This window comes from Rahnella victoriana (assembly GCF_004330295.1).
GTDB classification, from domain to species: Bacteria; Pseudomonadota; Gammaproteobacteria; order Enterobacterales; family Enterobacteriaceae; genus Rahnella; species Rahnella victoriana.
Genome location: NZ_SJOJ01000027.1, coordinates 1 through 57,671 on the forward strand (window position 1 = coordinate 1; position 57,671 = coordinate 57,671).

Sequence of the window (57,671 nt, forward strand, 5' to 3'; positions counted from 1 at the left end):
GCTCCTCCCCCTGCGAAGGGGGAGGCTGGGAGGGGGTTTTAAGGGCTAACACCCGGTCAAAGCATACTTCAACCTATTGATTTTACTTTAATACCCCACCCCAACCCTCCCCTTCGCAGGGGGAGGGTGCTGAGCGAGTTTCACTCGCCACCGTAAGTGTTTTTTTGCCCGGCGCCGTTACTGCTCCGGCACACTTCTTGCTTTACCCTCTGTACCTCTTCCCTGAACAGAATTCCTCTATGTCTCATTCGGCTCTCGGTTTTGTGCTGGCATCGAAAAAAAGTGAAATTGCCTGTCTGCAGCAGTTGCTGGAGACGGGCAGGCTGGTCGGCACGATCAGTCAGCTGATCCATGTGCTGCAACGTGAGCGGGGCACGGTGAACATCTTTTTGTGTTCGCACGGCAAACTCTGGGCTGACCAGTTGAATGAGCGGGCGTTGCAGGTGGAGAACGCGGAGCAAGCCGTGGGGCAGCAGCTGGCGGCACTGGATCTGAGCGGGCAGGGTGTGGCAAACGCGCCGCGCCTGTTCAGCCGCATCGCCGCTGTTCTGCACAGTCTCAGCACCCTGCCGTCACTGCGCGGTCAGGTTCAGGCACAGGCCATCAGCCAGCCGGACGCCATGCGGCAGTACAGCGAGGTGATCCGCAGCCATCTGGCGCTGGTGTTTGAAGCCGCGGATATCTCCGGTGATCCGTCCATTTCGCGGGCATTACTGGCGATGTTCAGCTTTATGCAGGGCAAGGAACTGGCCGGACAGGAACGGGCGCTGGGTGCCGCAGGTTTTGCGGCCCGTCATTTCGACGAGGCCGCGCATCAGCAATTGCAGGATCTGATCGACAGTCAGGAGCGTTGTTTCCAGACGTTCAGCGGGTTCGCCGATCCCCGTTGTCTGGCGCAGTGGCAACAGCAGGTGAACACGGACAGCAGTGAATTCGAACGTCTGCGGCGCATTGCCTGCACCCGCATGACACCGGCAGAGGACGCGCTGCGCTGGTTTGAGGTGACGACGGCGCGCATTGACGGCATGAAAACGGTGGAAGACAGTCTGGAAGAAAGCCTGATGGAATGCTGCCGTCAGCGGATCCGCGATGCGCAGAATGCCCTTGCGCGCCAGCAGCAGGATATCGGTGACATCCCGCCGCAGGAGTCGCACTACTCCGCGCTGATCCCCCCGCAGCTTAGCCGGTCGGTGCTGGAACTGGTCGAACAGCAGTCGCGCCAGTTACAGACGCTGGATGCCGAACTGACCGGACTGCGCGCCACGCTGGCCGCACAAAAACGGGTGGAACGCGCCAAAGGCCTGCTGATGCAGCATCACGGTCTGACCGAGCCGCAGGCGCACAAAACCCTGCGCGATATGGCAATGAAGCAGAATAAAAAGCTCTCCGAGATTGCAGAAGCGATGCTCGCGGTGGCGGAAGTATTGGGGAAAAAAATCCCTAATCCCTAAGGAGTAGCTGCACTGACGATGTGCCATCACGATGTGCAGGACGTGCTGTTGCGGTGCAGAAAAGCAGCAATGCCGTGACAGCGTGCCGCTAACCGGCTGATTTAATTGTGCGGCAACAAGTTGGCATACAAGCTGCATTGTTATACGACATAAGCACTAAACCAATGGCGGTTTAGTCAGGATTACGGATAAAGGCGTCCGTTAGCGTTCAGGAAACTGAGCGCTAACTGGACGCTTTTTTTTTGCTCATTTTTCAACTTTACAGGAAGCCGCAATGACGCAAGACAACACTACGCCGGGGCGATTCTCCCGCCGCCGTTTTATCGCGGCCAGCGCGGCGCTGGGCGGCAGCATGATGATGCCCGGTTTTATGAACAGCGTATGGGCGGCCGGCTCCGATGCACCGGAGAAAAAAGAGATCCGCGTCGGCTTTATTCCGCTGACCGACTGCGCCTCCGTGGTGATGGCGGCGGTGAAAAAGTTTGATGAGAAATACGGCATCAAAATCATCCCGAGCAAGGAATCAAGCTGGGCGTCAGTGCGCGACAAACTGGTGTCCGGCGAGCTTGATGCCGCGCATGTCCTTTACGGCCTGGTCTACGGCTTACAGCTTGGCGTTTCCGGCCCGCAGCATGACATGGCGATGCTGATGGCGCTCAACAATAACGGGCAGGCGATCACCCTTTCAAATCAGCTGAAACAGGCCGGTGTCACCGGCGCGGCCTCGCTGAAAAAAGCGGTCGATGCCAGTGCGAAAGGCACGTACACCTTTGCCCAGACTTTCCCCACCGGCACCCACGCCATGTGGCTCTATTACTGGCTGGCGAACGCCGGGATCCATCCGTTTAACGATGTCCGCAATGTGGTCGTGCCGCCGCCGCAAATGGTGGTGAACATGAAAATCGGCAACATGAGCGGCTATTGCGTCGGCGAACCGTGGAACCAGCGCGCCATTCAGGATGATATCGGTTTCACCGCCGTGACCTCGCAGGAAATCTGGCCGGATCATCCGGAAAAAATTCTCGGCACCACTCAGGCCTGGGTGACGGCGAATCCCAACGCCGCCCGCGCCCTGACGGCGGCGGTGCTGGACGCTTCGCGCTGGATCGACACCTCAGACGCCAACCGTATCGAGACCGCGCAGGTGATATCGGCACGCGCCTACATCAATACGCCGGTGGAAACTCTTCAGGGACGGATGCTCGGCGATTACCAAAACGGGCTGGGGAAAACCTGGAAAGACGCCCACAGCATGCGCTTTTTCAACGACGGCGCGGTCAACTACCCCTATCTCTCCGACGGCATGTGGTTCCTGACCCAGCACAAACGCTGGGGACTGCTGGATAAGGATCCGGACTATCTGGCCGTCGCCAGAAAAATTAACCGCACTGACGTCTACAAACAGGCCGCCACGGCGGTGGGTGGGATCAGCCTGCCGTCCGGCGAGATGCGCAGCAGCACGCTCATCGACGGGAAAGTCTGGGACGGCAGCCAGCCTGCTGAATATGCCAACAGTTTTGCCATGAAACGCTAAGTGAGGTCGCCAATGTCTGTTCACTCCCCATCCAAAATTGTCGTACTGGCAGAGCCGGTCAGCGCGCAGATCGTGCCGCTGACCCCCGCGCCGCCGGTCGTTAGCGTGAAAGCGCCTGTCACCGGCCGCGTACATGGCGTGCTGCGCCGGTGGCTGCAACAGGGCATTCCGGCCCTGCTGGGCGTCATTGTGCTGATTGCGCTGTGGCAGGTTGCCGCGCTCAGCAGCAAAGGTTTTCCGACACCGCTGAAAACCTGGGACGCCGCCAAAGTGATTTTCGCCGATCCGTTTTACATCGCGGGACCAAACGACATGGGGATCGGCTGGAACGTACTGGCCTCGCTGCAACGTGTGGCGACCGGGTTCGGGCTGGCGGCGCTGGTGGGCATTCCCGCCGGTTTCCTGATCGGACGTTTCCGCTTTATCGCCCGCATGCTCAACCCGGTGATTTCGCTGCTGCGCCCGGTCAGCCCGCTGGCGTGGCTGCCGATTGGTCTGCTGCTGTTTCAGCGTGCTGAACCGGCCTCGGCATGGACCATTTTTATCTGCTCCATCTGGCCGATGATCCTTAACACCGCAGAAGGCGTGATGCGTATTCCGCAGGATTATCTCAACGTCGCGCGGGTGCTGAAACTCAGTGAATTCACCGTGATGCGCAAGATCCTGTTTCCTGCCGTGTTGCCTTACATCCTGACCGGTGTGCGCCTGTCGATCGGCATCGCGTGGCTGGTGATCGTCGCCGCCGAAATGCTCACCGGCGGCGTCGGCATCGGTTTCTGGATCTGGAACGAATGGAACAACCTCAATGTGGAAAACATCATTATCGCCATCCTGCTGATTGGCGTGGTGGGCATGGCGCTGGAACAGGGGCTGATGGCCATTGCCCGCCGCTTCAGCTACGACAACGTCAGGAGCCTGAGATGAAAAATGACAAAGCCATTATCCGCGTGCAAAACGTCAGCCAGCAATTTCCGACCGCAAAAGGCACGTTTCTGGCGCTCGACAACGTCAGTTTTGATATTGCGCAGGGCGAAACGGTCAGCCTGATCGGGCATTCCGGCTGCGGGAAATCCACCTTGCTGAACCTGATTGCCGGGCTGAGTCGCCCGACGGCAGGGGTGTTGCTGTGTGATAACCAGGAGATTACCGGTCCGGGGCCGGAGCGCGGTGTGGTGTTTCAGAACCATTCCCTGCTGCCCTGGCTGACCACGACGGAGAACGTCGCGCTGGCGGTGAATCAGGTATTCAAAGGAGTGATGAGTAAAAGTGAAATGCGCGAGTGGATCGCGCACAACCTCGAGCTGGTGCATATGGGGCACGCCGCCGACAAGCGTCCGGGTGAGATTTCCGGCGGCATGAAACAGCGGGTGGGGATTGCCCGCGCACTGGCGATGAAACCCAAAGTGCTGCTGATGGATGAACCTTTCGGTGCGCTCGACGCCCTGACCCGCGCGCATTTGCAGGATGCGGTGATGGAGATCCAGTCGCGTCTGAACACCACCATTTTGCTGATCACCCATGACGTTGATGAAGCGGTGCTGCTGTCGGATCGCGTGATGATGATGACCAACGGCCCGGCGGCGAAAGTCGGCGAGGTATTACAGGTGGAACTGGAACGTCCGCGTTCGCGGCTGGCGCTGGCGAACGACCCGATGTTCCACCGTTACCGCCAGCAGGTGTTGCAGTTTCTGTACGAAAAACACCGGTCAGTGGCCTGATTCAACCGGCAGGATAAGCGCAATGGAAAAACCCACGTTGATGGTGATCGGCAACGGCATGGCGGGCGCGCGACTGGTGGAACGGTTGTGCGAACAGGCAGCGGACCGGTTCCGCATCCTGATGATCGGCGATGAAGCACAGCCTGCGTATAACCGCATCCTGCTGACGCCGGTGCTTGCCGGTGAAAAGCACTTTGATGACATCGTGACCCATGATGCGTCGTGGTATCAACGTCACAGTGTCACATTTATGGCCGGTGCGGCGGTAACGGAGATTGACCGCAAGGCCCGCAGGGTGCGGGCGGGCGGGCAGTGGTTGGCGTACGACCATCTGGTGCTCGCCACCGGTTCCCGGCCTTTTATGCCGCCTTTGCCCGGCGCGACACTGCGCGGCATTTATGGTTTTCGTGCTCAGCAGGATGTGGAAAACATCCTCGACGGGCATTACGCCGGACAACCGGCGGTGGTGATTGGCGGCGGGGTGCTGGGGGTGGAAGCCGCCGCCGCCCTGGCACAGCGCGGTATGCAGGTCAGCCTGCTGCACCGTGGCGCGTATCTGATGGACAGTCATCTCGATGAACACGCCGCCGGGCTGCTGCGTGACAGCCTGACGGCGCGGGGTATTACGGTGATTTTGCAGGCACAAACGCGGGCGTATGCCGGGGATGCACAGGGCAATGTGCAGGCGGTCAGGCTCCGCGACGGGCGGGACATTCCGGCGCAGCGCGTGGTGGTGGCGGCGGGTGTCCGGCCTGATATCGCGCTGGCGCAGGCCGCCGGACTGGCCTGCGATCGCGGCATTCTGGTCAGCGACACGCTGCACACTTCCGACCCGGCCATTTCCGCGATTGGCGAATGTTGTCAGCAGGGGGAGCTGACGGCCGGGCTGGTGGCACCGTGCTGGCAACAGGCCGATGCGCTGGCGGCCCGTCTGGCGGGCGGGCAAAAGGTGTCATCAGTGATCCCGCCGCTGCCGCTGCGCCTGAAAGTAACCGGCCTGGCGTTGTTCTGCGCCGGTGAACTGCATGCCGGTGACGGGGCGCAAATCCACACCGTCTCAGACCCGATCGACGGCCATTACCGCCGCCTGATCCTGCGCGATAACCGCCTCACCGGCGTGTTGCTGTGGGGCGATATCAGTGACGGACCGCAATACGTTTCACGACTCAGCCATCCCTGCGTGCAGCAGGCAAAACTCAGTGTTTTCAGTCCCGGTGACGTCCCGGCTACGTCCGGTCTCACGGCCATCACATCAGAACAGTTACCCGTTGAGGTGACGAGGAGCAATGCAATGTCGAAACCCGTTTTAGTCATGGCCGGACACGGCATGGTCGGTCACCATTTCCTGCAACAGCTGGTGGAGCGGGAACTGCATCTGCAATATCAGGTGATCGTGTTTGCGGAAGAAACGTCACCGGCTTACGACCGCGTACATTTATCAGAGTTTTTCTCCGGCCGCAGCGCGGAATCGCTGTCGGTGGTGGAGGACGACTTCTTTGAATCGACCGGTATCGAGCTGCGCCTGGGGCATTGCATCGGCCATATTGATACCCGCCACCGTTTTGTGGTCGATCATCAGGGGCGACAGACCCCTTACGATCTGCTGGTGCTGGCGACTGGCTCTTATCCGTTTGTGCCGCCCATTCCGGGCAACGACGCGCCGGGTTGTCTGGTGTACCGCACGCTCGACGACCTTGCGGCGATCCGCGACTGCGCAGCGGAAGGCAAAACCGGCGTGGTGGTCGGTGGCGGGCTGCTGGGGCTGGAAGCGGCAAACGCGCTGAAACATCTCGGGCTGCACACGCATGTGGTGGAATTCGCGCCCCGGCTGATGGGGGTTCAGCTCGATGAAGGCGGGGCGGCGATGCTGCGCCGCAAGATTGAAGCGCTGGACGTGCAGGTTCATACCGGCAAGGAAACCCGCGCCATCGTGGCGGGGGAAGCCAGCCGCTATCGCATGGAGTTTGCCGACGGCGGTCATCTGGAAACCGATCTGGTGCTGTTCTCCGCCGGGATCCGTCCGCGTGATCAGCTGGCAAAAGCGTGCGGGCTGGACGTCGGGCCGCGCGGCGGCATCGTGATTAACGATCAGTGCCGAACCTCGGATCCGGCCATTTTTGCCATCGGTGAATGTGCGTTATGGAACGGGCAGATTTTCGGTCTGGTGGCGCCCGGCTATCAGATGGCGCGCACGCTGGCGGATACGCTTTCCGGCAGCGAGGTGGCGTTTAAAGGGGCGGACATGAGCACCAAACTGAAGCTGCTGGGCGTGGACGTCGCGTCAGTCGGCGACGCGCATGGCCGCACGCCGGGCAGTCAGAGTTACAGCTGGGTGGATGGACCGGCGGAAGTGTACAAAAAAATCGTGGTCTCCCAGGACGGTAAACGTCTGCTCGGTGCGGTGCTGGTCGGCGACAGCAACGAGTACAGCACGCTGTTACAGATGATGCTTAACGACATGCCGCTGCCCGCCAGACCGGAAAGCCTGATCCTGCCTGCCGGGGCAGGCGCAGCGCCACAAAGTCTCGGCGTGGCGGCACTGCCGGATGGTGCACAAATCTGTTCCTGCCATAACGTCAGCAAATCCGCTATCTGTGACGCGGTGAAAGGCGGCTGTGGCGACATGGCGGCAGTCAAAGCCTGCACCAAAGCCGCCACCGGCTGCGGCGGCTGTGCGGCGCTGACCAAACAGGTGATGGAATTCGCGCTGAGTGAAATGGGCGTCGAGGTGAAAAAAGACGTCTGCGAGCATTTTGCGTACTCCCGTCAGGAGATGTACCACCTGGTGCGCATGGGCAAACTCCGCAGTTTTGCCGAACTGATTCAGAAACACGGGCGCGGCAGCGGCTGTGAAATCTGCAAACCGCTGGCCGGATCGATTCTGGCGTCCTGCTGGAATGACTACCTGCTCACACCGCAGCATTTGCCGTTGCAGGACACCAACGATCGTTACTTTGCCAATATTCAGAAAGACGGCACCTATTCCGTGGTGCCGCGTGTCCCGGCCGGTGAAATCACGCCGGACGGCCTGATTGCCATCGGTCAGGTCGCCAAACGCTATAACCTCTACACCAAAATCACCGGCGGTCAGCGGGTGGATTTGTTCGGCGCGCGCCTCGAACAACTGCCTGAAATCTGGCAGCAACTGGTGGAAGCCGGTTTCGAAACCGGCCATGCCTACGGCAAATCGCTGCGCACGGTGAAATCCTGCGTCGGCTCGAACTGGTGCCGCTACGGCGTGCAGGATTCCACCTCGCTGGCGCTGCAACTGGAGCACCGCTACAAGGGACTGCGTTCACCGCACAAAATCAAAATGGCGGTGTCCGGTTGCACCCGCGAATGTGCCGAAGCGCAGAGCAAAGACGTTGGCGTGATTGCCACTGAAAAGGGCTGGAATTTATATGTCTGCGGCAACGGCGGCATGAAACCGCGTCATGCGGATTTGCTGGCGCAGGACATGAGCACCGGCGATCTGATCCGCACCGTGGACCGCTTCCTGATGTTTTACATCCGTACCGCCGACCGTCTGCAACGCACCAGCACCTGGATGGATAATCTCGAAGGGGGCATGGAATATCTGCGACAGGTGGTGCTGGAAGACAGCCTGCATATCGGCGCGGAACTGGAAAGCGAGATGAACGCGGTGGTCGGCACTTATCAGTGCGAATGGCAAACCACGCTGGCCGATCCTGACCGGCTGGCGCTGTTCCGTCCGTTCGTTAACAGCACCGCGCCGGATGAGGCGGTGGTGATGGTCACCGAGCGTCAGCAGGTGCGTCCGGCGCGTGCGCATGAACGGGCGGCACGGGAGGGGATCACGATCAGTGAGCCGGTGATGGCGGTGCAGGGCTGGGTGGCGTTGTGCGATCTGACCGCGATCCCGGCCAATGCCGGTATGGCGGCACGGCTGGCGCACCGGCAGATTGCGCTGTTCCATTTACCGGATCATCCGCAGCAGGTCTTTGCCCTGAGCAACCGCGAGCCGGACAGCGATGCCAACGTGCTGGCACGGGGACTGGTGGGGGATGTGCAGGGCGAACCGGTGGTGATTTCGCCGCTGTATAAACAGCGTTTCCGCCTGCGGGACGGGCGCAACGTGGATGACGCGCAGTCCGCGCTGCACGTCTGGCCGGTGAAAGTGGAAAATGGCCGCGTCTGGGTGCAGGAACAGCCGGTGCAGACCGCCGCTGAAATCGCCGCGACGGTCAGCGTATGAAGACACCTTCCGTTACCGTTCCGGCACTGACCACCTGCGCCTATTGCGGCGTGGGGTGTGGCGTCAGCATGCGGCCCGAGGGAGACGATTTTTGTGCAGAGGGCGACCCGAACCATCCGGCGAACCACGGGCGGCTGTGCGTGAAAGGCAGCGCGCTCGGCGAAACGCTGGGACTGGCCGGACGGCTGTTACAGCCGGAAATCAACGGTCAGCCGGTGAGCTGGACACAGGCGCTGGATACGCTGGCGCAACGCCTGCTGGCGGTGATCCGCGAGCACGGGCCGCAGGCGGTGGCGTTTTACGGCTCCGGCCAGTTGCTGACCGAAGATTATTACGTCGCCAATAAGCTGATGAAGGGCTTTATCGGCGCAGGAAATATGGATACCAATTCGCGGCTGTGCATGGCTTCCGCCGTGGCAGCCTACAAACGCGCCTTCGGAGCCGACGCCGTACCGTGCAGTTATCAGGATCTGGAACAGGCGGACTGCGTGATATTAACCGGTTCGAATACCGCCTGGGCGCATCCGGTGGTGTATCAGCGGCTGGTGCAGGCTAAACAGGCGCGTCCTGAAATGCGTATCGTGGTAATTGACCCGCGTCAGACTGCAACCTGTGATATCGCGGATTTGCATCTGGCCCTGCGTCCCGGCAGCGATGCGGCACTGTTCTGCGGCGCGCTCAATGCGCTGGCTGAGAGCGGCAATCTTGACCGCGATTTCCTGCACCATCACACGCAGGGCGCGGAAGAGACGTTGCAGGCAGCGCGGGACTGGACGGTGGCGCGTACCGCCGCGTTCTGCGAATTGCCCGCTGAACAGTTGCTGGCGTTTTACCAGATGATTGCAGGCTGTACGCGGCTGGTGACGCTGTATTCCATGGGCATTAACCAGTCCAGTTCCGGCGTTGATAAATGCAATGCCATCATCAATCTGCATCTGGCGACCGGCAATATCGGGCGCGAAGGCTGCGGACCCTTTTCCATCACCGGCCAGCCAAACGCCATGGGCGGGCGGGAAGTTGGCGGGCTGGCGAATCAGCTGGCGTCACACATGGGCTTTACAGCGGAAGATATCGGGCGTGTCGGCCGCTTCTGGAAGAGTGACAACGTCACTCAATCCGCCGGGCTGAACGCCGTGGATCTGTTCCGTGCGGTGGAAGACGGCCGGATAAAAGCGGTATGGATCATGGGCACCAATCCGCTGGTCTCGCTGCCGGATGCGGACCGGGTACGCGCCGGACTGGCCCGCTGTCCGCTGGTGATTGTCTCCGACATCATGCGCGACACCGATACCACCCGCGCCGCGCATATCTGTTTACCCGCGCTGGGCTGGGGCGAAAAAAATGGCACGGTCACCAACTCGGAACGCTGCATCTCGCGTCAGCGGGCGTTTCTGCCCGCACCAGGAGAGGCGAAAGCGGACTGGTGGATCCTCAGTCAGGTGGCGCAGCGGCTGGGGTTCGGTCAGGCTTTTGCCTGGCAGCATCCGGCGGAGATTTTCCGTGAACATGCGGCGCTTTCCGGTTTTGAAAATCACGGCGCGCGGGCGTTTGATATCAGCGGGCTGGCGACGCTGTCGGATGAAGAATGGGACAACCTGCGTCCCGTGCAGTGGCCGGTGAACGCGGCGCATCCGCAAGGCACCGCGCGGTTATTTACCGATAACACTTTCTTTCACCCCGACGGCAGGGCGCGGCTGGTGGCGATCACGCCACGGCTGCCCGTCAGCCCGACGTCAGCGGCCTGGCCGCTGATCATGAATACCGGCAGGGTGCGCGACCAGTGGCATACCATGACCCGCACCGGGAAATCGGCGCGGCTGATGCAGCACATCAGCGAACCCTTCTGTCAGTTTCATCCCGACGATGCGCCGGACATTCAGGCCGGTGATCTGCTGCGCGTGGCCTCGTCGCACGGCTGGCTGCTGCTGCGTGCGCAACCGGACAACCTGCAACCGCGCGGCAGCGTGTTTGTGCCGATGCACTGGAACAGCCGGTTCAGCCAGCAGGCGCGGGTGGATGCGCTGATTGCGGCGCATGTGGATCCGCTCTCAGGGCAGCCGGAAAGCAAGCATATGCCGGTCAGCCTGCGGCGCTGGCAGGCCGCGTGGCAGGCTGAACTGTTTATCCGCGGTGAAGAGCGCGAGCCGCCGGTGACCGCTTACCGGAGCCTGATCACCCAGCCGGGCATCACGCATTTCACGCTGGCCGATTCGTCACTGCCCGCCGACTGGATGGCGTGGCTGGACGAGTCTTACGCCACCAACCAGATGGTCTGCCAGACCGCCCGGACGGGCGACGACGGTTTCAGTCTGCTGGCCTGGGCAGAGGGCGCATTGCAACTGGCGTTTTATGCCTGCCGCACACCGCCGTCACCTGACCGGCAGGCGGTGGTGGCTGCCTTTACCACGCCGCCGCACACCGCGTCGCAACGTCTGGCGCTTTTGGCCGGTCGCACCGCCCGCGATACCCCCCCGGCAGGCGCGATGATTTGCAGCTGCTTTTCGGTGGGTGAAATCCGCATCGCACAGGCGGTACAACAGGGCTGCCACAACGTGCAGCAGCTTGGCGAAACACTCAAATGCGGCACCAATTGCGGCTCATGCATTCCTGAACTCAAAAACATCATAGCCCGTCAGCGTGTCACGCAAACGGAAGGAGACAGCCAGTGAATATTCCCGAAACATTCTTACAGGTGCAGCAGATCGCGCACATCATGGCAGCCGCCACCCTGCGTCAGCCGGTATGTCGCGGCGAAGTCTGGCTGGTGGGTGCCGGGCCGGGTGATGTGGAATTACTGACCCTGAAGGCGCTGCGCGTGATACAGCAGGCGGAGGTGGTGGTGTTTGACCGGCTGGTCTCCGCGCCGGTGATGGCGCTGATCCCGGAGGACGCACTGCGCATTGACGCCGGTAAATCCACACGTCATCACACCCTCGGGCAGCCGGAGATTAACCAGTTACTGGTCGATCTGGCGCAGAACGGTCACCGTGTGGTACGTCTCAAAGGCGGCGATCCCTTTATTTTCGGGCGGGGCGGTGAGGAGATGGCGCACTGTCAGCAGCACGGCGTGACCTGCCATATCGTGCCGGGGATCACGGCGGCGATGGGGTGTGCGGCGGCCAGTGGTATTCCGCTGACGCACCGGGATCTGGCGCAGTCCGTACGCTTTGTCACCGGTCACGGCGCGCAGGGTGAGCCGGACGTTGACTGGTCTGCGCTGGCGATGGCGCGCCAGACGCTGGTGTTTTACATGGGCATCGCCGGCAGCGACAGCATCAGTCAGAAACTGATGGCCAACGGTATGCCGCCAGACATGCCGGTCGCGGTGATCGAACGCGGCACGCAACCGGAACAGCGGGTATTCACCGGCACGCTGGATTCACTGGGGAATATCATCGTGGCGAACCGGGTGGTTACGCCCGCGTTGCTGATTATCGGCGAGGTGGCGGGAATGTACCGGCAGCCTGCGCGACAGGTTCAGCGCGAAACTGAAACTGTCCGCTGATTCTTGATCCGCACAATATCGGCCATCACCGCCAGCGCGATTTCGGCGGGGGTTTTGCTGCCGATATCAATACCAATCGGGGCGTGAATGCGGGTCAGTTCTTCCGCGGTCATGCCGCCGGTGGTTTCCAGCCTTCTGATGCGGTTCTGGCTGTTACGCAGCGACCCCATGACGCCGATGTAAAACGCGTCGGTGTTGACCGCTTCCATCATGGTCAGGTCATCCATTCTCGGATCATGGGTCAGCGCGACGATGGCGGTATTCGCGTGGCAGCCGTGTTGTTCGAGATAGCGCGCCGGAAACACCGTTTCAAGGATCGGCGAACCGCTGATTTGTCCGCGAAAATTCTCCAGAATGTCTTCCCTCGGCTCACAAATCACCGTTTCAAACCCCAGCCCGCTGGCAAACTCCGCGCAGAATACCGCCACGGCAGACAGCCCGGCGATGATAATGCGCGGTGCGCAGGCGAGGGTAATGACGATTTCAGACGCATCACGTTCAACAATGGTGCTGCTGCGCCAGGTTTCCTGCGTTAAGGAATGGCAGGCCGCAGGCGGCGTAATGCGTTTTTTCAGCGCAAAATGACAGTTCAGCGACTCGCCGATCCCGGCGATATAAGCCTGATTCGCCGCCGTGGGGGCGAGATACTCAATCAGAATATCCAGCACGCCGCCGCAGGGCAGCGCGCGATCCGGCGTTAATCCGCCGTCGCCGTAGCGCACCACCTGACTCGGCTGGCGAAAATCACCGTCGCGGATGCGCTGAATAAAATCATCCTCAATACAGCCGCCGGACAGCGAACCACAAAAATGGCCGTCGCGGTTTATCACCATTAATGTGCCCGGCGGACGGGGGGATGAACCGAAAGTGCTGAGCACCGTGCACAGCCATATCGGCTGATCGTTAATCCAGCGGGCTGACTGACTGATCACGCTGATATCCAGACTTTGCATTGGTTAACACCCTTGTTATGTCTAAAATAACCGGCATGTGGATTAACTCATCATTATAGATGTTTATGAAAATGGCTTCGGGAGCAATCTGAAATGAAACAACCCGTGGTGATATTGCTGGCGGCGGGCTTCAGCCGTCGTTATCAGCAGGCGACCGGTCGGCATAAATTACTGGAAGAGCTTACCGGTACCGGCATGACGATATTTCAGCACAGCCTCGGCAATGTTTTGCGAACAGGCTTGCCGGTCTGCGTGGTGCTGCGCCCCGGTTCACAGGAATTGCAGGCGTTCTGCCAGCGTGTGGATGTGCCTTTTGTCTGCGTGGAGAGTCAGGGCATGGGCGATTCCCTGGCGGCCGGTGTACAGGCCATGGGGGAAGCCGGTGGCTGGATTATCACGCTGGCGGACTTGCCCTATATCCTGCCGCAAACCTATGACGATATCGCTCAGGCCGTGCGCGCCGGGCAATGTGCCAGACCGGTGTATCACGGACAACCGGGGCATCCTGTCGGATTCCCCGCCTCCATGCGGACCTCGCTGGTCGCCTTACAGGGCAGCGGCGGGGCGCGCGACCTGCTGAAAACGCACCCGCCATTAAACATCGAAAGTGAAGATCCGGGCTGCGTGTGGGATATCGACCTGCCGGGTGATCTCAAAATTTGAACGGTTCGCCTTTAGTGACAGCTGTTTTTCTTATGCCTAATTCGTCCATATTTATATTTTTAAATTCGTAGTCGCTCATTCTTCCTTATGCAATTCTTTGACCTACAAAAGAAAAAATACCGGATCTTCATTTTTAACATTTGGGGCGTCACTGCCTCTGAAGACTATTCATAAGGAAAAACGATGGCTGTCATTAACGTAAATAAAACCCAGATTGCTGCCGGACTGTTTCTGGCGCTCAGCACGATTTCTACTTTTGCCGCGCACGCGGATCAGCTGGCGGACATCAAAAAAGCCGGTGTGGTGAAGGTCGCGACGTTCGATTCCAATCCGCCGTTTGGATCTGTTGATGCCAAAACCCATGACATCGTCGGTTATGACGTGGATTTCGCGAAAGCGCTGGCGAAAACGCTGGGTGTTAAATTGCAACTGGTGCCGACCAATCCGGCGAACCGTATTCCGTTATTACAGTCCGGTAAAGCCGATCTGATCGTGGCGGATATCACCATCACGCCGGAACGCGCAAAAGTGATCGACTTCTCTGTGCCTTATTTCGTCACCGGCCAGCAGTTCCTGGTCCCGGCCGGATCGCCGGATAAGCTGGATGCCTATGCCACGGCACGCATCGGTGCGGTGAAAGGCACCACCGGCGAGCAGGAATTGCATAACCGCTTCCCGCAATCCCGCGTGCTGTCTTATGACGATATTCCGCTGGCACTTTCTGCGCTGCGGAACGGCAACGTGCAGGCCATTACGCAGGACAGCACCATTCTGGCGGGGCTGCTGGATGGCGCGCCGGACAAAGCAAAATACAAAGTGCTGCCTGAATTGCTGAGCAAAGAAGAGATTGGCGTGGGCGTCAAAAAAGGCGAAACCAGCCTGCTGAAAGTGGTCAATGACGAGCTGCTGAATCTGGAGAAAAATGGTCAGGCGGTCAGCATTTATAACGTCTGGTTCGGTCCGCAGACCAAATCCCCTCAGCCGCGTCTGTTCAAAATCGAAGCCAAATAATCTGTTTTATGCAAGGTAAGACACATGCAGCAAGACACTCTCTCAACCGCAGCAGCGTCTGCGGTTTTTTCACATTCATCCGCCGGTAAAATCGCGGCCGTTGAATTCCGCCAGGTCAGTAAATTTTTCGGTCCGCATGAGGTTATCCGTAACGTTGATTTACGTGTGAACAGTGGCGAAGTGGTGGCAGTTTGCGGGCCCTCCGGTTCAGGTAAATCCACGCTGATCCGGCTGATTAATCAGCTGGAATCGGTCAGCAGCGGTGAAATTTTTATCGCCGGCCAGCCGACGCGCAATCTCAAAGGTGCCGCATTACGCCAGCTTCGAACGCACATCGGCTTTGTCTTTCAGCAGTTCAACCTTTACGCCCACCTCACCGCCGAAGACAACGTCAGTCTGGCGCTGATTAAAGTGCATGGCTGGAAGAAAATTGAGGCGCGCGAAAAGGCACGGGCATTGCTGGCGCGCGTCGGTCTGGGCGATAAAGCGCAGCATTATCCTGAGCAGCTTTCCGGCGGTCAGCAGCAGCGCGTGGCGATTGCCAGGGCGCTGGTCACGGATCCGGGCATCATTTTATTTGATGAACCGACCTCGGCGCTGGATCCGGAAATGATCGGCGAAGTCCTGCTGGTGATGCAGGAACTGGCGAAAAGCGGCATCACCATGATTGTGGTGACGCATGAGATGAGTTTTGCCCGCGAAATCGCTGATCGTGTGATTTTCATGGATGGCGGCGAAATCCTTGAACAGGCGCAGCCGGAAGATTTCTTCCTGCGTCCGCAACATCCGCGTGCGCAGCGGTTTCTGCAAAAAGTCCTGTTTCCGCTGCATCCGCAAACCGGAGTCGCGCTATGAACTGGCATCCCGACTGGGCTGGCGTGCTGTCCGGCCAGCCTCTGCACTGGATAATCTCCGGCTTCCTCACCACGCTGTATGTCAGCATTATCGGAAGCTTGCTCGCCACGTTACTGACGGTATTGCTGCTGGCGCTGCGCCTGAGTTCGACGCATCTGGCACGCGGTGCGGTGGCGGCGTTTGTCTCTGTTTTTCGTAACACGCCGCTGCTGGTGCAACTGCTGTTCTGGTATTTCGCGGCCTATGGCGCGCTGCCGCAAAGCTGGCGTTTTTATATCGGCGACACTCATCCGTGGGCGACGTTTCCGGGCAACATTGCCTGGCTGACCCCGGAATTTCTGTGTGCGGCCTGGGGGCTGGCGTTGTTCACGGCGGCGTTTTTGGTGGAAGAAGTGCAGGCCGGGCTGAATTCTGTGCCGAAAGGCCAGACCGAAGCGGCGATTTCTCAGGGGTTCAGCCGTAAAACCTTGCTGCTTTCGATCCTCCTGCCGCAGGCGCTGATCAACGCGTGGCAGCCGATCACCGGCCAGTATCTCAACCTGATGAAGCTTTCCTCACTGGCGACGGGTATCGGTTTTTCGGAACTGACGTATCAGGTCAGCCAGATTGAAAGCTATAACGCGCACGCCTTTGAAGGTTTCGCCGTTGGGACGCTGCTGTATCTGGCGCTCGGACTGCTCCTCGGCTGGCTGATGACGGTGTTTGGTCCGAAGCGACCGCAGCACAGGCCGCAGGTGGTTCTGAAAGAGGAAATTGGCGATGGAATTTGACTGGTCAGTTATACACGATAATTTCACTTATCTGCTGTGGGGAAGGCTGGCTGACGGCGAGCCGGGCGGCATATTGCTGACGCTTATCATGGCGGCATTGGCGGGCGTTTTGGCGTTAGTGCTCGGTGTGCTGATGGCGGCGCTGGCGTGGCGTTTCGGCGGCCTGACACGAAAAGTCCTGTTTGTCTGGGCGTCGTTTATCCGCGGCATTCCGTTGATTTTCGTGATTTTCTGGCTGTACTTCCTGCTGCCGGTGGTGTTTGGCGGTTCAATTCCCGGCCCGCTGACGGTGATTGTGGCGCTGGCCTGGTTTACCTCGGCGGCGGTGATGCACTCGACGCTGGCCGGTCTGGAAGCCTTGCCGCGCGGGCAAACCGAAGCGGGAATTGCATCCGGTATGGGTTACGGCAACGTGCTGTTGTTCGTGCTGTTACCGCAGGCGTGGCCGAATCTGCTGCCGTCGTATCTCGGGCTGCTGATCTCTCTGGTGAAAGACACATCGCTGGCGTTTATCGTCAACGTGCCGGAACTGACCACGGTGGCCGGGCAGGTGAATAACCGGGTACAAATTTACCCGGCAGAAATCTTCCTGCTGGTCGGCCTGATGTATTATCTGCTGTGCGCGACGCTGGCGTATCTGGCGGGTAAATCCATCAAACGTCATCAGGGGTTGCGCATGTAAACGAAACCCCCGCCTGTTTCCGGCGGGGTTTTCAGACGGGAGAGACGGTAAGTTTATTGCCTTTTGCTGACCGACGTTAATTCCGTGTCCACACTCAGATCCCGGTCAAACCACTTCTCAGAAATCTTCTTCAATGTCCCGTCTGCCCGTAATTCACCGAGTGCGACATCCACTTTTTGTTTCAGTGCTTCCCCGCGCGCATCTTTCCTGAACGGCAGGGCAACCTGTTTCAGGCCGAAGGGTTCACCGACAACTTTCAGCGGCAGATTTTTATGTTTGATCTGACCGAGCAGGATCACCTGACCGGAAACATAGGCATCCACTTTTCCCTGAGCCACGCTGTTGACCACCACATCCATGCCCTCGAAGGTCACCAGTTTGATTTCATTTTTCGGATCAAATTCTTTCAGGACTTTGGCATAGTTCGAACCGAGATCGGCGGCGACGGTTTTACCTTTCATGTCCTGCAGTCCGTGAATGGTGGTGTTGTTTTTACTCACCGCTAACTGCGCCGCAGAGTAATAGTAGGGCGCTGAATAATCGTATTTTTTTCGCCGCTCCGGCGTGTCGGCGAAATTGCCCACGGTATCCACTTTGCCGGTTTCCAGAGAACCCAGCACGCCCACCCAATCGGACGTTACCCATTCCACTTTGTAGTGGATCTTACTGGCGACGGCGTTGAGAATGTCCGCGCTGAATCCTTTGATGGTATCGCCGTCTTTAAAATAGTGGGGATAACCGTCCGGTGTCGCCCCCACCCGCAGAACGGGTTCATCATCGGCTTTTGCGGCGGGTTTATCGCACGCCGTCAGCAGCAGAGGAAGTGAACAAATTGCCAGTGTTAACAAACGCATATCAAGATTCCCTGTTTTAACCGGCATAAGGTTTGCCGAGATGTTTTTCGAGGCGACGCTGTAACTCACTGAAAATGATGGTCAGCGCCCAGTAGACCAGTGCCACGGCGAAATACGCTTCGAAGAATTTCAGCGATTCTGTGGCCACCATTTTTCCGGCGGCCAGCAGCTCGCTGACGCCTAATGTGAACGCCAGCGAAGAGTTCTTGATCAGGCCGATATACACGTTGCCGGTCGCCGGGATCGCATTGCGGCAGGCTTGCGGAAACAGGATACGGCGGGAAGCGGTAAACATGCTTAGCCCGGAGGCCAGCGAGGCTTCCAGTTGCCCTTTATCAACAGAGTCGATGGCGGCACGGAAGATTTCCGCCAGATAGGCGGACGTGTTTAAGCTTAAACCGAGGATCACTGCATTCATGGCACTCAGCGAATTCATTGAAGGAATAATTTGCGGCAGCCCGAAATAAATAATCAATAATTGCACCAGTACCGGTGTGCCGCGAAAGAAGGAAATATACAGGTGTGCAAACGCTGCGGGTATTTTACCGGCCCGGAGTAACAGGGCGAAAATAATCCCCAGTACGGTCGCCAGTAAAATGGAAAGCAATGAAATCAGCAAGGTCACGGGAAGATAAACGAGGATCTGCGGAATAACGCCGAGCATATAAGGAAAATCAAAATTCATTGTGCAAAGTTCCGTGTACGGCCATCAGGCAAAATCATGTAAGAAAGAACGGGTACGCTTCCCGGAAGCGGTCTGGAATATTTTTGCCGGTTCGCCTTGTTCGATAATTTGCCCGTGCTCCATGAAAAATATCCGGTCAGAAACATCCCGTGCAAAGCCCATTTCATGCGTCACGATCATCATGGTTAAGTCGCGCCCGGCCAGCCCTTCAATCAGGTTCAGGACTTCACGGCGCATTTCGGGATCCAGCGAAGACGTGGGTTCATCAAATAAAATGACCTGCGGATCAACGGCCATGGCGCGGGCGATGCCGACGCGCTGCTGTTGCCCGCCGGAGAGTGTGCCGGGATAAGCCGCCGCTTTGTGCGCCAGACCTACCTGCGCAAGCAATTCCTGACCCCGTTCGCCGGCCTGCGCTTTAGTCAGTTTTTGCGTAAAACGTAAAATCTCCGTGATATTTTCCAGCGCGGTTTTATTTTTAAATAAATTGTAGTGCTGAAAAACCATCGACGTCTGGCGGCGAAAACCGGCGGTTTGTTTGCGGGTGAGCGTTGCGGCGTTTATGTGTTTATCACCAATCTGGATCTGGCCGGAATCCGGCCTGACCAACAAATTCAGCGAACGTAACAGAGTGGATTTCCCGGAACCGGAAGGGCCTATTACTGATACCACTTCCCCTTTATTCACCGTGAAATTAATATCCGACAGGGCAGGGAATTGGTTAAATGATTTATTCAATCCGCTGACAGTGATCATGTGTGCTCCCGCTGGTTAATATAAATAACGCGCATATTTCCTTAAAAGAATATTAACTTTTCGGTCGCCTGCGACAAATGCTTTAAATCGCTAACGATATGCGGGGCGTAATATTATGCCGGTGTGAACTGACAACCGGCAGCGCATCAATCAGCTTTTCCGTCCACGGATGGACAGGGCGGTGGAACACCTCATCGAATTTTCCGTGCTAAAGGTCAACACCTTGGGTTGCCACCCAAACTGGCCTTAAGAGGCGCCTGTCGCCGCGCCCCTTGAGAATCCCGGGCTCTTTTACTGCGTGCTCCGCTCGCTGGCTATGTTTCAGGTATCGCAGTGACAGGCTGGAAATCTTGCCGCTGCGCGGTTCCTTCTCTCGGTCCTGGAGCCTTGGGGTCTCCAGGCCGCTCCGTTCAGCAAGCTTTCTGAATCGCCCGCACGATCATAAATTCAAAGACAGACTTTTTATCTTTTAGAAAAGTTGATTGGCGTGCTCAAAATTCAGCTGAACGGAGCGGCTTCAAGACCTATGGCTTGAAGACCGAGAGAAGGTAGTGCGAAGCACCTGGATTTGCGCCACTCACTATTGCACCAGAACATGTCCGTCATACCCGCGACAGCGCGCAGTGAAAAAGCGCGGAGTCCAGAGGCCCGCGCGTTACCGGGTCTCTGGTCGGTGTGGGCCGACGCCCACGACCTTGACCTTAATATCTTGATTTTAAAACGTCAGCGCGGTATCCCGCACGCCGATGCTATCGAAGAGCGTTACCGCGCCGGTGTGCTGGACGTGATTTCCCTGCACGGGCTGGGGCAGGCGGATCAGGAAGATTTGCTCCTCCTCCTGCGAAGGGGGAACCGATCTGCCGGGAGATGTAAAAAATAACCCGGCGAACTGAATGCGATAACAGGCGGGTGACGAGGCTTCTTCTTATTACAACACTTATTAAAATGTTCAGGTAATAAGATTACCGGTATGGCTAAACCTGTTAAGTAATATTGATTTTTTATTGAGTTTGATCAATAAATCGACAGTCCAATAATAGACTTTAAAATTTTAAAGCATATAAAGAGAAAACAGGACTGGCTCTGTAAAAATCAAGGAAAAGAGATGAAGGGAAAATGGGCGAATTATTTAATATCGCAGGTTAAATATAACGATCAGCATACTCACATTATCAATGTGGTGGTGCATGAGGATCTGGGAAATGCCGTTGGCGATGCGGTATTACAACCCCGGCAGTGGGTCATCTCTATGATTGATAATGACTATAGTTTCTGCACCGCGTTACAGAACAATCATGGCAAATGGGTAAGAGGACGAATAGTGGTGGCGGATCGGGTAATGGGCAACGATTACCTCACCACTCTCGCTGACGGGCAAGCCATAGATAACTTAGAAAACCTTCCTGAATATTTCTGATATTCATTTTGGTCTTAACAGACAGGTGCGCAAAAATACAGCACCTGTCTGTTATCACCGGCAACAAAACCCATATTACGGCAAATCTTAACCTCTCGGTTTATTATTCCCCCGGCGTTAAACCAGCGTCCGTAATTCAGCAACAGAGCGAACCAGCGGTGCCTGCTCGTGCGCTTCAAATGCCTGTTGATTGAGAATTTTGCGCAGATACACCAGTTCGACACCCAGCGGGTTAGTCGCAGTATGAAACGGCTCATAGCCGCGCCGCTGATACAGACCGGTCAGCCACGGATGTTTCACCGCCGTCGCCAGATACACCGCCGGTGATTTCAGTGTGTCGCGTAAAAATGTTTCTTCGACGTAGCGGATAATTTCATTGCCCAGCCCCTGACCTTTGGCGTGTTCCGCCACCGCAAACCAGTGCACAAACGGCCATGGCGCAAGATGGTTTTTGGCCGGTGTCCACAAAAAACGGGTGGTCAGCGTGGCCGTCAGTTCGCCGTCTTTCTCCAGCACATAGGTGGTTTCATTGCGGATAACATCCCGCACATCCTCCACGCTTGCGCGGGTGATGGTGAAATGAATGCCATGTTCCAGCAACGGCGCGTACGCCTTTTGCAAAAGACGGTGCAACGCCGCCGCTTCAGACTCGTGCGCAAGGCGGATCAGGTGGCTCATGTTCGGTTCCTATTGTTGGCAGCAGAGCGTTATCCCCGATTATTAAAGTCAGGAACCAGAGATGTAAAACAACAATAGTTGCTATGGAGTTGCGGGAGATGGAATAGGGGGCTGGCCGCCCCCATGCTCCCCGGGCTCTTCAGCGGGACATCCCGTCCTTATGAACCTTCGAGGTAGTCATTAAAACGCCTGCGCCAGTGTCCCGGTGAAATATGGTATTTACGGGAAAACGCCCGGGTGAATGACTGCTGCGAATCGAAACCATAACGGTGAGAAATATCGACAATAGAATCAGTATTTCTGACTAAATCGCAGGCAGCACTTTCAAGTTTTTTGTCGCGGATATAATTTGCAATAGTTTGTTCTGTTTTCTCGTGGAAGACGCGTTGCAAATGCCATTTTGAATAGCCAGATTTCTCGGCGACATCATTTATCTTCAGCGGTTTATCTATATTGTCGTCAATCCATAGCATGATTGAACGAACGATCTCATCGCGTATCACCATCATCATAGCCTCAGAGCATTTATCTATTTTCACTTGCAGTAAGAGAATAACAGTAAACAAAACACTAATTTACCCGCCCCATCCTGATTAAACTCATGAGTGACGTTAATTAATGCGGGTCCCGCCTGAGGTAATATAAGTTTTTCTTATCCTGAAATAAGTTCATGAAAATGAACAAAAAACCGAATACCAAGATATTCGGTTATATGAAAAGCATATAATTAAATTATAAATCAAACAGGCCAATGAAAGCCAAAAATAATAATGAAGCAACTCAACGTAACCGATTGCCCGCAAGCAAGGATTATCAAAATGTGCGATTTGAGTTAAGGGCTGAGATATTTATCAATCTGTGCTGACAAAATAAAACATTTATTTACACCCTGAGTTTAAAAATGATAAATCAAATGCGCAGCGTTTTTACTGCCTTGAGAAATAATCATTACAGGGGCCATAAGTGATAGTAAAGGCCCGAAACTTTATTTTGCCTAAAGCTCGATAAATAAGCAGTGGCGAGTTATCAATCATTGAGGGTTATGATGAAGCATAAAGCGATCTTTTTAGTGATGTCATCCGCATTACTTGCCGGTACGGCGCACGCAGCAGAAGTTTTCAATAAAGACGGCAATAAATTAGATATTTACGGTCTGGTGTCCGGCGAACATTATTTCTCCAAAGACAGCAGCATGGATGGCGACCAGACCTACGTCCGTCTGGGTTTTCGTGGTGAAACGCAGATCTCTGACAATCTGACCGGTTACGGCCAGTGGCAGTCACAGTACGACGCCAGCAGCGCAGAAAGTGAAGATTCCACACCGCGCACCCGTTACGGTTTCGCGGGTCTGAAATTTGGTGATTACGGCTCCTTCGACTACGGCCGTAACCGTGGCGTGCTGTACGATTCCTTAGGCTTTACCGACATGCAGCCTGAGTTCGACGGCATGACTTACGGTTCTGACCAGTTTATGTTCAGCCGCGCAAACGGTGTCGCGACTTACCGTGACAGCGGTTTCTACGGCCTGATTGATGGTCTGGATATTGCGATTCAGTATCAGGGTAAAAATGACGGCGGCGGTGAGCCGGGCGTGCGCAGCGTATTGCGTCAGAACGGCGACGGTTACGGCATGTCTGCCACCTACAATATTGGCGCAGGCGTCAGCATTGTCGGTGCCATGAGCAGCGCTGACCGTACCAATGAACAAAACAGCCGCACTAACGGCATCATGGGTAACGGCAAACGTGCTGAAGCGTATTCCGGTGCGATCAAGTATGACGCGCACGGCGTGTATTTAGGCGCGATGTATACCCAGGCGTATAATGCGTCCCGCTTCGGTTCTGTTTCTGATGATACGGCGTACGGTTATGCCAATAAATCTCAGATCATGGAACTGTACGCCAGCTACCAGTTTGACTTCGGTCTGCAACCGTTCGTGGCGTATAACGTCAACAAAGGGAAAGATCTGGGCCGTTCCGCCTCCGGTCGTAATTACGGCGATCAGGATCTGATCAAATATGTCGATTTCGGCGCGACGTATTACTTCAACAAAAACATCAATATGTTTGTTGATTACATGGTTAACCTGGTGGATGAAAACAGCTTTACCCGTGAAGCCGGTATCAGCACCGACGACGTGACCGCAGTCGGTATTGTTTATCAGTTCTGATGCGGGGATCTGATGCAGGGATTCTGGCTGAAAACATAAGCCATCTCTGAGAAAGGATATAAAAGGCGACTCATGTCGCCTTTATTTGTCTTTACTCTCTGTACCCTGACATTATTTTCCCCTTCAGTGAAAATACCCTAATCTGTTATTTTGGATATTCAGGGAAATTAGCTCACGCCAGTTTAAACAACGACACCACTTGCTGCAGTTCCAGCGCCTGTTCGTTAAGTGAAGAGGTGGCCGCCGCGCCTTGTTCCACCAGCGCCGCATTTTGCTGCGTGACCTGATCCATTTGCGTGACGGCAATATTCACCTGATGGATACCTTTGCTTTGTTCATTAGAGGCGTCGGAGATTTCAGAAATCAGATCCGACACATTGGCGATGGATTTCATCATCGCATGCATGGATTCACCGACCTGTGTGACCATCTTGCTGCCGTTGATGATCCTTTCCGTTGAGAGAGTGATCATCGTTTTAATCTCTTTCGCCGCGCTGGCACTGCTTTTCGCCAGTTGCCCCACTTCGGCAGCCACTACCGCAAATCCGCGACCTTGTTCACCGGCGCGGGCCGCTTCGACGGCGGCATTCAGCGCGAGAATGTTGGTCTGAAAAGCGATGCTCTCGATGGTGGAAATAATGTCACCCATTTTATCCACCTGATCATTAATCCCCTGCATGGTAGACACGGTGCTGTCGACCGTTTTGGTGGTGTTCTGCGACAATGAACGGGTGTCAGCGGCCAGATCCCGCGCCTGCCGGGCGTTATCGGCATTCAGTTTTACCGTCGAGGTCAGTTGCTCCATGCTGGCGGCGGTTTCCTGTAGGGAAGATGCTTGTTCTTCCGTGCGGCGGGACAGGTCATCGTTACCTTGTGAGATTTCCTGCGATGCCAGTTGCATCTGATCTGCGCCACGGCGCACGTCACCGACAATTTCCGCCAGCCGGTGCTGCATTCTTGCCATTGTTGCCAGCAGGCTGTTGTTGTCTCCGGCCTGCAAACAGATCGCCGTATTCAAATTGCCGTCGGCGATATGTTCGATAATCTCGCGGGCATACATCGGATCACCGCCCAGACTGCGCCGGGTCGAACGCATGGTCAGCAGCATCACGGCAGAGACTGCCAGACCGACCAGCAGGATCATGGTGAAATATTGCAGCAGGCTGTTATAGAACACGGTCTGCACATCGTTGAGGAATACCCCCGAACAGATATACCAGTCCCAGTCGGGATATTTACTGACATAACTGACTTTGTCAGCAGGCTTGCCGGTATCCGGCAAATTGCTGACATAATTCACGAAGCCACCGCCGGCATTGCCAGTTTTGAGGAATGCCTGATAATAGAACAGGCCATTGCTGTCAGTGCGATCTTTCACGCTCTGATTTTCCAGCTTCGCGAGGGACTGATTGCCGATCATCCGTAAGGTCAGGTTGCTGTCAAACACAAACAGATAGCCGTCCTTGCCGTATTTCATCGATTTCAGTTTTGCCAGCGCCTGCTTCTGTGCCTCGGCTGGCGACATCGCGCCTTTCGCGGCCTGCCCGGCATAATCTGCCACCAACGCCTGCGCGGCCTGTACCATATTTCTGACGCCATCTTCCCGCTCTTTCAGCATCACATTACGGCCTTCAAAGGCCGACCATGTTCCCAGCACCAGCAAACCCACCAGTGCCATGGCTAACGCGATGCGTAATCTACCCATAAATCCTATGCTTCTCATGCCTGTTTCCTTAAAACCTTTCACATAGTAGTGACTTTACTAACGGCATGAGAATACGAAACATTGACGCACGAAATGCATCAAAATGTTTCAATATCAAATGTTTAATGCATTATCAGTTAGTTAGCTAACGAAAATCAGAGGGTTTTAAGGGGAGGGCGGGATAAGAAAGGGCGCCTGAACAGCGCCCTGAAAGGTCTGCTGCTATTCGTCACAAAGAATAACTTTTTTCTTCGAGCGCATAGGCCTGTCGATAAACGTCATGGTCTTGGGATCATAATACCGGCTTGGCCAGATGACGCAGGCGGGGACGCCGACGGCCTGACTGATCAGTAATTCACCTTTTGGCCACGGACGGGAAAGTGCATTAGACAGGGTGGAAGAACATAAACCCGCCGCACGCGAAACGGCGGACAGGGTGGTGCCTTTCTTACGCAGCGCCGCAATAATGTCAGCGGGATGCCAGTCTTTACTTTTCACGGTTCCGCCCTCCGCTGGCTGGTTGAACGCAAGCAATAAAGGGCAGGAAAGTGGGGTCGCGTGATAATTTCATTGTGTATCTCCGATGTGATTAAAAACCCCCCACCGGAGCTGCGAAACTCTTGGGTGGCGGCTCAGACAAGGTTCGCAGTACCGGTCACATCGGAAACCGGCCAGCCCGTAAGCTGCCCCGCCAGAGCCACCATAGTTGTACAAATACCGATCATTTGTATCTGACAGGTGTGCCGAGGCCATACATAGATATTATATATGTATTTTCGATGTGATATTCAGGCTGCGAAACCTTGCTGCGGATTTTGCCGCAGCGGTGGGACTATAACGTAAGCGGGGTATGTAAACCAATCTGATAACGTGGAATGGGGCGTGCTTTCCAAAGAAATGTAATGGGGGCAGTAAGTTACAGCCCCCGCCCTCCCACTCCGGAGGAAGGTACGGGGACACATCGTTTACAGCACGTTGCTCTGTAAAACCCATACTGCCGCTTCGACGCGTGATTTCAGTTTCATTTTTTTCAACAAATGCTTAACGTGCACTTTCACCGTGCTTTCCGTGATATTCAGACGGCGGGCAATCATTTTATTCGGCAAACCTTCGGCGATCAGTTTGATGATATCGCGCTCGCGCGGCGTCAGGGACTGGATATCGCGGTCACCGCTCGGACGGCTTTCCCTCAGGCTGGCGGCCAGCACCGGCGTCAGGGCTTCGCTGAGCACCATTTTACCCGCCGCCGCGTTATGCAGCGCGGTCAGCAAATCTTCCGGCTCCATGTCTTTCAGCAGATACCCGTCTGCGCCGCGCTTCAGGGCGGTCACCACATCGTCTTCATGGTTTGACACGCTGAACACCACGATACGGCCTGACAGGGAGGTCTGGCGCATGCTGTCGAGTGTATCCAGTCCGTTCATGCCCGGCATGTTCAGATCCAGCAGGATCAGGTCCGGGTCGAGCTGTTTTGCCAGCTCAACGCCTTGTTCGCCATTGCTGGCTTCGCCAATCACTTTCAGGCGTGAATCGAGGGCAATCAGCTGTTTGACGCCGTTACGCAGCATAGGATGATCGTCAATCAGCAAAATGGTGGAAGGGGTGATGTCGTTCATACTTGCTCCTGGGGATTGATGGGCAATGCTTCCGGGCGGAAACGGACACAGACTTCGGTGCCGCCGTCCGGGCGTCGGGCAACCCGACACTGGCCATGTAAGGTGCTGGCGCGATCCTGCATGATGATCAGGCCATAATGATTTTGCCGCTCCGCATCCTGCGAAATGCCTTCGCCGTTATCGCGCACGCACATGTTGATCTCGCCGTCATGGCATTGCAGGGAGAGCGACACCTGCGTGGCGTGGGCGTGCTTGTGGACATTATTCAGGGCTTCGCGGGCGATGTGCAGCAGGTGAATGCCCTGATTCGCCGGTACCGAGCGCGGCGGGATCTGGTAATCGAAATCAATCGTCAGCCCCATCCGGCGCGAAAACTCATCAACGGTATGTTGCAGCGCGGCGCGCAGGCCGGGCGTGTTGAGTGTGAGACGGAAGGTGGTCAGCAGCTCGCGCAACTGACGGTACGCGGTGCCCAGTTCCTCACGCATCTGTTGCAGCAGAATATTGTCCTCTTCAGAGAAGGACTCCGCGTGCCTCTGCAAACAGGCCACCTGAATCTTCATGCAGGACAGCGACTGCGCCAGTGAATCGTGCAGTTCGCGCGCGATGGCGGATCGCTCTTCCATCAGCATCAGTTGTTGCTGATGTTCAGCCTGACGCGCCAGCATCAGCGTACTGGTGAGTTGTTCAAGCAGGGTATGAACCAGCTGCTGCTGATCGTCATCCAGATACTGTCCCGGCGGTAACTGCGCCAGCAATACGCCGTAATTCTCGCGATCGTCGCGCAGGCTCCAGCTCAGGGATTCGCCGCTTTCTCCGGCATGTTCCCCGACCTGCGGGCTGTCGGGCTGACGGGCGGAACCGTTGCTGAATTCGTTGAACACCTCGGCGCTGTTGTTTTCATATTGCCGCAGTTGCACACCGCTCAGCGGCGTCAGCAACTGCAACTCCTTCAGCACCGGTTCCATGCGCGCCTCAAGCGGGACGCTGGTATGCAACTGGCGGCTGACGCGGTACAGGTAATCCAGCATCTGGTTTTTCTGTTGCAGATCGGCGGTTTTTTCCGCCACGCGCTGCGCCAGATTGTCGACCATTTCCGCCAGTGCCAGCGACATGCTGTTCAGCGAGTCGCCGAGGATATCCATTTCATTATGAGCATCGCCATTCGCCACCCGCTTGCGCTGATAGCGGCGGCTGAAATCGCCGGCCGTAATGGCGCTGGCCTGCGCGAGCAGGCTTCTCCACGGCGTCAGCAAATGACGGCGCAGGAACCAGATCGTCAGCGCCATCAGCAGCAGGGTCACGGCCACCAGACCGCGCTGGATCAGCGAAATCTGCTGCAAATGGTATTCGGTTTTATGTTCAAGCTCGGCCACCAGCACATCCAGCTGACCGACAAATACCGCGATATTGGCGGAGACATCCTGCGGGCGTTTTGCCGCCAGCAACTGATCCCGCAAGGTGGTCTGCCAGTAATTGCGCAGTGCCAGAAACTGCGGTTGCAGGTTTTCGCGCTCGACCGCTTTCAGCAGATCCGCGCTGCTCTGGTCGTTCTCAAGCTGGCGGATATACGCGGAATTTTTCCCGCTCAGCGGCACTTCAGACAGCAGGCGGTAACTCTGCATACGCAGGGAACCCGCCTTGTTGATGGCATGGGCGTTGCCTTCGATGCTGCCCGCCATCCACGCCGCCACGCTCATTCCGCCAATACCCAGCAGGCCAAGCAGCAGCATCAGCAGCGTGATCTGGCTGACCAGTGACAATGAAGGCAGGGCGCGTTTAAGCATGAAATCGGGTTCCTGAATCTGATGAAGAAGCGGTGAGTGCCGGAACAATTCTATTACAAAGTGGGCATTTTTTATGATCAGCAGGCGTTTCCCTATACCCCTTTGTGATTACTCCTTTATTTCCAGTGGAAGGATAACTGCAAACAGGGAAGGGTTATATTTCTATCAACTTTCTGAATATTAGCACTTTATAAGCAGGGCGCAGAATACTCACAAAGGATTTGAGGGCAATTTCACGGTGATTTTGACCCGCCATTGCGTTGATTTGCATCAACATCCCGAAGCGGTGCTCTACCTAGTGTGTGCGGCATAACTGAATCATTACAACAACAATGCGCTACCACCCGAGGTACACATGTCACATACATCAGCTACACCTGCGGAAAAACCGTCCCGTCTGCTACAGGACTGGCGACCGGAAGATCCGCAGTTTTGGGAAAAAACCGGGCACAAAATTGCCAGCCGCAACTTGTGGATTTCCGTACCCTGCCTGTTACTGGGTTTCTGCGTCTGGATGCTGTTCAGCCTGGTTTCCGTCAACCTCAACAAAGTTGGCTTTAACTTCACGACCGATCAGTTATTTATGCTGACGGCGATCCCGTCGGTGTCCGGCGCGCTGTTGCGTGTGCCTTACTCCTTCATGATCCCGCTGTTTGGCGGCCGCCGCTGGACCGCCATCAGCACCGTGTTTCTGGTGCTGCCGTGCGTCTGGCTGGGCTTTGCCGTGCAGGACACCACAACGTCCTATAACGTCTTCCTGATCATCGCGCTGCTGTGCGGTTTTGGTGGCGCTAACTTTGCCTCCAGCATGTCTAACATCAGCTTCTTTTTCCCGAAAGCGAAGCAGGGCGGCGCACTGGGTATCAACGGCGGCCTCGGTAATCTGGGCGTGAGCGTGATGCAGCTGGTCGCGCCGCTGGTGATTTCACTCGGCGTGTTTGCGGCCTTCAGCGATAAACAAACGCTGGCTAACGGTGCGGATATGTGGCTGCAAAATGCCGCGTGGGTCTGGGTGCCGTTCCTGATCATCGGCACCATCGCCGCCTGGTTCGGCATGAACGATCTGGCGTCATCCAAAGCCTCTATCCGTCAGCAGTTGCCGGTACTGAAACGCGGCCATCTGTGGATCATGAGCGTGTTGTATCTGGCGACCTTTGGTTCCTTTATCGGTTTCTCCGCCGGTTTTGCCATGCTGACCAAAACCCAGTTCCCGGATGTCAATATTCTTCAATTCGCCTTCTTCGGTCCGTTCTTCGGCGCACTGGCGCGTTCTGCGGGCGGCATGCTGTCTGACCGTCTGGGCGGTATTCGTGTGACGCTGGTGAACTACATTGTGATGGCGGTGTTCGCGGGGCTGTTGTTCCTGACGCTGCCGGTGAACGGCGCGGGCGGTAATTTCCCGGCATTCTTTGCGGTATTCATGGTGTTGTTCCTGACGGCCGGTCTGGGCAGTGGTTCCACTTACCAGATGATTGCGGTGATCTTCCGTAAACTGACCACCGATCAGGCAAAAGCCCGTGGTGCAACGGATGATGAAGCCTTGCGTGAAGCGGTGACCGATACGGCGGCGGCGCTCGGTTTTATTTCTTCAATCGGCGCGATCGGCGGGTTCTTTATTCCTAAAGCCTTCGGGACATCGCTGGCGATGACCGGCTCTCCGGCAGGTGCCATGAAAGTGTTCCTGGTGTTTTACGTGGTCTGCGCGCTGATCACCTGGCTGGTCTACTGGCGCAAACTGAACAAAGGTTTTGCCACCAAACAGGTCAAAAAGTAAGGTTCAGCATGCAGTAACAGAAGGGGCTTCGGCCCCTTTTTGCATTCGGGTCTGCATGAAATACTTAACGTAATCAGTCATAAGCCATAACGATTCAGACTTTTTAAAATCGCGGCAAGAGGCTATAAATGACGGGATGACATTCTTAACAGGAACCCGTGATGAAAACTGCCCACCTTGTCGATCCCGAACTGCGTCCGTTACTGTCTCTGATGCCCGAACGTGTGCTTGAGGCGTCCGTCCTGCCGGCCATGCGCGCGCAGCGGCAGGCGGCGGCGCTGGAAAGTGTATTACAGGACGACGGGCTGGCGCTGACCGTCAGCAGTCAGTTTATTTCCGGCAGCGAAGGCGCGCCGCCTGTGCGGGTGGTGGTGATTTCCCCGCAATCCACACGCCAGGGCCGGATGGGGATCCTGCATATTCATGGCGGCGGTTATGTGCTGGGCAGCCCGGAACAGTCGATGCCGCTGACCCGTCCGACGGCAGCGCAACATGACTGCGTGATTGTCTCCGTCGATTACCGCCTCGCGCCTGAAACCCCGTTTCCCGGCCCGCTGGAAGACTGCTATGCCGCGTTGTTGTGGATGACCGCGCAGGCAGAGGAACTGGGTATCGATCCTGTGCATATCGGCGTGATGGGTGACAGCGCCGGAGCCGGACTGGCCGCGTCACTGGCCTTGCTGACCCGCGATCGTGGCGGTCCGGCACTGGCGTTTCAGAACCTGATGTACCCGATGCTCGATGACCGCACCGTGACGGACAAGGATCCGAATCCTTCGACCGGCGAATTCGCCTGGACGCGCGACGACAACCGCTTCGGCTGGCAGGCCTATCTGGGGCATGACGCCGGTTTAGCGGATGTTTCCTGCTATGCCGCGGCGGCGCGCGCCGAAAATCTCAGCGGATTACCACCGGCCTGGATTGGCGTCGGGTCCGTGGACCTTTTCCTGGATGAAAATATTGAGTATGCCCGCCGCTTGATCCGCGCCGGTGTACCGGTTGAATTCAGCATTTATCCGGGCGGATTCCACGGTTTTAACGGTGATCCGGCCTATGCACTGGCACGTCGCGCCCGCGAACAGCGTCAGGATTCCCTTTCAGGGTTTAATCCGCTGCGTCATATACATCACGATGGCTTATAATAAAATCCAATCAATCAGGCATAACTCAGGGCTGAAACAGACAATAAATTGGATATCAAACAACTCATTTACCTCTGTAATCTCGAACGCGAGCGGCATTTTGGCAGGGCGGCGGAAGCCAGCTTTGTCAGCCAGCCGACGCTGTCGATGCGTCTCAAAAACCTCGAAAAAGAACTCGATCTGAATCTGATCAATCGCGGTAATAACTTTGAAGGTTTTACCGCTGAGGGCCTGCGGGTGCTGAGCTGGGCGCGCGAAATCGTCGCGGTGTACGAAGGTCTGAAGCTGGAAGTTGAATCGCTGAAACAGGGCATGAGCGGCACGCTGCGTATCGGCGTGATGCCGCAGTGCAGCGTCTCGCTGGCGCAACTGATCAAAGCGGTCAGCGCGGCCCATCCGGGGCTGGATTATCGCGTGGCGGAAGTCAGCGCCGATCAGCTGATTGAAGCGCTGAGCAGCCACTCGGTGGATGTCGGTATCGGTTTCTTTGAGTTTTCGACGCTCAACGAGCTGCGTTTCCAGCTGGTGCCGCTCGATGACGGCGGGGTAGATGTGGTGTATCACCCGGATCATTTTCCGCAGTTGCAGGATATCGCGCTGATCACGGCGGAACAGGCCGCCGCGTTACCGCTGTGTTTGTCTGAGCCGAGCCGTTATTTCCGCCGTTATCTGGATAATTTCTTCCGTCAGGCCGGGCTGGAGTTGCATCCTCGGCTGGAAAGCACCTCGATCTTTCAGCTGATGCAGGGCGTTTATGTCGGCATCGGTTGCGCACTGGTACCGCGCGGTCATCTGATTGATGACATGCATCCGGCGCTGAAACGTTGTCCGCTGGATATCACCCCCATGAGCCGCCACGCAGCGCTGGTGGTCGCTGAACCGGGCAGGGCAACGCCGCTGGCGCAGCATTTCTTCACCGCCGCCGGGGTCTGGTTAGCAGAACAGCCGTTGCCCAAAACGGCCATCAAATAAGGCGTTACCGTCGGTTTATCTCCGCAATTCCTATTGATGTCGTGAATATTTAAGCTCAAGCTTTAGCGTAATACTTATGTGAATGAAGGAAGTTAAGCATGAAAGCATTACAAGCCGTTGTCCTGACCCTCGCCTCCGCCGGTTTATTCCTGTCAGCAGGCGCGCAGGCCTCAAATAATCTTCTCGGACAACTGCAGCAGGCTGCCAGCGACGGACTGAACGGCAGCAGCAAATCCGGTTCAACCGGCACCACGTCTTCCCTGACCTCGCTGCTCAGCGGCGGTGACAGCGCACTGACCTCGACCAGTGCCTCTAACGCGGCGGGCGTATTGCAATACTGCGTGAAGAACAATGTGCTTTCCAAAGCCAGCACGGAAAACGTAAAAGATCAGTTGCTGAATAAACTGGGGATCCAGAGTGCCTCCGGTGCAGAAAGTCAGGATTATCAGCAGGGTCTGGGCGGTTTACTGAAGACCGGTAAAGATCAGAGTGTGGATCTGAACAATCTGGGAAGCGGGCTGACGCAGGTGAAAGAAAAGGTGAAAACCAAAGCCTGTGATGTGGTGCTGAAACAGGCGAAATCATTTATCTGATTTTGACTTTCTCCTCCCCCTGCGAAGGGGGAGGTTGGGAGGGGGTTTTAAGGGCTAACACCCGGTCAAAGCATACTTCAAATTATTGATTTTTCTTTAATACCCCACCCCAACCCTCCCCTTCGCAGGGGAGGGAGCAGACCGAGCCATCCTGACCTCGCCATGTGATAACCGTTATTGAAAAACCGAAACTTACTCAATTCTATGTAAAGTCATTTATAGCTATTTAAAAGGGAACCCCTTTCACTCCGCATAAACCTTCTCTTTGCTCTCACACAAATCCTCGATCAGACACGACCCGCAGCGCGGTTTGCGCGCAATACAGGTATAGCGGCCATGCAGGATCAGCCAGTGATGGCAGTCCAGTTTGAACTCGCCCGGCACCACTTTCAGTAATTTCTCTTCGACGTCATCGACAGTTTTACCCGGCGCGAACTTCGTGCGGTTACAGACGCGGAAAATATGCGTATCCACAGCGATGGTCGGCCAGCCAAACGCGGTGTTGAGCACCACATTGGCCGTTTTACGGCCTACGCCCGGTAAGGCTTCCAGCGCGGCGCGATCTTCCGGCACTTCACCCTGATGTTTTTCCAGCAAAATCCGACAGGTTTTGATCACATTCTCGGCTTTGGCATTAAACAGGCCGATGGTCTTGATGTATTCCTTTACGCCATCCACGCCCAGCGCCAGAACCGATTCAGGGGTATTGGCGACCGGATACAGCTTTGCCGTCGCTTTGTTAACGCTGACATCCGTGGCCTGCGCGGAAAGCAATACCGAAATCAGCAATTCGAACGGGGTGGTGTACACCAGTTCAGTGGTCGGATGCGGGTTGTTATCCCGTAAACGGCTGAGGATTTCGATGCGCTTTTCCTTATTCATGAACACTTCCCTTTGGCAGACTTTCTTCAGCCGCAACATGCTGCGCGGCTTTACGCGCTTTCATGCGCTGATCGATAAGATATTTGCCCGCCAGCAACAGCCCGAGGCCGATAAATGCCCCCGGCGGCAACATCGCCAGCAGGAACGGGTTATCCAGATGCAGCACTTCGACGCGCAGCACTTTCGCCCAGCTGCCGAGCAGCAGGTCAGCACCGTTAAACAGCACGCCGCTGCCGAGAATTTCACGCATTGAGCCGAGCACAAACATTGCGCAGGTTGCGCCCAGACCGGTCATCGCGCCGTCAAGGGCCGCCAGATGGATCGGGCTGCTGGCGGCACAGGCTTCGGCCCGTCCGACCACAATACAGTTGGTGACGATCAGCGGGATAAAAATCCCCAGCGCCTGATACAAACCGAAGGCATAGGCGTTGATCAGCATCTGCACGGTACTCACTACCGAGGCGATAATCAGTACGTAAATCGGGATACGGATTTCATCCGGGATCCACTTACGGAATGCGGAAATCATGGCGTTGGTACAGGTCAGCACCAGCGTGGTCGCCAGCCCTAAACCGAGGGCGTTGGTGGCGGTGGACGTCACGGCCAGCAGCGGGCAAAGCCCCAGCAACTGCACCAGCGAGGAGTTATTGGTCCACAGACCCTGAACGATTATCTTTCTGGCTTCACTCATCACGTGCTCCACAAGGGGTGAGGTGGGAAAGCTGAGACGGTACCGTCCCGATAAACAGCGCCGTGCGTTTGACGGAGCGAACGACAGCGCGCGGTGTAATGGTCGCACCGGTAAACTGATCAAACATACCGCCATCTTTCTTCACCGCCCAGCGTTCATCGCTGGCGCCGTTGACGGTCTGATTGGCAAAATGCTTGATCCAGTCGGAAATGCGCACTTCAATTTTATCACCGAGCCCCGGCGTTTCATGCTGTTCCAGCACGCGGGAGCCGTACACTTTGCCGTGAAAATCGGCAGCTACCAGCAACTGGATCGCGCCGGAATAGCCGTCAGGCGCGGTGGTTTCCACCACAGCCGCCACCGGCTGACCGTTTTTACGTGCCAGATACAGGCGGTGCGGGGTGGCGGTGCCGAGTGATTCATCGGTGACGTTGTAACATTCATTCTGCATGTCGTTATCGTACACGCCAGCCGGGATCACCTGATCAAACAGCGATTTCTGCTGTAACAACGCCTGATGTTCAATGGTCGGCTTGGTCATCAGGTTGACCAGCGCGGTCATGCCGGTCATCAGTGCGCCAAAGAAAGCCAGGATCAGGCCGTGGCGTCGCATTGTAGCTAACATATTTCTTCCTCAGCGATGCCCGTAGACGCGTGGTTGCGTGTAGTGATCAATCAATGGCACGGTGATATTGGCCAGTAAAACCGCGAAGGCGATGCCATCCGGATAGCCGCCGTAACTGCGGATCAGCCAGACCAGCAAACCAATCAGCGCGCCGAAAATCAGGCGGCCTTTTGGCGTGGTGGACGCCGTCACCGGATCGGTGGCGATAAAGAACGCGCCGAGCATGGTCGCGCCGGAGAACAGCCCGACGAGTGGTGATGAATAGTGTTCAGGGGCCAGACCCCACGCGATACCGGCACAGACTGCCAGCATACCCAGCATGGCAACCGGAATGTGCCAGCTGATGATTTTTCGCCACATCAGGAACAGCCCGCCGGCCAGAAAACCGAGGTTGATCCACTGCCAGCCCAGCCCGGCGAGCGTCCCGCTGAACAGCGGCGTCCCGAGGATCTGATCGGCGGTATGACCGGAACGCAGCCCGGTTTTAAACGCATCCAGCGGTGTCGCCTGCGTCACGCCATCAACGTTCATGTTCAGCTGATAGGCGGTCAGATCCTGACTGTTATGGCCGGTGAAAATGGTCAGCAGCGTGTCGGTGAATCCGACATGATGATGTTGCAGGGCGTCCGGCGGCAGCCAGGTGGTCATCTGCACCGGGAACGAAATCAGCAGCACCACATAACCTACCATGGCCGGGTTAAACGGATTCTGACCAAGCCCGCCGTAAAGTTGTTTGGCGATGATGATGGCGAAAATCGTGCCGAGCACCACCATCCACCACGGCCCCAGCGGCGGCAGGCTGATGCCCAACAGCACGGCGGTCAGCAGGGCGCTGTTATCGCCGAGACGTTTTTTCACCGGCAGTTTGCGCAGCTGTAATACCGCGCCTTCTGCCAGCAGGGCAATCACGATAGCCAGCGTCAGCTGGACCAGCGTGCCGTAACCGAAAAACCACACCTGAGCGATCAGGCCGGGAATACAGGCCAGGATCACCATCATCATGATGGTGCTGGTGTTCTGGCGGTTATGCGTAAAAGGTGAACTTGCGATCCTGAAGGCCATCTATTCCTCGTTCGACATTGTCTGAGCGGCTTTACGGGCCTTAACTCGTGCGATCGCAGCAGCCACGGCGGCTTTGCGTGGATCGCTTTCTTGTTGTTTTGGTTCTGTTTCTTCGGCGTCTGCTTCCTGCGCCTCACTCTGCGCGGCGGCTTTTTTGGCTTTGGCACGGGCGATGGCGGCAGCCACGGCGGCCTTGCGTTTATCGTCTGCGGAAGGTTCTGCAGGTGACGCTGTCACGTTTTCCTGTGCATTCGCCGTCTGCGCGGCGGCCGCTTTTTTGGCTTTCACGCGGGCAATCGCGGCCGCGACAGCCGCTTTGCGGTCATCCTCAGCAGAAGCGGGCGCGGCAACGGCCAGTTCGCTTTCTTTCGCTTCGACCACAACGCCGCTGTTACCGGCTTTTTTGGCTTTCACACGCGCAATGGCGGCGGCGACGGCGGCTTTGCGGTCATCTTCTGCGGAAGGCGGCGTTTCAGGCACCGGCTCGGAGGCCACCGGAATTTCCTGTTCTGCGGCGGCTTTTTTCGCTTTGGCACGGGCAATAGCTGCGGCCAGCGCGGCTTTACGCGGATCGGCTTCAGCCGGTTTTTCTGCCACGGTTTCCGTGACCAGCGCTTGTTCTGCCGGGACGTCGTCCAGTTTCACGGCCGCTTTCTGATGTTTCTCTTCGCGCGCTAATTTCTCGCGCTCCATGCGCGCCTGTTTGGCTTCGAAACGCGCTTTGGCTTCGGTAGCGCGGGCGGTCTCTGCATCGATGGCGCGGATTTCGGCCTTTTCCTGCCGGTAATACTGCACCAGCGGAATATTGCTCGGACAGACATACGCGCAGGCACCGCATTCGATACAGTCGAACAGATTATGCTTGCGCGCTTTCTCGTGTTCTTCGCCTTTACTGAACCAGTAAAGTTGCTGCGGCAGTAAACCGGCCGGGCAGGATTCGGCGCACAGGCTGCAACGGATACAGGCTTCTTCCTGCTCCTGTTGACCCAGCTCGGATTCCGACGGAGCCAGCAGGCAGTTGGAAATTTTGACCACAGGGACATTGAGCGACGGCAGGGTAAAGCCCATCAGCGGACCGCCCATGATCACCATCTTTTTGTCGCCCTGCGGCTGCAACTGGCCTTCATGCATCAGGTGTTCAATCGGCGTACCGAGACGCGCCCAGACGTTGCCCGGCTTTGCCATGGCTTCGCCGGTCAGCGTCACCACGCGCTCGATCAGCGGCTCGCCGTCAATGATCGCGCGTTTGATGGCGTAGACCGTGCCGACGTTTTGCATCAGCACGCCAATGGCGGACGAGTGGTGGCCCTTCGGCACTTCGAGACCGGTGAGGATCTTGGTCAGCTGTTTGGCACCGCCGGACGGGTATTTGGTGGGGATCACCCGCACTTCAATCCGCACGCCGTCAGTGATCTCCGCCTTAATGGCCGTTTTAAACGCGGCGATGGCTTCCGGTTTGTTATCTTCGATGCCGATCAGCACGCGTTCAGGATGCAACATATGGCACAGAATGCGCGTGCCCTGCAGGATCTCCGCAGCGTGTTCCTGCATCAGCCGGTCATCGGCGGTGATGTAAGGTTCACATTCGGCAGCATTGAGGATCAGCGTGCGGGTAGACGTCAGGCCGCCGGCCAGTTTGCTGGCGGTCGGGAAACCGGCACCGCCCAGCCCGGCGATCCCCGCCTGACTGATGCGCTGATTCAGCTCATCGGCTGAAAGCTGGCGGTAATCAGCCACGAATTCACGCTCGCACCAGGTGTCCTGACCGTCGGCGGCGATCAACACGCACAGTTCTTTCAGGCCGGAAGGGTGCGCGGTGATGTGCGGCTCGATGGCGGTGATCACGCCGGACGTCGGGGCGTGAACCGGCACGGTGCGGCCGCGACCGGTGGTCAGCGGCTGACCTTTCAACACCCGGTCACCGGCTTTCACACACAGCTCGCCCTCAGGGCCGAGGTGTTGCTGAAGAGGGATGATAAAACGCTCAGGCAGCGGCACGTTGCGCAGCGGAACGTGGCTCGACTGAGTCTTCATTTCAGGCGGATGAATACCGCCGTCGAAGTCCCAGATTTTGTCTTTTTTGAGCGCGGCAAACAGATTGAACATGTTACTCCGCATGGATGATCTGAACCGGAATGGATTGCAAATCCCACTTCCAGTTTGCGGTGGTGGTTTTGACCGGCAGCATTTCGATGCAGTCCGTCGGGCAAGGCGCGACGCAGAGATCGCAGCCGGTACATAAATCGGTGATCACGGTGTGTACGGCGCGGGTGGCACCGACAATGGCATCCACCGGACAGGCCTGAATGCACTTGGTGCAGCCGATGCAGTTGCTTTCGTCGATATACGCCACTTTACGCACCGGAACGGCCGCAGCGGCGTCTTCGCCCATCGGCTGAGGTTCAACGTTCAGCAGGGTGGCCAGCTTAAGCATGACGGCTTCGCCGCCCGGCACACATTTGTTGATGTTGTCGCCATTGGCGACCGCTTCGGCGTAAGGTTTGCAGCCGGGATAGCCGCACTGTGCGCACTGGCTTTGCGGCAGGATATCGTCAATCTGATCGACAACCGGGTTGCCTTCCACGGCAAAACGACGCGAGGCGTACCCCAGCAGCAGGCCAAACACCAGCGCCAGTGCGGTCAGCGCGCCAATCGCTACCCATAATTCAAACATCAGAATTTCACCAGACCTGTGAAGCCCATAAAGGCTAATGACATCAGGCCAGCCGTGACCAGTGCAATCGACGATCCTTTAAACGGCGCAGGCACGTCAGCGACCACCAGACGTTCACGAATAGCGGCAAACAGCACCATCACCAGTGAGAAGCCCAGCGACGCGGCAAAACCGTACAGCGCGGATTGCATAAAGTTGAACTGCTGATTGATGTTCAGCAGCGCCACGCCGAGCACGGCGCAGTTAGTGGTGATCAGCGGCAGGAAGATACCCAGCAGGCGATACAGTGACGGGCTGGTTTTGCGCACCACCATTTCGGTGAACTGCACGACGACCGCGATCACCAGGATAAACGCCATAGTGCGCAGGTAGACCAGCCCCAGTGGCATCAGAATGAAGGTATTCACGATCCACGAGCAGATATTCGACAGGGTGATCACGAACGTGGTCGCCAGCCCCATGCCAATGGCGGATTCAAGTTTCTTGGAGACGCCCATAAACGGGCACAGGCCAAGAAATTTGACCAGCACAAAGTTATTCACCAGCACGGTGCCGACAAAAAGTAATAAATAAGAGGTCATGACAATTGCCCGGACATAATAAACATTAAAAACCTCAGGGTTATTCCGTGAAGGTTTCTTTTACCCGCAGTGAGCGTTTGAAATAAGGCACAAAGACTGCGGCGGCCAATAAAGGTAACAATAAGTTACGTACGGCCAAATCATCGGTAACTGGCGAGAATGCAAAGGCTTTTACCGCCAGAAGCACGGTGCACAACAACCAGATAATAAACATTTTGGGTAAGACGCGTGCGCGCTTACAAAATTGCCACAAAACCGCGACGGTAAATAACCCCATCGCCAGCGTGGTCACCACTGAAAAATACCATTGCAGGGTAAACGCCTGCGAATTGGTGATTAAGTATTCACGCGATTCCGGCATAAATAAGGCCATTGAAAACAGAAACAGCATTAATACCACGCTCAGCAGCGTTACAATCAGATACGCCATCGGGGCCAGTAACCACCCGCCAATACGTTTATAGCCCGGATTATTCGACATAAAAGCTTTTCTCACGCTGGTTTCGCCATCAAATCAGCACAGGGAAACTTCCCCGACCTTCAAGGCGCAGTAGCTTAACCTGTGAGAGACATTCTCGTTATCGTATTTATGTGATCAATACCTTAATCCTTCACGCCGTCTCTGCGTTGGCTGCCTTCACGCGCCCCGGTCACATACTTTTGTATGCTCCCGGGGACACGCTCAGTTGCCGCCTTGATACAGCCTGAATGCTTCAGGTATTAAAGCGGGAGAAGTTTTAATGCACCGGCACCAGAATTTCGGTGGCGACGATCACTACAATCAGACCGACCAGTACCGGCACGGAGGTGCGCTTAACCACTTCGAATGGCGAGATTTTTGCCATACCGGCCACGGCGACAACGACGCCGGAAACCGGGGAGATAGTGCGTCCGAGGTTGGAGGCCTGCAACATCGGAATGACCAGATATTCCGGGTTGATGCCCATTTTTGTGGCCAGTTTCGGGATCAGTTCAACGAAGGCGTAAAACGAAGCATTGCCGGAGCCGGTGGTCATCGCAGCCAGCACGGTGATCACCACCAGTACCAGCATCATCACAATGCTGCCGGAGCCAAAGTTTTGTGCCAGTCCGATCAGGCTGCTGATAAAGCCGACAGTGCTTAAACCCTGGGCGAATACGCCAGCCGCCACCAGCAGCATCACCACGTTGGCGAACGCATCCGCCATGCCGCGATAGGCGACGTCCAGCCCGGCAAACACGGCTTTGCCGTTACGGTTACGCACGGTTTCAATAATGGCGGTGAGCAACATACAAATCACCAGAATGGTGATGATATGCAGATTCGGCCCCCATTTGCCGTCAAAAATCAGCACACCAATAATCGGCGTGAACGGCAAAATGGCGTAGAAAGCGGGCGCATTGGTTTCAATCACATCATCTGCGTTGGAATCGACGGCGTCCGCGAGCGCGGTGGTATCGCGTTTATCCAGATAGCGTTGCCAGAAGAAGTGCGCGACCGCCATCGCCACAATGGCCGCAATGGAAATCGGCAGGGTGACTTTGAAGGCGAAATCCACCAGCGGCATGTTCGCCGCCTGCGCGGCCAGCACCACATCGCCGGAAGTCGGGGAAAGAATGATTGCCGCAGGGGAAGCACAAATCGCCGCCGCCGCGCCCCGGCTGATGCCGACGTTGACCATGATCGGGAACAGTGTCGCCATCAGCAGCACACCCAGACCGGTTGCCGACGATACCGCCAGTGACATCAGGCAGGCCAGAATATAGGCCGCGACCATCAGAATGTACGGTGAGTTGATCATCTGCAACGGCCGCGACGCCAGCTTCACGACGACATCATTGGCACCGATGTGGGTCATATACGCGGCAAATCCGCACAACATCATGATCATCATGCCGAGATCGCCACCGCGACTCATCAGCAGAATTTTGACGTACTCCACGATATCCGTCGCATTCCAGCCGGTGCTTTTGGTGCCTTCCGGCAGGATGCTGTGACCCATTATTGCGCTGATAATCAGCAATAATAAGCCGCCGACCATCAGTACGCCGGTGGGCGAATAGCCTTTGATGATGTAGCGCCCGACAAACACGGCGACCACCAGTCCGATCAGTAATTCCAGCATTATTGTATTCCCCGAGATTAAATTTGGATCCAAGTGAAAGGCGGGCACTTTGCCGAAATAACGGTGCGGGCGTTATGACACTTATCAATTATGGGTGATGAAAGGCGGGGGAATATTAAAATATGTGATGCCTGTTCAGAGGAGGAACCGGTGCGACTCCTCCCCCTGCGAAGGGGGAGGCGGGGAGGGGGTTTTAAGGGCTGACACCGGGTTTGAGCGAACTTCAACTTATTGATTTCGCTTTAATACCCCACCCCAACCCTCCCCTTCGCAGGGGAGGGAGTTGACCGTGCGCATCCTTATGTTTGCCTGAAAAATCAAAGCTTCGGGATTTCCCGATAAAACCCGACCCCAATCAGACGGCCGAACAAAAACGGAATGAATTTCCGCCCGCGCAGCCACAATTCCATACGGGATGGCGGTCGGGTGCGCTTCTTCTGTCCTGCCTTACTGATCATAATCTGTAACGCCTGCGTGGCCCAGGTCGGGAACGTCCGGCGGCGCTGGATACGTTTTAAGTGTCGCAGCGTCAGGCGTCCGGCTTTCAGCGGCTCAGTAATGATATTCGCCGTCGCCACTGCATCCTGAATCGCCAGATTCACGCCGACGCCGCCAATCGGTGACATCGCATGGGCCGCGTCGCCGATGCACAGCAATCCCGGTTTCGCCCATTCTTTCAGGCGGTCGATACGGATCACCAGCAGGCGCACATCGTCCCAGCCGGTGATGTCTTCCTCAAGCCGTGCGCGTTCGAAAGGTGACACTTCCGCCAGGAGGTCGAGAAAGGGCGCGATGCCCTGCGCTTTAAGCGTATCCAGGCTGTCTTTCGGGATCGAATAACCGCACTGCCAGTAATCGCCGCGGTCGATCATGATGAAGTTTTTCTTCGGCCCGCGATGCCCCATCGACCACTGCGGATCGTCCGGGCGTTTGTTGATTTTCAGCCACAGCACGTCGCGCGGTGCGCCATAACGGCGGATTTCCATCCCGGCCTGTTCGCGTACGACCGAATTACGCCCGTCACAACCCACCACTAAATCGGCGTCAAAATGCCGCGTTTCGCCGTTTACGTCTGCCACAACGCCTGAAACCTGACCGGTATTCTCCAGTAACGACAGCACCTGCGCGTTATGGATCAGACGGAAGTTCGGCAGTTGCGCGGCTTTGCTGGCGATAAAATTGAGGAAATCCCACTGCGGCATAAAGGCGATAAATTTGCATTGCGTCGGCAGGTGGCTGAAATCCGCCAGCGTGGTTTCCTTGCCGTTGATTTCGCCGTAAAGCTTCTCTGCGCGCTGATGTGGCAGGGCGAGAAACTCATCGAGAAAACCCAGTTGCCAGATGATGTCCAGCGTCGAAGGATGAATGGTGTCACCGCGAAAATCGCGCAAAAAATCGCGATGTTTTTCCAGCACCGTGACGTCAATCCCCTGACGCGCCAGAAGATACCCCAGCATTAATCCTGCGGGACCGCCGCCGACAATGCAGCAGGATGCCGCTGTGGAAGTCTCTGTGTTCGCTGTCATACCTGCCTGCCTTACCGGATGAATTCACATGATAACAATTATCATTTGCACCGGTGTGCGTCAATTCATCCCGTGCGACATCTCAGAACATTTCCTGCACAGGGGCGTAACAAATCCTGTCCTTTTTGCACCGTTGAGCAGGTGGAGGAGTTTTCTCATTTGCTCCTCCCCCTGCGAAGGGGGAGGTTGGGAGGGGGTTTTAAGGGCTAACACCCTTTGTGTTCTGGTCTATTAAAAGTTGACACCCCATTAAGCGGCTTTTGCCTCAGAAAGCCGCATCAACCGGACCCCGACGCCCACGCCGGCAATCAGCATCAGACTGATAAATCCGGTGATCCCGTACCATCCGTACGCGTGCCAGAAGAAGCCGCCTAATGTCCCGGCGACGCTCGATCCCGCGTAGTAGCTGAACAGATATAAAGACGAGGCCTGACCTTTCGCACGACGCGCACGACGGCCGATCCAGCCGCTGGCGACGGAGTGGGCGGCGAAGAAACCGCCGGTGACCAGGATCATACCGATGAAAATCAGCCAGACCGGTGAGAAGGCGGTGATCACAATCCCCAGCAGCATCAGCGCCGTCGCGCCGATCAGCACCGGCCCGCGGCCATATACACCGGTCAGCACACCGGCTTTCGGCGAACTGTAAGTACCCATCAGATAGACGATGGAGAGGATCCCAACAATCGCCTGACTCAGGTTGTAAGGCGATGACAGCAGGCGGTAACCGATGTAGTTAAACATGGTCACGAAGCTGCCCATCAGCAGGAAACCTTCGGCGAAAAGTAACGGTAAACCGCTGTCGCGCCAGTGCAGCTTGAAGTTAATCAGCAATTTGCGTGGTTTCAGCGAACTGGCACGAAAATGCTTAGACGGCGGCAGGATGCGCCAGAACATGATCGCCGCCGCGAGGGCGAAGAAGCCCACCACGGCCACGGCGATACGCCATGAGAAGAAATCGGTCAGTACACCGCTGACCAGACGGCCACTCATACCGCCGATAGAGTTGCCGCTGATGTACAAGCCCATTGAGAAAGCCACCACGCTGGGGTGAATTTCTTCGCTGAGATAGGTCATCGCCACCGCCGCCACGCCGCTCAGCGACAGGCCGATCAGGGCGCGCATAATCAGAATGCCATCCCAGCTTTGCATAAACGAACACACCAGTGTGCAACCGGCGGCAAGCAGTAACGCCACCACCATCACCGATTTTCGCCCGACAGCATCAGATACCGGCCCGGTGAACAGCAGGCCAATCGCCATTAAACCGGTAGATAACGACAGCGACAAACTGCTGGTCGCCGGTGAAACACCAAAATCATGCGAGAGCACCGGCAGGATCGGCTGAACGCAATACAACAACGCAAAGGTCGCCAGACCGGCTGAAAACAATGCCAGCGTGACGCGGATAAATTGCGGTGTACCACGTTTGATAAAAGGGGTTTTAAGACCGGAGCGGGCGACAGGGGTTTGGGGATTTAACTCGTCGTCGTTAACTGAATCACTGGCTGGTGCAGCGGAAATCCGCCGGGAGGTTTTCACTGTAAGTCCTTAATACGGGGCGCTGTAAAACTTAATTTTAAAATGTGTAAGAATTTTAACGCTGAGGCAGTTATTGTCTAATATATTAATTACTCGAAAACGATATGTTTAAAGTATCAATCAGGACACATTGATCGCCGCCATGAACCACATCGAACTGCGTCATTTGCGTTATTTCATCGCCGTGGCTGACGAGCTGCATTTTGGCCGCGCCGCAGAACGTTTGCACATTTCCCAGCCGCCGCTGAGCCAGCAAATTCAGGCACTGGAAACCCATCTCGGGGCGGCGCTGTTTTACCGTAATAACCGCAGCGTGCGGCTGACCCAGGCGGGGCAGGCTTTTTTGCAGGAAGCGCGGCAGATTTTACAGCGGGTGGATGAAGCCTCGGCGCAGGCGGCGCGGATACATCGCGGTGAGTCAGGCAACCTGACGCTCGGGCTGACCTCTTCAGCCCCGTTTCTGCGCCGTGTGTCCCGTACATTGCACCGTTTCCGTCTGACCTATCCGGGCGTCAATATCCGTATCGAGCAGCTCAACAGCAAACAGCAGATCGAGCCGTTGCTGGAGGGAAAACTGGATCTGGGCATTATGCGTAACGGCGAATTGCCGGACGAGCTGGAACATCATCTGGTGCTGTCCGAGCCGCTGATCGCCGTGGTGCATAAAGACCACCCGCTGAATGCACTGGCCGACGGGGAACTGACCTTTCAGCATCTGGCCGATCAGCCGTTTGTTTTTTTCTCCAAAGATGTCGGCACGTCACTGTACGACGATATTCTCGGCCAGCTGAAAGCACAGGGGATCACGCCCTTTATCACCCAGGAAGTGGGCGAGCCGCTGACCATCATCGGGCTGGTGGCGGCCGGACTGGGAGTCTCCATTTTGCCTGCGTCTTATCTGCGCATTCAGGTCGAGGGCGTGCGTTATTTGCGGTTTGGTGAAATGCAGGGGACGACGGAACTCTGGCTGGTGAATCACGCACGGCGTCCGGTGACCGCCGCGACACGCGCTTTTATGGATTTGCTGTTACACGAAGAGTGAAGGCGGCGAGGGCCGAACATGCTGTATTTCCAGTCAATTCTGAGTACCTTTTCACGTAATTTGTGCACCAAATCACATAACGAATCAAATAGTTGACGACATATGACAAAAACCCCAACATAGCCCTAATCTTTATTTTGAAGCGCGAAAATAACAGGAGTTCCTTGAGTGATCCCCGACGGGCAACCAGGACATATAGATCAAATTAAACAAACCAATGTCGGTGCTGTGTACCGCCTGATAGATCTGTTTGGTCCCATTTCGCGCATAGAATTGTCGAAAAAAGCACAACTGGCACCGGCCAGTATTACCAAGATTGTCCGCGAGTTATTACAGGCGCATCTGGTGTTGGAAACGGAATTTCAGGATCCCGGCAGCCGGGGGCGTCCGGCTATCGGCCTCGCGCTCGACACCCAGGCCTGGCACTACCTTTCAGCCCGTATCAGTCTCGGTTCCATCACGTTAGGTTTACGCGATCTCAGCAGTAAGCTGGTGGTGGAAGAAGTCCTGCCGCTGCCGGAGCAGGCCTCGCAACCGCTGCTTGGCCGCATCATTTCTGAAATCGATCAGTTTTTTATCCGTCATCAGCGCAAACTCGAGCGCCTTACCGCCATCGCCATCACCCTGCCGGGCATGATCGACGCCCGTCGCGGCATCGTTCACCGTATGCCGTTCTATCACGATGTGTTCGATATGCCGCTGGGCGATACCTTGTCTGCACATACCGGTTTGCCGGTGTATGTGCAGCATGATATCGGTGCCTGGACGCTGGCCGAATCGCTCTACGGAGCCTCGCGTGGCTGTAAAAATGTGGTGCAGGTGGTCATTGACCATAACGTCGGCGCAGGGGTGATCACCAGCGGACGGGTGTTACACGCGGGCAGCAGCAGCGTGGCAGAAATCGGCCATACGCAGGTGGACCCCTACGGTAAGCGGTGTTATTGCGGCAATCACGGTTGCCTTGAAACTGTCGCCAGTACCGACAGCATTCTGGAGCTTGTTCGTCAGCGGTTAACGGTACCGGTTCCAGCCAGTTTATTGCACGGTGTGTCACTGACCATCGAAGCGGTATGTGATGCCGCCAACCGGGGCGATCAGCTGGCGCGGGATGTGATCATCAGCGTCGGGCAGAGCGTCGGGCGTATTCTGGCGATCATGGTGAATCTGTTTAATCCCGAAAAAGTGCTGATTGGCTCACCGCTTAATTTATCTCAGGATATTCTGCATCCCGCGATAATGTCCTGTATTCAGCAGCAATCACTTCCCGCTTATAGCGAAAATATTAAACTGGAATCCACACAATTTTATAATCAGGGCACCATGCCAGGGGCGGCATTAGTGAAAGACGCCTTATATAGCGGATCACTTCTAATAAAATTACTGCAAGGCTAATATCCTTCATACTTAAAATTACCTCTGGGTGGCTGCGTTCTTTCGCCCGAATCACTGACTTATGTCAGCTCATCGGGACTTTCTCACTTGCCGCCTTGCCGTAATTTTGATTATTTTGGATATTCCTTTACTGTCTGTTTTAAATAAAAAAGCGATAACCGTTTCGCCGTCACCGCACTATCAGTCAACAAAACATTGCGCTAACGCAAACCGCTCTCATCCCGCATCGCCTAGACTTTCTGTCGTTACTTTGTCTCTGGCGCGGTTTTCTTACCGGAGACTATCTTTCAATAAGACGGAGAGATCCCGGAGCCTGAATTCCATGTTAACGCACTTTTTCGTCACGGGTACGGATGCCCGTGTAGGTAAAACCATTGTCACACGTGCCTTGCTTCAGGCCTTAGCCGCGCAGCATCGCTGCGTTTTAGGCTATAAACCTATTGCAACTGGCAGCCAGGAGCTGGCCGACGGGGTTCGAAATAAAGATGCGGTAACTCTCCAGCAGTCATCTTCTATTTCTTATCCTTTTAATAAAATAACGCCACTGGCATTAACGGATGAAGATATTTATGCCAGTCATATCCCGGATAATGTTTTTGAAATAATGACGAATGGCCTCAATTTCATGCGTGAAGAGGCGGATTCTGTTGTTGTAGAAGGTTGTGATGGCTGGAGGACATTGATTACCCCACATCTTTTATATTCTGACTGGGTACGCCAGCAAAATATGCCGGTGGTATTAGTGGTCGGTATTCAGGAAGGGTGTGTCAGTCATGCCTTATTAACCGCACAAGCGATTATTGCCGACGGACTGCCGCTGCTGGGCTGGGTGGCGAACCGCATCAACCCGTGTCTGGCACACTATCAGGAAACCATTGACGCCATCAGCGCCAATATTTCCGCGCCGCTGCTGGGGGAAATTCCGTATCTGCCCCGGGCGGAAAGTCGCGATATGGCGAAGTTTATCGACCTGTCCAGCTTCAATCTGAAGACGCTGGCAAAAGCCTGACGGTGACGTTGTCACGGAAAATCTGTCCTGAAGAGGCGCTGAGTGCACAACTCAGCGCCTCTTTTTTGTCTATAATCGGGTATCTGCCTGAGTGCATTCATCAAGACAAGTCTAAAGAAAACAGGGAACATGGCCGTCAATCATTCTGATGTAAACACATCTGCTGTTAAATCTTCTCACCGCCCCCTCATTCTGACCGCCTGCATGTTGTCGATGTTCATGGCCGCCGTGGAAGTGACCATTGTGGCGACCGCGATGCCGACCATTATCGGTGATCTCGGCGGCTTCTCGCTGCTGGGCTGGGTGTTTGCGGTCTATCTGCTGACGCAGGCGATCACTGTGCCGGTTTACGGGCGACTGGCCGATCTCTACGGATGCCGCAAAATGTTTCTCATCGGCACCACGCTGTTTTTGATCGGCTCCGTGCTGTGCGGATTTGCGCCTTCTCTTGGCTGGATGATTGGTTTTCGTGCCTTGCAGGGGCTGGGTGCCGGAGCGATCACGCCGATAGCCACCACGCTGATTGCCAATGTGTATGGCCCGCAGGAGCGGGCGAAAGCGCAGGGGTATTTGTCGAGTGTCTGGGGCGTGTCGGCAATCGTCGGGCCGCTGATGGGCGCGTTTATAGTCTCGCATTTTCCGTGGGCGGTGGTGTTCTGGGTGAATGTGCCGATCGGCCTGGTGGCGATGGTCATTCTGGTGAAATACCTGCCGCCCGACGGCCAGCGTAAACCGCATCAGCTGGATCTGGCCGGTACCGGTTATCTGACCCTTTCTGTCGCGGCATTATTGCTGGCGCTGTTGCAGGCCGAAGTGCTGGGTTACTGGGCGCTGGCGCTGATCGCGTTTGCCGTGTGCTGCGGATTACTGCTTATCCGTCAGGAGCGTAAAACGCCGGAGCCGTTATTCCCGCTGGCGCTGTGGGAAAGTAAGGTGATTATTGCCGGTAATGTCGGGGGTCTGATCATCGGCGCGACCATGATGGGGATCAGCGCGTTTTTACCCACCTATGTTCAGGGCGTTCTCGGCGGCACACCGCTACAGGCGGGCACCACACTGGCGCTGATGTCGATCGGCTGGCCGCTGGCGAGTATGTTCAGTGGCCGCCTGATGCGGGCAACCTCGTACCGCGCAACGGCGGTCACTGGCGGAGTATTGCTGGTGGGCGGCAGTCTGGCGTTGCTGCTGCTTTCACCATCGTCCGGTTTATGGATGGCGCGGCTGGCGGCCTTTTCGATTGGCGCAGGGATGGGGCTTTCTAACACCACTTTTATTGTTTCGGTACAAAACAGTGTGGAACCGGCTATCCGCGGCATTGCGACCGCGTCCACACTCTTTACCCGTATGCTTGGTTCCGCCATCGGCACGGCGGTGCTGGGGGCGACGCTGAATCTCAATCTTGAATACCGCCTGCCACAGGTAAACGATCCGGTGCAGCAACTGATGGAGAAAGCCACCCGCAGCACGATGGGTAGCCAGCAACTGAGCGCGCTGACCGACAGCGTGGCCGCCTCGCTGCACTGGGTGTTCGTGGTCTCGGCGGTGATTTCTGTGCTGGCAGTCGCCGCCGGTTTACTGATCCCGTCCGGCGACCGCCCGCATACTGAACCTCAGCGGGAAAGCTAAGCCGCAGGCCGTTGTTGCAGCCTGACGGCGATTAACATCAGCGTCAGGCTGATAAACACGGCCACCGACGCCATCGCCATACCATCGCCCACCGAACCCTGTTCAAACTGCCGCCAGACATACACCGACACCGTTTGTACGCCCGCCGGTGACAAGAGCAGGGAAGTCACCAGTTCGCGCGACGCCACGGCAAACACCATCATCATCGACGCCAGCAGGCTGGGAAATACCAGCGGCAGCAAAATCAGCCGTAATGTCTGTGCCGCCGTCGCGCCATGCACCCGTGCGGCGGCATCCAGATTGCCACCAATCTGCTTCAGCGCCGCGCTGACATAGCGCACCGGATAAGGCAGCAGCAGGCAGCAATACGCCAGCAGCAGAATGCCCCAGGTGTTATACGGCGTGACCGGCCAGAAGCTGCGGTTCCACGCCAGAATCAGACCGACACCGACCACAATCCCCGGCAACGCGGCCGGTAACAGCGACAACCCGTCGATCATCGCCGCCCCGCGAATTTTACGCGCCACCACCAGCCACGAGGCCAGAAAGCCTGTCGCCCCGGCGATCAGCGCTGTGCCCAGCGCCAGACTGAGGCTGGTCGACAACGCACCAAGCGCGTCGCCGTGGGCGGCAAACAGATTGCCAAAATGCCGCAGGGTCAGGTTTAATACCGACAAGCCGCCGGACAGGGTGCGCGAAAACGCCGTGGCCAGCATGGAGACCACCGGCAGCGCGACGGCGATCAGCGCGACACAGGTAAAGAGTATCAGCACCGGTAGCGTCCAGCCCGCCAGCGGTTTTTGTGTCACGTCCGCCGGTTTGCCGGTCATGCTTTCGACATTTTTGCCTGCCAGCACGGCGCGCTGGACGCTGTAAGCACACAGCGCCATTGCCACCAGCATCAGCGACAGCACCGCCGCGCCCGGCAAATCAACCGGCCAGTCGGCAAGGCGCTGTTCAATGCCGGTAGTCAGCATCAGGATACCGCTGCGCGACCCCAGCGCACCGGGTACGCCGTACTCTTCAATCGACAGGGTAAACGCCAGCAGCAGGCTGGAGGCGATAGCCGGTAACGCCATCGGCAACGTGATACGGATAAACGCCCGCCACGGCCCCGCGCCGTGAATGCGCGCGACATCGGCCAGACGACTACCGCTGGCGGCCATGCTGCGTGACACCGCGAAATACACCACCGGGAACACATTCAACGTCATCACCGCTACCATGCCCGGCAGGGAAAACAGAAAATCATTCAGATGCAGCCACGGCAGCAGTTGCTGCGCATAACCGTTGGTCTGTAACGCCAGCATCCACGACAGCGCGGCAATGTACGGCGGCAGCAGGAAGGGCACCAGAAACAGGATATCCCACAGCGCGGCGGCGGGCAGCGCGAACAGGCCACGCAAGGCACCGAGCGGTACGCCAATCAGCCCGCTGCACAGCGCCACACCCAGACCGACTTTTAATGTGGTGGCAAACAGTTCCTGTAACTGAGGTTCGGCGAACACGCGGCTAAAAGCACTGAACGGTGCGGAATAACTGCCGGTATCGAGATGGGGAAAGACCGCCTGTAAAATCACAAAACTGACCGGTACCGCGACCAGCAGCAACAGCGCAATACCCGTCACGACCGGCAGGAAAGCATTTCTATTCATTGATTACATCTCAGAAGCGGGCTGCTTTTTAACACAGCCCGGGAAGGAATTATTGCTGGCCGAACAGTTTCGCAAAGCGGTCGAGAACCTCTTTACGTGACGCAGAAGCCTGTGAGGATTCCGGTAATAATTTCAGTGATTTAAACAACGGACGTTTGGCCTCGATATCGCTACGGGCAGGCATCAGCCAGGCATCGGCGACCAGTTTCTGACCTTCCGCAGACAGTGCGTAATCGATAAAGGCTTTGGCTTCCTTCTGTTGCTGGCTGGATTTGAGGATCATCATCGGGCGCGGGGCGATCACCGTGCCGCTTTCCGGGAAAATCACTTTGACCGATTCACCGTCCTGCACGCTGGCGTAAGACACATAATCCACCGCGCCGAACACGGCGGCTTTCGCTCCCTGTAACACCGGCGTCAGTGCCTGTGCGTTTGGCCCTGCGATGATCATGCCGTTGGCTTTCAGATCTTCAAACAGCGTCCATGCCTGTTGCGCGTGAGCATTTTGTAACCCGATCAGCAAATCCAGAGAAGCACCGGAAAGCGACGGGTCCGGCGTGGTGACTTTGTCTTTGAATTCCGGTTTGGCTAAATCGCCCCAGTCTTTCGGTTCCGTGGTGCCGCTTTTGGTGTTCCACACAATCCCCAGTGCGGAAATTCCCTGAGCGACGTAATACGGCGTTTTGAACTGCGCCGGAACCTGTTCCGCATTCGGGCTTTGGTATTCGAGCAGCCAGCCGCGCTGTTCAAGATCGGTGGCGGTATCCCAGGACGCCGAAATTAACACGTCCGCGCGCGGGTTGGCCTGTTCGGCTTCCAGTCGCGCCATCACTTTGCCGGTGGTTGCCTGAAACACATCGACTTTCACGCCGGTTTGTTTTTCATAGCCTGCGGCCAGTTTTTTGGCCAGAGAACCCGGCCCGGCGGTATAGAGCGTCAGCGCCTGCGCATTGCCGGCGGCCATTGCGAGAGAAAGAGTCATTGCTGTCATTACGCCTGTTTTGGTACGGGAGAACGTGTGAGGAGTTTTATTGTGTGTGCGGTTCATCATTTTCATTCCATCAAAGGTTAAGCAACAAAAGGGGAAACAACGGAAGGGTCAGTCTGGTCAATGCTGACGATCGCACCTTTATCCATCCGCGCGATGCAGTGAGCGAGTGTGCGGGCTTCGTGCTGATCGTGGGTGACATACACCGCCGTGGTGCCGAGCTGGCGCAGCAGGGTCGCCATTTCGTCGCACAGACTTTCGCGCAGGTCACGATCAAGGTTCGACAGCGGCTCGTCGAACAGCAAAATGCGTGGCTCGGCGACAATTGCCCGCGCCAGTGCCACACGCTGTTGCTGACCACCGGAAAGTTCAGCAGGGCGGCGCGAGGCGAAATCCGCCAGCCCGACGCGGGCCAGTGCGGCGATCACTTTTTCCTGTTGCACCGCGCCACGGATACCGCGCATCTGCAACGGAAACGCGACGTTCTGGCGCACGGTCATGTGCGGCCACAGGGCGTAATCCTGAAACGCCATGCCGAGATTACGTTTTTCCGGCGGCAGGCTGAATGTTCCGCTGGCGACGATATCGCCGCCGAAACTGATCTGCCCCGACGCGGGATGGAGTAACCCCGCCAGCATTTTCAGCAGCGTGCTTTTTCCGCAGCCCGAAGGGCCAAGCAGCGCGAGAACCGTCCCTTCCGGCACGGATAAATTGACGTGATTGAGTACCTGATTGTTCCCAAAGAAATGGGACACCTGATGAATGGCGATAGCAGGAGGAGAAGACATGCGCGACGGCGCATTCCCGCTGGTATGAGCTGGAATGATCATGGTTGGTACTATCCTCTTTGGGATTTAATTGTGGGGGTGAGCGTAAAGGGGGAATGTGACGGACGGATGACAGTTTGTGTGGGTTCTTGTCGGGGAGGCGTACGAAAGGTGAAGACTGACTGGGACGACTCCCTCCCCTGCGAAGGGGAGGGTTGGGGTGGGGTATTAACGAAAAATCAAAGAGTTGAAGTGTGCTTTTACAGAGTGTTTGGCTTTAAAACCCCCTCCCGGCCTCCCCCTTCGCAGGGGGAGGAGCAAAGAAAAACGGCTCTTTGAAGTGGGAGGAGCAAATAAATCAGCGATTGCAAAGCTTGTAATACACCTCATTCCAGCGGATCTGATTCTTGAAGTCCGGCAGCGTGGTGTCGTTATCAATCACCAGCAATTCAATCCCGGTAAGTTCCGCATACAACCGCAGGGCGTCGATATCCAGCGCCTGTGAGAACACGGTATGGTGCGCGCCGCCGCCGAGGATCCAGGCTTCTGCCGCCGTGGCCAGTGATGGCTGGGCTTTCCAGATCGCGCGGGCCACAGGCAGTTTTGGCAACGGATGTGGCTGTTCAACGGTATCCACCAGATTGACCAGCAGACGGAAACGGTCGCCCATGTCGATGACGCTGGCATTGACCGCCGGGCCTGCCGGGGTGGAGAAGATCAGACGCGCCGGATCCGCCTTGCCGCCTATGCCGAGGTACTGCGCATCAAGCAGCGGTTTTTCTTCTTTGGCAATCGACGGACACACTTCCAGCATGTGCGAGCCGACCACCAGATCGTTGCCCGGTTTGAAGTGGTAGGTGTAATCCTCCATGAACGAGGTGCCGCCTTTCAGACCGCTGGCCATCACTTTCATGATGCGCAGCAGGGCTGCTGTTTTCCAGTCGCCTTCGCCACCGAAACCGTAGCCTTTTTGCATCAGACGCTGAACCGCCAGCCCCGGCAATTGCTTCATGCCGTGCAGATCTTCAAAGTTGGTGGTGAACGCACCGAATTTGCCTTGTTCGAGGAAACGGGTCATCCCCAGCTCGATTTTTGCCGCATCCAGCAGATTCTCACGACGTTCACCGTTGAGTTTCACGGCGTCGGTCAGGCGGTAGGTGGCTTCGTATTCTTCAATCAGCGTATCAATATCGCCTTTGCTGACTTCGTTGATCACGCTGACCAAGTCACCGATCCCGTACGCGTTGATGCTGTAGCCGAACTGGATTTGTGCCGCGACTTTATCGCCTTCGGTTACCGCCACTTCACGCATGTTGTCGCCAAAACGCGCCACTTTCAGGTGCTGGCTTTCGTTTTTCGCTGCTGCAACGCGCATCCACTGGGCGATACGGCGATGGGATTCGCCATCCTGCCAGTGACCGGCGACCACGGTGTGCTGCTGACGCATACGGGCGCCGATGAAACCGAACTCGCGGCCGCCGTGTGCGGTCTGGTTCAGGTTCATAAAGTCCATGTCCATGGTTTCCCAAGGAATTTCAGCGTTGAATTGCGTATGGAACTGCAACAGCGGTTTATGCAGGATGCTCAGACCGGCGATCCACATTTTGGCCGGGGAGAAGGTGTGCAGCCAGGTGATGATCCCCACGCAGGCATTGTCGTAGTTGGCTTCGCGGCACAGCGCAGTGATTTCATCCGGCGTGGTGACCAGTGGTTTAAGTACCAGTCTGACCGGCAAACCGGCTTCGCTGTTCAGGCTATTGACCACCTTCTCGGCGTTCTCTTTTACCTGACGTAATGCTTCCGGTCCGTACAGATGCTGACTGCCAATGGCGAACCACACTTCGAGATGTTTAAACGCGTCCATTTGTAACTCCTGAATATCGGATAGGTAAAATAGGGATTAATGCGCCGGTTTCGCTGCAAACAGCGGTTCTGTGCTGGCACACCATTGTTGATAACGTTCGTACAGGCGCTGATATTGTTCGACGCGCTGCGGGTCCGGCAGCAGGGTGCGTTCGATGCTGCAGGCCATTTTTTCCTGAGCGGCAGGCACATCGCTGAACTCTCCGGCGGCGACGGCGGCAAAAATCGCGGCGCCCAGCGCGCAGCACTGATCGGAGGCGACAATCTGCAACGGACGGTTCATGACATCGGCGCAAACCTGCATGATGACCGGCGATTTACGGGCGATACCGCCGAGCGTCAGGACGTTTTCCACCGGAATATCCTGCTGTTCGAAACACTCCATGATGGCGCGCGCGCCAAAGGCCGTCGCCGCGATAAAGCCCCCGAACAGTTCCGGCGCTTCGGTGCCTAAATTGATGTCGGTAATCACGCCTTTCAGACGCTGGTTGGCGAAAGGTGTCCGGCGACCGTTAAACCAGTCGAGTACCAGCGGCAGGTGATCGAGTTTCGGACTGGCTGCCCACGCGGCGGTAAGATCGGACAGCAGGTTTTTTTGCAGGCTGGTCAGTTGTGGTGCCATTTCAGGATGGGCTTTGGCCGCCTGAATCAGCGGCCAGCTCAGCAGACGACTGAACCAGGCGTACATATCACCGAAAGCGGATTGTCCGGCTTCCATCCCGATCATGTCAGGTACCACGCTGCCTTCGACCTGTCCGCAAATCCCGGCAATAGCCCGGTCGTTGACCCGTTCTTTATCGGCGATCAGAATGTCGCAGGTGGACGTACCGATCACTTTGACCAGCGTATACGGCTGTGCGCCCGCGCCGACTGCGCCCATATGGCAGTCGAATGCGCCGCCGGAAAGCACCACGCTGGCCGGTAAGCCAAGGCGCTGCGCCCATTCCGGCGTCAGGGTGCCCACGGCCTGTTCGGCAGTGACCGTGTCGGTAAACAGCGGGTATGGCAGATGTTCCACCAGCAGCTGATCGAGCGCGGCAAAGAAATCCTTTGGTGGCAGGCCGCCCCAGGACGGATGCCAGAGCATTTTGTGTCCGGCGCTGCAACGACCGCGCACTACTTTATCGGGTGCGGTCGTGCCGGAAAGCAGGGCGGGCACCCAGTCGCACAGCTCAACCCAGGAGGCGGCGGCTTCTTTCACGGAGGCATCGGCACGGGAAACGTGCAGGATTTTCGCCCAGAACCATTCGGAGGAATACACGCCGCCGATATAGCGGGAATAGTCAGGGAAATCGCCGCTGCGGCACAGGCGGTTGATCTCTTCGGCTTCTTCGATTGCCGTGTGATCTTTCCATAGCACGAACATGGCATTCGGATTTTCGGCAAACTCCGGCTTAAGCGCCAGAATGTTGCCTTCACTGTCTACCGGTGCCGGCGTGGAGCCGGTGGAATCGACGCCGATCCCCACCACACGCGCCGCACGCTCGCTGCCCAGACGCTGCACCACGTTTTTAATCGCCTGTTCCATGGCTTCTATATAGTCGAGCGGATGGTGGCGGAACTGATTTTTTGCCGCTTCACAATAGCGACCTTCATTCCAGCGCGGGTAGTACACCACGTCGGTTTCCATCTCGGCACCGGTCTGGCAATCCACTGCCAGGGCACGGACGGAATCGCTGCCAAAATCAAGACCAAGAGCAATCGCACCTTGCGTCATTCTTTCTCACTCCTTCAGGTTTGCCGTAGTCATTACGGCGGCGAATCGAATTGCTCTAACAGTAGGAGGATGGAAAAAAGGGAGTGAGGAGGCGTTAGCTGGAAGTATGCACAAATCTGCTCCCCGTGATGTTTCTGTGAGGTTGGTCAAATGTTAGCGTTTGGCTAAAATCGCTATATCTATGCACAATCCTGCTGTTTTCCTGCCGTGTGATAACGCTCTACATTCCTTTGCAAAATTACCGCTAAAACTTAACCCGTCTTACAAGAAAGTGTGACGTCAATCCGCTACAGACAGGACTTCGCCGCACATTCACTTTGTTTCCTTACGCTACTGATAACGTTTTCATGATTGCGCAAAACCACCAGATTTCGGACTGCGATTGTGAAAAACAACAATAAAAGTCGGAGAACATCA

At 56.4% G+C, this 57,671-nt stretch carries 50 protein-coding genes (1 of these 50 running past the window's edge); 23 read left to right on the forward strand and 27 right to left on the reverse strand.

Going from position 1 to position 57,671, the window contains the following annotated elements; all coding sequences use genetic code 11:
- The first annotated feature begins 239 nt into the window (after nt 1–239).
- From EYY67_RS19585 to cobA, 7 genes are all read left to right on the forward strand, one after another.
- Nucleotides 240–1,451 (forward strand): nitrate regulatory protein, encoded by a 1,212-nt coding sequence (locus EYY67_RS19585; protein ID WP_131694202.1) that lies wholly within the window; start codon nt 240–242, stop codon nt 1,449–1,451.
- A 274-nt stretch (nt 1,452–1,725) separates the two neighbouring features.
- Nucleotides 1,726–2,985, forward strand: a complete 1,260-nt coding sequence (locus tag EYY67_RS19590; RefSeq protein WP_095922147.1) for a CmpA/NrtA family ABC transporter substrate-binding protein — start codon at nt 1,726–1,728, stop codon at nt 2,983–2,985.
- Nucleotides 2,986–2,997: 12 nt separating this feature from the next.
- Nucleotides 2,998–3,909 (forward strand): nitrate ABC transporter permease, encoded by a 912-nt coding sequence (gene ntrB, locus EYY67_RS19595; RefSeq protein ID WP_131694203.1) that lies wholly within the window; start codon nt 2,998–3,000, stop codon nt 3,907–3,909.
- Nucleotides 3,906–4,703 (forward strand): ABC transporter ATP-binding protein, encoded by a 798-nt coding sequence (locus EYY67_RS19600; RefSeq protein WP_131694204.1) that lies wholly within the window; start codon nt 3,906–3,908, stop codon nt 4,701–4,703. Before ntrB ends, EYY67_RS19600 begins: the two co-directional genes overlap by 4 nt.
- A gap of 22 nt (nt 4,704–4,725) precedes the next feature.
- Nucleotides 4,726–8,919, forward strand: coding sequence for a nitrite reductase large subunit NirB (nirB, locus tag EYY67_RS19605; protein WP_131694205.1), 4,194 nt, complete (start codon nt 4,726–4,728; stop codon nt 8,917–8,919).
- Nucleotides 8,916–11,588, forward strand: a complete 2,673-nt coding sequence (locus tag EYY67_RS19610) for a nitrate reductase (protein WP_131694206.1) — start codon at nt 8,916–8,918, stop codon at nt 11,586–11,588. The genes nirB and EYY67_RS19610 overlap by 4 nt, the downstream gene beginning before the upstream one ends.
- Before the next feature lie 23 nt (nt 11,589–11,611).
- Nucleotides 11,612–12,424 (forward strand): uroporphyrinogen-III C-methyltransferase, encoded by an 813-nt coding sequence (gene cobA, locus EYY67_RS19615; protein ID WP_415838659.1) that lies wholly within the window; start codon nt 11,612–11,614, stop codon nt 12,422–12,424.
- On the opposite strand, the gene EYY67_RS19620 is transcribed toward cobA, so the two are convergent.
- Entirely contained in the window at nt 12,397–13,377 is a 981-nt protein-coding gene (locus tag EYY67_RS19620; protein WP_131694207.1) for an XdhC family protein, read from the reverse strand. The genes cobA and EYY67_RS19620 overlap by 28 nt on opposite strands.
- A 93-nt stretch (nt 13,378–13,470) precedes the next feature.
- Here EYY67_RS19620 and EYY67_RS19625 point away from each other — a divergent pair, with 93 nt between their 5' ends.
- The 5 genes from EYY67_RS19625 to EYY67_RS19645 all read left to right on the forward strand — a co-directional run bounded on the left by EYY67_RS19625 (nt 13,471) and on the right by EYY67_RS19645 (nt 17,358).
- Nucleotides 13,471–14,040, forward strand: a complete 570-nt coding sequence (locus tag EYY67_RS19625; protein ID WP_131694208.1) for a nucleotidyltransferase family protein — start codon at nt 13,471–13,473, stop codon at nt 14,038–14,040.
- A 183-nt stretch (nt 14,041–14,223) separates the two neighbouring features.
- Nucleotides 14,224–15,051, forward strand: coding sequence for an ABC transporter substrate-binding protein (locus EYY67_RS19630; protein WP_131694209.1), 828 nt, complete (start codon nt 14,224–14,226; stop codon nt 15,049–15,051).
- Between the two features lie 24 nt (nt 15,052–15,075).
- Nucleotides 15,076–15,906 (forward strand): amino acid ABC transporter ATP-binding protein, encoded by an 831-nt coding sequence (locus EYY67_RS19635; protein ID WP_131694210.1) that lies wholly within the window; start codon nt 15,076–15,078, stop codon nt 15,904–15,906.
- Nucleotides 15,903–16,676: an amino acid ABC transporter permease gene (locus tag EYY67_RS19640; RefSeq protein WP_131694211.1), complete on the forward strand. Its 774-nt coding sequence runs from the start codon at nt 15,903–15,905 to the stop codon at nt 16,674–16,676. The genes EYY67_RS19635 and EYY67_RS19640 overlap by 4 nt, the downstream gene beginning before the upstream one ends.
- The gene (locus EYY67_RS19645; RefSeq protein WP_131694212.1) at nt 16,666–17,358 is read left to right on the forward strand and encodes an amino acid ABC transporter permease; all 693 of its coding nucleotides are present in this window, start codon (nt 16,666–16,668) and stop codon (nt 17,356–17,358) included. Before EYY67_RS19640 ends, EYY67_RS19645 begins: the two co-directional genes overlap by 11 nt.
- 53 nt (nt 17,359–17,411) lie before the next feature.
- Here the strand turns inward: EYY67_RS19645 and EYY67_RS19650 are convergent, their stop codons facing one another.
- The 3 genes from EYY67_RS19650 to EYY67_RS19660 are packed head-to-tail and all read right to left on the reverse strand — an operon-like array spanning nt 17,412 to nt 19,653.
- Nucleotides 17,412–18,212, reverse strand: coding sequence for an amino acid ABC transporter substrate-binding protein (locus EYY67_RS19650; RefSeq protein ID WP_095922136.1), 801 nt, complete (start codon nt 18,210–18,212; stop codon nt 17,412–17,414).
- 16 nt (nt 18,213–18,228) lie between these two features.
- Nucleotides 18,229–18,897 carry an amino acid ABC transporter permease gene (locus tag EYY67_RS19655; protein ID WP_095922135.1) on the reverse strand — a complete coding sequence of 223 codons (669 nt, stop codon included), beginning with the start codon at nt 18,895–18,897 and terminating at the stop codon, nt 18,229–18,231.
- Nucleotides 18,898–18,921: 24 nt separating this feature from the next.
- Nucleotides 18,922–19,653, reverse strand: a complete 732-nt coding sequence (locus tag EYY67_RS19660) for an amino acid ABC transporter ATP-binding protein (RefSeq protein WP_095922134.1) — start codon at nt 19,651–19,653, stop codon at nt 18,922–18,924.
- 1,105 nt (nt 19,654–20,758) lie between these two features.
- On the opposite strand from EYY67_RS19660, the gene EYY67_RS19665 reads away from it, so the two are divergent.
- Nucleotides 20,759–21,070, forward strand: coding sequence for a DUF3892 domain-containing protein (locus EYY67_RS19665; RefSeq protein ID WP_095922133.1), 312 nt, complete (start codon nt 20,759–20,761; stop codon nt 21,068–21,070).
- 117 nt (nt 21,071–21,187) lie between these two features.
- On the opposite strand, the gene EYY67_RS19670 is transcribed toward EYY67_RS19665, so the two are convergent.
- Complete coding sequence (locus EYY67_RS19670) at nt 21,188–21,748, reverse strand: GNAT family N-acetyltransferase (RefSeq protein WP_095922132.1); 561 nt, start codon at nt 21,746–21,748, stop codon at nt 21,188–21,190.
- 158 nt (nt 21,749–21,906) lie between these two features.
- Entirely contained in the window at nt 21,907–22,254 is a 348-nt protein-coding gene (locus EYY67_RS19675; protein WP_095925144.1) for a helix-turn-helix domain-containing protein, read from the reverse strand.
- Between the two features lie 539 nt (nt 22,255–22,793).
- Here EYY67_RS19675 and ompC point away from each other — a divergent pair.
- Entirely contained in the window at nt 22,794–23,918 is a 1,125-nt protein-coding gene (gene ompC, locus EYY67_RS19680) for a porin OmpC (protein WP_095922131.1), read from the forward strand.
- Between the two features lie 172 nt (nt 23,919–24,090).
- Here ompC and EYY67_RS19685 read toward each other — a convergent pair whose 3' ends face one another.
- The 5 genes from EYY67_RS19685 to narX form a co-directional block, all read right to left on the reverse strand.
- Nucleotides 24,091–25,641: a methyl-accepting chemotaxis protein gene (locus tag EYY67_RS19685; RefSeq protein ID WP_131694213.1), complete on the reverse strand. Its 1,551-nt coding sequence runs from the start codon at nt 25,639–25,641 to the stop codon at nt 24,091–24,093.
- A gap of 204 nt (nt 25,642–25,845) precedes the next feature.
- Nucleotides 25,846–26,121 carry a helix-turn-helix domain-containing protein gene (locus EYY67_RS19690; RefSeq protein ID WP_095925143.1) on the reverse strand — a complete coding sequence of 92 codons (276 nt, stop codon included), beginning with the start codon at nt 26,119–26,121 and terminating at the stop codon, nt 25,846–25,848.
- Nucleotides 26,122–26,255: 134 nt separating this feature from the next.
- Nucleotides 26,256–26,348, reverse strand: a complete 93-nt coding sequence (locus tag EYY67_RS24945) for an ash family protein (protein ID WP_095922130.1) — start codon at nt 26,346–26,348, stop codon at nt 26,256–26,258.
- A 240-nt stretch (nt 26,349–26,588) separates the two neighbouring features.
- On the reverse strand, nt 26,589–27,239 hold the full coding sequence (gene narL / locus EYY67_RS19700; RefSeq protein ID WP_095922129.1) for a two-component system response regulator NarL: 651 nt from the start codon (nt 27,237–27,239) through the stop codon (nt 26,589–26,591).
- Nucleotides 27,236–29,026 (reverse strand): nitrate/nitrite two-component system sensor histidine kinase NarX, encoded by a 1,791-nt coding sequence (gene narX / locus EYY67_RS19705; protein WP_131694214.1) that lies wholly within the window; start codon nt 29,024–29,026, stop codon nt 27,236–27,238. Before narX ends, narL begins: the two co-directional genes overlap by 4 nt.
- Nucleotides 29,027–29,381: 355 nt before the next feature.
- On the opposite strand from narX, the gene EYY67_RS19710 reads away from it, so the two are divergent.
- The 4 genes from EYY67_RS19710 (at nt 29,382) to EYY67_RS19725 (ending at nt 33,507) form a co-directional block, all read left to right on the forward strand.
- Nucleotides 29,382–30,800: a NarK family nitrate/nitrite MFS transporter gene (locus tag EYY67_RS19710; RefSeq protein WP_131694215.1), complete on the forward strand. Its 1,419-nt coding sequence runs from the start codon at nt 29,382–29,384 to the stop codon at nt 30,798–30,800.
- A gap of 161 nt (nt 30,801–30,961) precedes the next feature.
- Entirely contained in the window at nt 30,962–31,942 is a 981-nt protein-coding gene (locus tag EYY67_RS19715) for an alpha/beta hydrolase (protein WP_131694216.1), read from the forward strand.
- Between the two features lie 48 nt (nt 31,943–31,990).
- A complete protein-coding gene (locus EYY67_RS19720) occupies nt 31,991–32,914 on the forward strand; it encodes a LysR family transcriptional regulator (RefSeq protein ID WP_131694217.1) in 924 nt (307 codons plus the stop codon).
- A gap of 98 nt (nt 32,915–33,012) precedes the next feature.
- A complete protein-coding gene (locus EYY67_RS19725) occupies nt 33,013–33,507 on the forward strand; it encodes a YjjA family protein (protein WP_095922122.1) in 495 nt (164 codons plus the stop codon).
- A gap of 243 nt (nt 33,508–33,750) precedes the next feature.
- On the opposite strand, the gene nth is transcribed toward EYY67_RS19725, so the two are convergent.
- The 11 genes from nth to EYY67_RS19780 all read right to left on the reverse strand — a co-directional run bounded on the left by nth (nt 33,751) and on the right by EYY67_RS19780 (nt 45,195).
- Nucleotides 33,751–34,389: an endonuclease III gene (gene nth, locus EYY67_RS19730; protein WP_119826161.1), complete on the reverse strand. Its 639-nt coding sequence runs from the start codon at nt 34,387–34,389 to the stop codon at nt 33,751–33,753.
- Nucleotides 34,382–35,080, reverse strand: coding sequence for an electron transport complex subunit E (locus EYY67_RS19735; protein ID WP_131694218.1), 699 nt, complete (start codon nt 35,078–35,080; stop codon nt 34,382–34,384). The genes nth and EYY67_RS19735 overlap by 8 nt, the downstream gene beginning before the upstream one ends.
- The gene (gene rsxG, locus EYY67_RS19740; RefSeq protein WP_095922119.1) at nt 35,073–35,705 is read right to left on the reverse strand and encodes an electron transport complex subunit RsxG; all 633 of its coding nucleotides are present in this window, start codon (nt 35,703–35,705) and stop codon (nt 35,073–35,075) included. The genes EYY67_RS19735 and rsxG overlap by 8 nt, the downstream gene beginning before the upstream one ends.
- 9 nt (nt 35,706–35,714) lie before the next feature.
- Complete coding sequence (rsxD, locus tag EYY67_RS19745; protein ID WP_119826157.1) at nt 35,715–36,767, reverse strand: electron transport complex subunit RsxD; 1,053 nt, start codon at nt 36,765–36,767, stop codon at nt 35,715–35,717.
- On the reverse strand, nt 36,768–38,873 hold the full coding sequence (rsxC, locus tag EYY67_RS19750) for an electron transport complex subunit RsxC (protein WP_131694219.1): 2,106 nt from the start codon (nt 38,871–38,873) through the stop codon (nt 36,768–36,770).
- Nucleotide 38,874: 1 nt separating this feature from the next.
- On the reverse strand, nt 38,875–39,441 hold the full coding sequence (gene rsxB / locus EYY67_RS19755; RefSeq protein WP_015697463.1) for an electron transport complex subunit RsxB: 567 nt from the start codon (nt 39,439–39,441) through the stop codon (nt 38,875–38,877).
- The gene (rsxA, locus tag EYY67_RS19760; protein WP_095922116.1) at nt 39,441–40,022 is read right to left on the reverse strand and encodes an electron transport complex subunit RsxA; all 582 of its coding nucleotides are present in this window, start codon (nt 40,020–40,022) and stop codon (nt 39,441–39,443) included. The genes rsxB and rsxA overlap by 1 nt, the downstream gene beginning before the upstream one ends.
- A gap of 40 nt (nt 40,023–40,062) precedes the next feature.
- Nucleotides 40,063–40,503, reverse strand: a complete 441-nt coding sequence (locus tag EYY67_RS19765) for a DUF2569 domain-containing protein (protein ID WP_131694220.1) — start codon at nt 40,501–40,503, stop codon at nt 40,063–40,065.
- 256 nt (nt 40,504–40,759) lie between these two features.
- Nucleotides 40,760–42,127, reverse strand: coding sequence for an anaerobic C4-dicarboxylate transporter DcuC (gene dcuC, locus EYY67_RS19770; protein ID WP_119826151.1), 1,368 nt, complete (start codon nt 42,125–42,127; stop codon nt 40,760–40,762).
- 317 nt (nt 42,128–42,444) lie between these two features.
- Complete coding sequence (locus EYY67_RS19775) at nt 42,445–43,653, reverse strand: FAD-dependent oxidoreductase (RefSeq protein ID WP_095922113.1); 1,209 nt, start codon at nt 43,651–43,653, stop codon at nt 42,445–42,447.
- Nucleotides 43,654–43,902: 249 nt separating this feature from the next.
- Nucleotides 43,903–45,195, reverse strand: a complete 1,293-nt coding sequence (locus EYY67_RS19780) for an MFS transporter (RefSeq protein ID WP_119826147.1) — start codon at nt 45,193–45,195, stop codon at nt 43,903–43,905.
- Nucleotides 45,196–45,337: 142 nt separating this feature from the next.
- Here EYY67_RS19780 and EYY67_RS19785 point away from each other — a divergent pair, with 142 nt between their 5' ends.
- The 4 genes from EYY67_RS19785 (at nt 45,338) to EYY67_RS19800 (ending at nt 50,264) form a co-directional block, all read left to right on the forward strand.
- Complete coding sequence (locus EYY67_RS19785; protein WP_119826145.1) at nt 45,338–46,237, forward strand: LysR family transcriptional regulator; 900 nt, start codon at nt 45,338–45,340, stop codon at nt 46,235–46,237.
- 168 nt (nt 46,238–46,405) lie between these two features.
- A complete protein-coding gene (gene mlc, locus EYY67_RS19790; RefSeq protein WP_095922110.1) occupies nt 46,406–47,629 on the forward strand; it encodes a sugar metabolism global transcriptional regulator Mlc in 1,224 nt (407 codons plus the stop codon).
- Nucleotides 47,630–47,951: 322 nt separating this feature from the next.
- Nucleotides 47,952–48,638, forward strand: coding sequence for a dethiobiotin synthase (gene bioD / locus EYY67_RS19795; RefSeq protein ID WP_095922109.1), 687 nt, complete (start codon nt 47,952–47,954; stop codon nt 48,636–48,638).
- A gap of 129 nt (nt 48,639–48,767) precedes the next feature.
- Entirely contained in the window at nt 48,768–50,264 is a 1,497-nt protein-coding gene (locus EYY67_RS19800) for an MDR family MFS transporter (RefSeq protein ID WP_131694221.1), read from the forward strand.
- Here the strand turns inward: EYY67_RS19800 and EYY67_RS19805 are convergent.
- The 5 genes from EYY67_RS19805 to EYY67_RS19825 form a co-directional block, all read right to left on the reverse strand.
- Nucleotides 50,261–51,919, reverse strand: a complete 1,659-nt coding sequence (locus tag EYY67_RS19805) for an ABC transporter permease (protein ID WP_131694222.1) — start codon at nt 51,917–51,919, stop codon at nt 50,261–50,263. The two genes, EYY67_RS19800 and EYY67_RS19805, sit on opposite strands and share 4 nt — an antisense overlap.
- Before the next feature lie 49 nt (nt 51,920–51,968).
- Nucleotides 51,969–52,910, reverse strand: coding sequence for an ABC transporter substrate-binding protein (locus EYY67_RS19810; RefSeq protein WP_207391104.1), 942 nt, complete (start codon nt 52,908–52,910; stop codon nt 51,969–51,971).
- Nucleotides 52,911–52,987: 77 nt separating this feature from the next.
- On the reverse strand, nt 52,988–53,737 hold the full coding sequence (locus EYY67_RS19815) for an ABC transporter ATP-binding protein (RefSeq protein ID WP_095922105.1): 750 nt from the start codon (nt 53,735–53,737) through the stop codon (nt 52,988–52,990).
- A 295-nt stretch (nt 53,738–54,032) separates the two neighbouring features.
- Nucleotides 54,033–55,538, reverse strand: coding sequence for an L-arabinose isomerase (araA, locus tag EYY67_RS19820; RefSeq protein ID WP_095922104.1), 1,506 nt, complete (start codon nt 55,536–55,538; stop codon nt 54,033–54,035).
- Between the two features lie 36 nt (nt 55,539–55,574).
- Nucleotides 55,575–57,254, reverse strand: a complete 1,680-nt coding sequence (locus EYY67_RS19825) for a ribulokinase (protein ID WP_131694224.1) — start codon at nt 57,252–57,254, stop codon at nt 55,575–55,577.
- A gap of 416 nt (nt 57,255–57,670) precedes the next feature.
- Between EYY67_RS19825 and EYY67_RS19830 the strand changes: the two genes are divergently transcribed.
- On the forward strand, nt 57,671 holds a 1-nt sliver of the coding sequence (locus EYY67_RS19830; RefSeq protein WP_131694225.1) for an arabinose ABC transporter substrate-binding protein. It continues 986 nt past the right edge of the window; just 1 of its 987 coding nucleotides falls inside the window; the start codon is cut by the window's right edge — 1 of its three bases falls inside, at nt 57,671; its stop codon lies off the right edge, out of view.

Excerpts from the sequence above, each read along its gene's own strand:
- EYY67_RS19715 (WP_131694216.1), top strand. The coding sequence starts at position 30,962 with ATGAAAACTGCCCACCTTGTCGATCCCGAACTGCGTCCGTTACTGTCT.
- narX (WP_131694214.1), bottom strand. The coding sequence starts at position 29,026 with ATGCTTAAACGCGCCCTGCCTTCATTGTCACTGGTCAGCCAGATCACG.
- ntrB (WP_131694203.1), top strand. The coding sequence starts at position 2,998 with ATGTCTGTTCACTCCCCATCCAAAATTGTCGTACTGGCAGAGCCGGTC.
- EYY67_RS19650 (WP_095922136.1), bottom strand. The coding sequence starts at position 18,212 with ATGCGTTTGTTAACACTGGCAATTTGTTCACTTCCTCTGCTGCTGACG.
- EYY67_RS19765 (WP_131694220.1), bottom strand. The coding sequence starts at position 40,503 with ATGTCGAATAATCCGGGCTATAAACGTATTGGCGGGTGGTTACTGGCC.
- EYY67_RS19725 (WP_095922122.1), top strand. The coding sequence starts at position 33,013 with ATGAAAGCATTACAAGCCGTTGTCCTGACCCTCGCCTCCGCCGGTTTA.
- EYY67_RS19785 (WP_119826145.1), top strand. The coding sequence starts at position 45,338 with ATGAACCACATCGAACTGCGTCATTTGCGTTATTTCATCGCCGTGGCT.
- EYY67_RS19635 (WP_131694210.1), top strand. The coding sequence starts at position 15,076 with ATGCAGCAAGACACTCTCTCAACCGCAGCAGCGTCTGCGGTTTTTTCA.
- EYY67_RS19630 (WP_131694209.1), top strand. The coding sequence starts at position 14,224 with ATGGCTGTCATTAACGTAAATAAAACCCAGATTGCTGCCGGACTGTTT.
- EYY67_RS19675 (WP_095925144.1), bottom strand. The coding sequence starts at position 22,254 with ATGGTGATACGCGATGAGATCGTTCGTTCAATCATGCTATGGATTGAC.
- EYY67_RS19735 (WP_131694218.1), bottom strand. The coding sequence starts at position 35,080 with ATGAGTGAAGCCAGAAAGATAATCGTTCAGGGTCTGTGGACCAATAAC.
- EYY67_RS19685 (WP_131694213.1), bottom strand. The coding sequence starts at position 25,641 with ATGAGAAGCATAGGATTTATGGGTAGATTACGCATCGCGTTAGCCATG.
- narL (WP_095922129.1), bottom strand. The coding sequence starts at position 27,239 with ATGAACGACATCACCCCTTCCACCATTTTGCTGATTGACGATCATCCT.
- EYY67_RS19655 (WP_095922135.1), bottom strand. The coding sequence starts at position 18,897 with ATGAATTTTGATTTTCCTTATATGCTCGGCGTTATTCCGCAGATCCTC.
- rsxB (WP_015697463.1), bottom strand. The coding sequence starts at position 39,441 with ATGTTTGAATTATGGGTAGCGATTGGCGCGCTGACCGCACTGGCGCTG.
- EYY67_RS19640 (WP_131694211.1), top strand. The coding sequence starts at position 15,903 with ATGAACTGGCATCCCGACTGGGCTGGCGTGCTGTCCGGCCAGCCTCTG.
- rsxC (WP_131694219.1), bottom strand. The coding sequence starts at position 38,873 with ATGTTCAATCTGTTTGCCGCGCTCAAAAAAGACAAAATCTGGGACTTC.
- rsxD (WP_119826157.1), bottom strand. The coding sequence starts at position 36,767 with ATGGCCTTCAGGATCGCAAGTTCACCTTTTACGCATAACCGCCAGAAC.
- EYY67_RS19600 (WP_131694204.1), top strand. The coding sequence starts at position 3,906 with ATGAAAAATGACAAAGCCATTATCCGCGTGCAAAACGTCAGCCAGCAA.
- EYY67_RS19585 (WP_131694202.1), top strand. The coding sequence starts at position 240 with ATGTCTCATTCGGCTCTCGGTTTTGTGCTGGCATCGAAAAAAAGTGAA.
- bioD (WP_095922109.1), top strand. The coding sequence starts at position 47,952 with ATGTTAACGCACTTTTTCGTCACGGGTACGGATGCCCGTGTAGGTAAA.
- EYY67_RS19660 (WP_095922134.1), bottom strand. The coding sequence starts at position 19,653 with ATGATCACTGTCAGCGGATTGAATAAATCATTTAACCAATTCCCTGCC.
- EYY67_RS19810 (WP_207391104.1), bottom strand. The coding sequence starts at position 52,910 with ATGACAGCAATGACTCTTTCTCTCGCAATGGCCGCCGGCAATGCGCAG.
- EYY67_RS19645 (WP_131694212.1), top strand. The coding sequence starts at position 16,666 with ATGGAATTTGACTGGTCAGTTATACACGATAATTTCACTTATCTGCTG.
- EYY67_RS19815 (WP_095922105.1), bottom strand. The coding sequence starts at position 53,737 with ATGATCATTCCAGCTCATACCAGCGGGAATGCGCCGTCGCGCATGTCT.
- EYY67_RS19665 (WP_095922133.1), top strand. The coding sequence starts at position 20,759 with ATGAAGGGAAAATGGGCGAATTATTTAATATCGCAGGTTAAATATAAC.
- rsxA (WP_095922116.1), bottom strand. The coding sequence starts at position 40,022 with ATGACCTCTTATTTATTACTTTTTGTCGGCACCGTGCTGGTGAATAAC.
- nth (WP_119826161.1), bottom strand. The coding sequence starts at position 34,389 with ATGAATAAGGAAAAGCGCATCGAAATCCTCAGCCGTTTACGGGATAAC.
- EYY67_RS19610 (WP_131694206.1), top strand. The coding sequence starts at position 8,916 with ATGAAGACACCTTCCGTTACCGTTCCGGCACTGACCACCTGCGCCTAT.
- EYY67_RS19805 (WP_131694222.1), bottom strand. The coding sequence starts at position 51,919 with ATGAATAGAAATGCTTTCCTGCCGGTCGTGACGGGTATTGCGCTGTTG.
- EYY67_RS19775 (WP_095922113.1), bottom strand. The coding sequence starts at position 43,653 with ATGACAGCGAACACAGAGACTTCCACAGCGGCATCCTGCTGCATTGTC.
- nirB (WP_131694205.1), top strand. The coding sequence starts at position 4,726 with ATGGAAAAACCCACGTTGATGGTGATCGGCAACGGCATGGCGGGCGCG.
- dcuC (WP_119826151.1), bottom strand. The coding sequence starts at position 42,127 with ATGCTGGAATTACTGATCGGACTGGTGGTCGCCGTGTTTGTCGGGCGC.
- EYY67_RS19590 (WP_095922147.1), top strand. The coding sequence starts at position 1,726 with ATGACGCAAGACAACACTACGCCGGGGCGATTCTCCCGCCGCCGTTTT.
- EYY67_RS19710 (WP_131694215.1), top strand. The coding sequence starts at position 29,382 with ATGTCACATACATCAGCTACACCTGCGGAAAAACCGTCCCGTCTGCTA.
- EYY67_RS19620 (WP_131694207.1), bottom strand. The coding sequence starts at position 13,377 with ATGCAAAGTCTGGATATCAGCGTGATCAGTCAGTCAGCCCGCTGGATT.
- EYY67_RS24945 (WP_095922130.1), bottom strand. The coding sequence starts at position 26,348 with ATGATCGGTATTTGTACAACTATGGTGGCTCTGGCGGGGCAGCTTACG.
- rsxG (WP_095922119.1), bottom strand. The coding sequence starts at position 35,705 with ATGTTAGCTACAATGCGACGCCACGGCCTGATCCTGGCTTTCTTTGGC.
- EYY67_RS19625 (WP_131694208.1), top strand. The coding sequence starts at position 13,471 with ATGAAACAACCCGTGGTGATATTGCTGGCGGCGGGCTTCAGCCGTCGT.
- ompC (WP_095922131.1), top strand. The coding sequence starts at position 22,794 with ATGAAGCATAAAGCGATCTTTTTAGTGATGTCATCCGCATTACTTGCC.
- EYY67_RS19800 (WP_131694221.1), top strand. The coding sequence starts at position 48,768 with ATGGCCGTCAATCATTCTGATGTAAACACATCTGCTGTTAAATCTTCT.
- araA (WP_095922104.1), bottom strand. The coding sequence starts at position 55,538 with ATGGACGCGTTTAAACATCTCGAAGTGTGGTTCGCCATTGGCAGTCAG.
- EYY67_RS19825 (WP_131694224.1), bottom strand. The coding sequence starts at position 57,254 with ATGACGCAAGGTGCGATTGCTCTTGGTCTTGATTTTGGCAGCGATTCC.
- EYY67_RS19670 (WP_095922132.1), bottom strand. The coding sequence starts at position 21,748 with ATGAGCCACCTGATCCGCCTTGCGCACGAGTCTGAAGCGGCGGCGTTG.